Genomic DNA, 47,938 nt, shown 5'->3' with positions numbered 1-47,938 from the left:
CGTGCGACTTCCTATGGAATACAGAATATGGAAATGCAGGGGGCTATGGCAATTTTTACCGTAAACTTAAAAAGAATCCTAAAACTGATCTAATATTCAATAAATCTGAGTTAAATCCAGTCAATTGCAACCAAAATGCTTATTTATCCTTCGAAAAAGACAGGTATATATTGATCAAAAAATCAGTATAACGAAATCTCAACTTTGTTCAATAAAAAAAACGATCAAGTAAAAAACATGTTCTACTTGATCGTTCCTTAAGCTGGCTCATAAATGAGGAACTTTTTCAGTGCCCTCGAATGATCAAACGCCCTTTTTTTATGTGTTACCATCTGCTACCAGAATGCAGAATAAAGTGCTACAAGCATTGCAAAAATGATCAATGCACCGATTGCGAATGAAGTAGATACCCTAAACATTTTAGCATCGATTTCTAATCCGTTAGCCACTATACCTTTCTTATTGTCGTAGATACTGATAAAATACATACCAATCACACAGATTGCAAAAACTATCAGCATCCTATCCATAAACGGAATTTCGAATACCCCTGAAGAGTTTGCCACTGCCCATCCATAATTGTAAAGCGGAGACAAATCAACCATACCTGGAAGGAATTTAAGGATCACGGAAACAATAAACCCACCTACTGTAGCAAAAAGTGCTGCATTTGAAGTGGTCTTTTTCCAGAAGAAACCTAAAATAAACATGGCAAAAATACCCGGAGATACAAAACCTGTATACTCCTGAATGTATTGGAAGCCTTGTTTACCTTCACCCATTAAAGCGTTACCAACAACTAATGAAAGGCCAACTGCCATCAACATAGCCACCACAACGGTAATCTTTCCAACGTTTACCAAAGTACCTTCTCCAGCATCTTTATTGAATGCCTTTTTATAAATATCTAAGGTGAAAATTGTTGCGATACTGTTGGCTTTACCTGCAAGGGAAGCTACAATTGCTGCCGTTAAAGCAGCAAAAGAAAGTCCTTTTAAGCCAACTGGTAACAGCCCCAGTAATGCCGGGTATGCTTTGTTAGGATCTTGAACTCCAGATGAAGTAAGCAAGTTATCAGCACTGATGCCTGGTATTTTCTCTTTAATGATATAATAAACTGCTATACCTGGAATAACCACGATAACAGGCATCAGCATTTTTAAGAATGCAGCAAAGAGTAGACCTGCTCTGGCAACCGGCAAGGATGCCCCCAGCGCTCTTTGGGTAATGTACTGGTTACATCCCCAATAGCTTAAGTTTGCAATCCACATACCACCAATCAGTACGCTTAAACCAGGTAGATCCATGTAATTAGGATCATCCTTCTTAAAGATCAGATGGAAATGTTCGGAAGCTCCATCTGTTAGGATAGAGAAACCTTTCATAATACCACCATTATTAGAAATTAGGTTTAAGGCAATGTAAGTAGCTACAAGGCCACCTAATACCAGGAAGAACACTTGAATAACATCGGTGTAACCAATTACTTTCATACCACCCAAGGTGATTAAAATAGCAAATACCGCCAAGCCAATGATACATCCAACAATATTGAGTCCGGATATACCGCTAATGGCTAATGCACCCAGGTATAAGATAGACATTAGGTTAACAACAATATACAACATCAACCAGAATACAGCCATAATCATAGCCACCTTTTCATTGTAGCGCTGACTTAAAAACTGTGGCATCGTAAAGATTTTGTTCTTCAGGTAAACAGGCATAAAGAACACAGCTACAATAATTAATGTTGCCGCTGCCATCCATTCGTAAGCGGATATGGCTAAGCCTAGTTTAAAGCCCGAACCACTCATACCAATCATCTGTTCTGCAGAGATATTCGATGCAATGAGAGAGGCGCCAATTGCCCACCATGTGAGTGAACCTTCGGCAAGAAAGTAATCTTTAGAGTCTGCAGTAGCCGTTTTCTTTTTATAATAAATCCAAAAACCGTAGCTGGATACAATTAAAAAGTAAACTAGAAATACGATGTAGTCGTACTTGTGGAGTGTATTCATATTTATTTATATTGGTGTATAAGGTTACTAATGTAAAAAAATAATTGAGGTTTAATTTTGTTTTGGAGTGTTAAGCCAATTACGTAAATAAATATGCCAAACCCGCTTAATGTCCTTACTTCAATGAATTGATATAGGCTGCAATTTTTAGTCCATCGGCTTTAGAAACCTGTGGCATTGGCGGCATTTCTGTCGCATAGCCAGGCCAGTTTTCCGGCTTAGGATTGTGAATCAGTTGCAGGATCTTTTCATCAGAATATTTACGTTTGGCTATATCTATAAATGCTGGTCCGATTTGCTTTTTTGTAGGGTTATGACAAGCCAGACAAGTATTATTCGCCAATAAGCCCTTTACTTCTGCATAGGTTGGCGCTTTAGCGGGTGCTTTTGTTTCAGTTACCTTTTTTACAGGAACAGCCTTTTCCTTAACTATTGGTCCACCTTTTTTAACTGCTGCCGGCGTAACATTTGCCACAGGATCATTTGCCGAATTTCTAGTACTCAGCTCATTCGCTGCAAGCTTATCTCCTGCCGGGATATTATTTAAAGTGTAATAAGCTACCGGATGTACAATCGAATAGAAGTTCTGTTTTTCACGGACGCCATTAACCTTTATCGTGTGGATATAGTACTGACGCAAGTTGTCGACTACTATTCTAGCTTTTAAACCGTCTGCAGATACTTTAACACCTTTTACTTTTAAAGATTCAGTGTTTACCGGTGGTGAGCCATATACTGGTTGATATTTGTAAATAAAGCTTTCTACATTGTATGAAGCAATATCCTGAGCAGATTTTAAATCTACAGGACTGGTAAATTCAATTTCAAAACCATCAGGCATTGCCCTTACCGCTTTCATTTCGAAAGGGACTTTATTGTTGTAAACCAAACGTTCAAGGCCCTCGTTAGCATCACCGGCAGAACCCCATCCACGATTTGTTTCACCAACAAACAAAGATCCATCTTGTGCCCAAGCCATTCTCAATACGCCAGAACGGAAACCGCTTCTAAACAAAAAGGCAGCACCTTGCTCCTCACCATTCACCTTTTCCATAAATACCCTTGAAATAATACTCATTCCTTGGTCGCCAACTAAAAGTTGACCTTCAAATGGACCGAAAGTACCTTGAGGGATCTTTACGGGCTCTGAAGTAGATACCCCTAAAATGCCATAAGGCAGCCATACAGCTGGCATACGGAGTTCTGGGAATTCTTTCTTCATATCGAACAGCGTTTTAAAGTTCTCGTTTACTCTGTTCTCTGGTTTGATGTAATTTCCATTGCTGTCCTTTACTCTTCTTTCATCTATTTTGGAGTAGAAAAGTTCGGAACTTAGCTTAACGGGTGAATCACTTCTTTTTGTCCATGTTAAACTGGCCGGGTGTCCCATAAAATCACCTTGATTTACTTTCCACACACCGCCTGAACCTACCCAATCACCTTGATTTTCGGTATAGTACAGCTGACCGTCAATTACGTTTAATCCTGCAGGAGAACGCATTCCTGCCGCCCATGGTTTCATCTTTCCATCTTCAGTGATGTTCATCGACCAGCCACGCATAGGTACCCTGCTTTCTGCACGCCACCATTCCTGGTTACCAAAAGCAACATTGGCAGTCACAAAGAAAGAGCCATCAGGTGCTATTTTAGGACCAAAGCTGTATTCGTGATAATGTCCACTTAATGGCCATGCATAAATGGTCTCATAAACATCGGCCTTGCCATCCATATTTTTATCGATAAGCTTTGTCAGTTCACCTCTTTGAGCTACATAAAAAGCACCATCTTTATAGGCTAAGCCTAATATTTCGTGCAAACCGGTAGCAAACTTGCGAAAATATGGTCTATTGCTTGTTGGGTTTTCCACGACATACACATCACCACGACGGGTTGATATGCCAAGGTCGCCATTAGGTAAAGTAACCAATCCGCCTACTTCAAGTACCGGGCCTTCTGGTATCCTAACCTTCATGATCTTAAAAAAATCTTCTTCTTTTGGTGTTTCCTGAGCCCATACAGTTGTAAAACTAAAGCTCAAAGCTAGCATTGCCAGCATTTTAAAAGTATGTTTCATATTTGGTGTAGGTCGGATTAGAATGAAATAGAATATTTTAACTTGTTACCCAGCAGAATGATCATCTCCTTTTTGCCGTCAACATCCCTGATTATTGGTTTACTTACCGTCTCATCAAGTTCCAGATAAAAAGCTTTTCCATCAACCAAATAAAGTCCCTGAACCAATTCTTCAATAGCGCTAGCATTGGCCAATAAAACATATAAACCTGATACCGGTTTATCTATAGTCAGCGTTCTGCTTAATCCTTTACCACTATCTAATGCCTTAATTGCATCTGTAACCTGAGCACCATATATGTTATATTTAAACTCTGGTCGCTCTTCATTGTCCATCACATAACCCTTTGTACGAAAACCAGTTCCGGTGCTATCAAGAGGCCATGCGGCTTGTGGACTGCTTAATTGTGCCACAGCTGGTGTCAATTTATTTGTGAATGTAGTTACAGCTCCGCGTGCTTTAGAGGTTCCATTACCCCGATCATGCCACATTGGTGTCGCATCAACAAATTCTCCATGCCAGGCATGCAACAATAAGCCGTTATCAAGATCATAGCTATAATGCACTTGTTTTGGACTTCCCACAGAAATAGCATGTACGGAGCGTTGGTTAGGCGCAAAATCAACAAAACTGCGGATCATGGTATTGGTTGGTGCATCAATATAGATTGGATCTGCACTATCCTTACCCTTCTGACCTCCATTGAGCTGATCGGCAGGTAGCTTTGATATTTTAATATTTTTGAATGCTACTGCACCATGGTCGCCTTGCAAACGTAAAGGTCCCATAGCTTTTTCTTTGCCAGCACCTCTGGTTGGTCCCAATAGTTCTACATTGTCGTGAATAAGCACACCATTCAATTCTACGGTAAGCATCCTTGCGTTGGCTATCTTGTTTCCTGTAGCATCAAATTTCGGCGCTTGAAATGCTATTTTTAAATGTTGCCATAAGCCAGGTGCTTTACTTGCATTTTGGCGTGGAGCATAACCATTGAAACCTTTTTGACCTTCTGGTCTTAAGTCGTCCCAACGTTCGTAAATCCCACCATTGTCTGATGAAAGCGGCTTGGTATTCCCCCATGAATCCAACAGTTGAATTTCATAATTTCCTTGCAGGTAGATACCTGAATTAGAACCTTTGGCCATCAGATAATCTAATTCTAGAATCATATTGCCATGTAACGCATTGGTAAACAGATCTGCACCCTGATTTTTCTTGCCCGGGTAGTTTACAAGGATTCCCTCGCCTTTTACTGCGGTTAATTCATTGTCGGTTTTTAAGCTGGCGGTAACACCATTTGCTAGCGACCAGCTTTTGCCTGGCGCTTTAAATGAGGAGAGATCGTTGAGGCTAATGCCCGACTGGTCAGTCAGTTGTTGGGCCGACACCAGTGCTGTTCCAAACAGCCACATAAATGCAGTTGTTCCGAACTTTAAATAATTTAATTTCATATTGTGTGTTTGGTTTATTAAATAAATGTAGTAAAATCATCCAATTCCAAAAGATTTTTGAAATAATGATTTTATTACTCTTTTAAACCATCAGTCTAATAATATGAGTTTAATATATAATTAAGGCGCTTTTTTAGATAAAAAATGTTAATAAATATTATTGTACAATTTACACTAACTTAAGATTTTAACCATTAACCGCCTCCGTTTTTGGTTTGTATATGAACTGAAGGTAAATAAGCGCAAGTACTGTAATTCCAGTACAACAATAAAAGGTGACAGGGATCATACGTAGGTCATCGATAAACAACCAGCCCGCAAGTAATGCGCCCAAGCCTATTCCGGCTTCTAATGCAATATACATGGTTGCCATAGCCTTGCCCCTTTGAGTTGGATTACTCAGATCGGCTGTCCATGCAGAAACAGTTGGTGACAACATTCCTGTTGCTATACCATATAACGCAGATGCCAGCATTAAACTAAGCGAAGAACTGGACAAGGCAATCCACAATAATGATGCTGCCAAAAGTGCAAGTGATATTTTTAATATATGTGTTCTGCCATAGTTATCTGATGCTTTACCGGCAACAAAACGGATGAGTAATGAGGTAAGCGTGAAAACCATAAAAAACAAGCCTTTATTGCTTGTACCAAGGTGTGCACTCCAATCTGATATTACGGTTAGAATCGCTCCATAACTGATATAGCTCATAAATATAATGACCACAGCAGGGATCACTCGCCATTCAATGATGTCCTTCTTGTCGATTTTTAGATGCTTCAACTTAAATTTCGCCTTCCCAGGAAGCGTTTCTTTCATATTAGCCAAAATAACAATGGACAATAAAGCGAATAAGGAAGAGCAATAGAAAAGGATATTGATGCTGTAGTGATCAGTTATGGTGCTGCCTATAGCAGGTCCAATCGCTAATCCGGTGCTAAAACAAATCCCATGAATACCCATTGCTTCCCCCCATTTTCCAGCAGGAACTAAATCAGCAACATAAGCTGCTGTGGCCGTAGGTTTAAAGCCTGTAGAAAAGCCGTGAATTAATCTGAGAAGAAGGAAACCTGATATTGTAGTCAGCATTGGATAAAGGAAGCCACACACAAAACATACCAGCGATCCCACAGCCATAACTGGTATTCTACCAATAGTATCTGTTAGTTTTCCGCTAAATGGTCTCGAAAGTCCAGCGGTAAGTGTGAAAAGAGCGATAATTAAACCTTTATATTCTGCGCCCCCCATAGCTGTTAAATAAGCTGGCAGTTCAGGGATAAGCATGTTAAAACTGGCGGAGAAGAGAAAGGAACTTAAACAAACAAGGCCAAATTGTAAGGAGTATATAGAAGTAGAAGGATGTTGCATTGCGCAACAAAAGTAACAATTAAAATTAGCCATTCTCTTCAAGAGCTGCATTATTCGCTGAAAAAGCGAAAAACGTTGAGGCTCTTTCTGAGAAGGCAAATTTTATGGAAAAACAAGATAGCTAGTTTGCTTGCAGTCGCTTGTTCAATGCAGGGTATTACCTTTTGATTTCGTTCTTGCTGAAAACCGCCGCGATTTCTGAAAGTTGTTTTTCATCAAGTTTAGAGGTCTTCTTTAAAGCTTTGATGAAGTGTTGAACTTCTTCAGGTTTTGCAGGACAGCCAACATTTTCACCTTTTGTTGAGAAAGGCGCTCCTTCAGGTCTGATTTGTGAATCAGCAACAAGGTTTTGCTTTGCATCGAAAAATAACCATGTTGGTAAGCCTTGATCAGCATTGTAATATTTCGCTAGCAGATCATTACCTCCTGGGTTTTCAAGGTTCTCTTTCCCCTTTGATTCTTTAACTACAAAATCTGCGATTACATAGTTTTTATCGAAGTAAGGTTTAATAGCCGGGTCATTTAGACTAGCGATCATTTTATGGCACCAACCACACCATGAGGCATGGAAAATTGCAAGTACTTGTTTCTTTTCTTTTGCTGCTTTTTTAACCGCAGCGGCCAATACCTCTGTGGCTGGTGCAGGTGTGGCTGCGGCTGACGTAGTAGTTTGTGCAATGGCAGACTGAATGGTTAAAACGGTAGTAATGGTGAGTAATATTGATTTTAGTTTCATGATGAAATAAGTTTTGTTGAAGGTAGTAAATATTTTATTCCCTTCTATACTTGATGCATGCAGAGGAGCTAAACAAGAATACATAGTTTACTAAATATAATTGCATTAATATTTTTATTAAAACTAAAAATATTAGTAATATTGTGCTGTCGATTTACAATAGAAAACCACAGACATTTAAGCCTTATATATGATACAGTTGAATGACATACTTTATGGAAATGTAGAATTGCCCGCCATTTTTGGTGATTTACTAAATACAGGAACCTTAAAACGCCTTGGTGGTGTACATCAAAGTGGAGCCATATTTTTAGTGAACCCCGATTTAAGTCATTCACGTTTGGAACATTCTATTGGTGTAATGTTATTGATTAAAATCCTTGGTGGTTCTGAACTGGAACAAATTGCAGGTTTACTCCATGATGTTTCTCATACGGCATTTTCTCATGTAGGCGACTATGTATTTGAAAATGGGGAAGAAAATTATCATGAGCAGATTTATGCTGAGGTATTACTAAATTCAGAATTACCGACCATTTTATTGAAATATGGTTATCATATTGATCAGATCTTGAATGGTGTTTTTCCTATACTTGAACAGCCTCTGCCCCACCTTTGTGCAGATCGATTGGATTATACCTTACGTGATGCTTTACATGGTGGTTTGATTACAAGATATAGTGCAAGGCAATTTTTACAACATATTAAACTACAAAATGGACAAATTGTAGTTACTGATGAAGGGAAGGCAGATTGGATCAATGATACTTTTAAACGATTGAATGATGATCTCTTCAATTTACCATTGTACGTATATGCCAATCAGGAATTAGCATCAATCATACGTAGATTCCTCAAGAGCGGCTTTATAAAAGAAAGTGATCTACTTAAAGATGACACCTTTCTTCTTAATAAAATTAGAAGCACCAATGCTGGTTATGAGGCTATAAAATCCATAAAACTCCATAAAGGCTATACAAACTTTCTAAAGAAAGGCTCTGCCTTAAAGATAAAACCCCGCAGATTGAAAGCGCTATCGGTATAAACTGTTTTTTCACATTGCAACCCAGCAATTATTACACTCTGCATCATGTTTGAAACAAAATATTCCTTCTCAGAAAGAGCCTCAGCGTTCTTCGCTTTTTCAGCGAAGTAATGCAGCTCTTGAAGAGAATGGCTTATTTTAATTATTTAATAATACCTTTAGTGTACCAAATACACGAACAAATTATTAAATGAAAACACTACTTACATTAACACTTTCCGGTATCACCGCTTTGTTGTTGTTCCTTTTCGGACAAAGCGATACTCCAGAAAAAGGCAAGAAGAACCACCTTGCAACAAGCAGCGACAAATTTGAAAAATTAGTGATCGATACACCCGATCAAAGCAGGTTTGTAAAGGTTAACCTAATGCATGGCCAGTTTACCGAACCAACTGAAATGGCTATCCTACCAAATCTTGATATTCTGGTTGCACAACGCAGAGGCGAGATCAAGATTTATAAAAACCAATCTAAAACATTAAAAGAAGCACTTAAACTAGATGTTTATTTCAAGACAAATACACCAAATGTAAATGCTGAAGAGGGATTATTAGGTATAGCCGTTGATCCAAACTTTGCTACAAACCAATATGTATTTGCTTTTTATAGTCCTATAAAAACTTCTGTAAACAGATTGTCGCGCTTTAAATTGGTTAACGATAAGATCAACCCATCTTCTGAAAAGGTGATTCTGGAATTTTATGCTCAGAGAGAAATCTGTTGTCATACTGGAGGATCGATAGCCTTTGGTCCTGATGGTCTGTTATATGTATCTACGGGCGACAACTCTACCCCTTTTGACGTTCCAAAACAGGAATTTGTAAACAAGGGTTATGCACCTTTAGATAACCGTCCTGGGCTTCATCAATACGATGCCAGAAGATCAGCAGGTAATACCAATGATTTAAGAGGTAAAATATTGAGAATAAAAGTAAAATCTGATGGCACCTATAGTATTCCTGACGGTAATTTATTTCCAAAGGGCGACCCTAAAAGTAAACCTGAGATCTATGTAATGGGTAACAGAAACCCTTATCGCATATCAGTAGATCAGCAAACAGGTTTCTTATACTGGGGCGAGGTTGGACCAGATGCTTCTGGCGACAATGAGCAGAGAGGCCCACGAGGTTATGACGAAATCAATCAGGCACGTAAAGCAGGCTTTTTTGGCTGGCCTCTATTTATAGGCGACAACTATCCATACAGAGCTTATGATTATACCAATGGTAAAAGTGCTGAGCCTTTCAATCCTTCAGAACCGATTAACAACTCGCCAAACAATACGGGCCTAAGTCAACTCCCTTCTGCACAGCCTGCATACATCTGGTATCCTTATGGCGAATCAAAAGAGTTCCCTCAAGTTGGTTCTGGTGGTCGTACTGCCATGGCCGGACCTGTTTACCATACTAAACCGGGGATAAACCCCTATCCTGCTTATTATAATGGTAAATTACTGATTTATGAATGGGTTAGAGGATGGGTAAAAGCAGTAAGTATGTCGCCCGAGGGAAATTACCTAAGTATGGAACCCTTTATGAGCAATATAAAACTGGCTGCACCAATTGATATGGAGCTTGGGCCTGATGGTAAATTATATATCCTGGAGTACGGTAAAGGTTGGTTTACTAAAAATCCAGATGCCGGAATTGTAAGGATTGATTACCTAAAGGGTAACAGACCTCCACAGATTAAAAATATGGAGATCAAAAAGATCAGTGGTTTATTGCCTTATAAACTTGAAGCCACTGTAGATGTGAAAGATCCTGACGGAGATGCCTTAACTTACATCTGGAATCTAGGTAAAGGAATTAAAAAAACGACAACCGGCCCCATCTTAACACATACATTTACCAAAATTGGTGAATACCCTATTAGTGTGAAGATTATAGATAAATCAGGAGCTTCATCTACCAGTAATACTATAGCTGTTTTTGCCGGTAATGAACATCCCAATGTCGAAATTAATCTTTTAGGTAATAAAAGCTTTTATTTCCCTTCTAAACCCATTAGTTATAAGGTCCTTGTTTCTGACAAAGGCGCTACAGTCAATAAAAGCAGGGTATACATCTCTAATACTTATACAGTAGGACTTGACCTTGCCGGGGCACAATTAGGTCACCAACAGGCAGCACAAACACTTGTGGGTAAGTCATTAATGCTTAAATCCGATTGTAGTACCTGCCATAAAGTAAATGAGGTTTCAATCGGCCCGTCCTTCACCAAAATATCGACTAAATATCAAAAAAATAACAAGGCAACAGCTTACCTTGCAAGTAAAGTCATCAAAGGAAGCAGCGGTGTATGGGGCGAAATTCCAATGCCAGCACACGCTGCAATGAAGGAAGCTGAAGTGACACAGATTGCAGAATGGATCATGTCACTTGCTGCAAAAGCCAACAATACCCCTTCACTGCCTATGGAAGGAAAAATTATACCACCAGCTACCATAAATGCCAATAAACCTGTATTTGCATTAAAAGCTAGCTACGCTGACATTGGAGCTGCCGGACTAAAATCTTTAAGTACAACAAAGGTTGTTAATCTAAGTAGTAACGTGATTGAAGCCAAAGACATAAAAGATCTTTCTCAGTTTGGTCGCAAAGACCTATCTGGCACCGAAGAATTGATATTTCCTCAAGATGCCGGTTGGATTAGATTGAAAAAAATTGACTTAACCGATATTGCCGCTTTCTCACTCAGCACAAAAGATATGGGCGGTAATGTTGATTATGATATAGAAATCAGATTAAACGACAAAAACGGACAATTACTTGGTAAAACAAACCTAAGCGCGAATACCAACATTCCTATAACAGCTGTCAACGGTAATGATTTTCACGATGTCTTTATACTGTTTAAAGCCAATAAAAAGGATGTAAAGAGTAGACCCCTGTTACAAAATATAAAAGTAACCACACTCCTATAAACACCGGCATCAAACTATAAAAGTCTGCATCATGCTATAAAACAAAATATGCCTTCTCAGAAAGAGCCTCAGCGTTCTTCGCTTTTTCAGCGAAGTAATGCAGCTCTTGAAGAGAATGGCTTATTTTGACTATTATTTTGTCTCTGATGGCTTTTTACCACCTAAATTTACTACCACTCCAATTGTAAATATCGAATTCCCAGCGCTAATAAACTTCCTGCTGTTCAAGCCAAAAGTTCCACTGGTGGTATACTGCAATTGCACAGCCTCACTCAAGCGCATTCTGGTAAAGAAAATAGGTTCCAGAAAGACATTCCCCTCCCTAACCTGTCCAATTGAATTGCGCGTAAAAGTCTTCATTTCTACATTACTGATACGTAATGCCGTTCCATAATTAAGCGGGTAGTTATTTCCAAAAAGGCGGAAATTGCGCTTCTTTTTAGAGCTGTAGTTAACTTGCAAAAAGGTTTTATTGTAAGTAATCTCTTCTAAATCCGTTTTTATCAAGTTATCATTATCATCAAACTCCCTAAATACGCGATTGGTGCTACCGGTTCCAACTCCAGCATAGATTTCTATGATCCTGTTGTTATCCGGACCAAAAGTATCAAACCAGCCACCACCAATTTCCACTAATTTTTGTCTATAATCCTTACTTTCCTTTTCCTTATCGATATAAGAGCCACTAAAAAGTACACCAATATGATCTGAAACTGCATAAGCACCATTGATACTCGTATTGAATTTTGGTGAAATGTGTACACCCCCACTAAATTCTCCCTTCTGACTAAGCATTGGGGTATTGGGAACATTAGGCATATACACGGAAGAACAGGAGCTGACAAAGATGGTAGCAATAAATAACGGCAGTTTAAAATTTTTAATCATATAGGAATAGGATGCTTGTACCTACATAACGTAGGTTCTATTATTTTTCGTGCAAGGTATTATTTTTTTTATGATCTGCTAAAGAAGAACGCTACGTTTTAAAGCAAATTAGATCAGTGTATTACCTTTAAATTCCTCTAAAATCAAACAATTTGAGGGTTTTACGGTTGTTTTATTAATAATGATAGTGAATAATAAAACAATAATCATCTCGAATCGCTTACCGATTAAGCTTACAGAAGAAAACGGGGAATACAAATTAAGTCCAAGCGAAGGTGGTCTGGCAACAGGCCTGGGCTCCGTATACAAACAAGGAAATAACATTTGGATTGGCTGGCCGGGCATAGAAATACCGGAAGAACGGCACAATGAAGTGCGGAAAAAACTTGCTGAGCTGAACTTAATTCCAGTTTTTTTAACGAATGAAGAAATCAGCTTATACTATGAGGGATTCTCAAATGAAGTCCTATGGCCAGTATTTCATTACTTAGTTACCTACGCAAATTTTGACCAGATATATTGGGATTATTACAAAATCGTAAACGAGAAGTTCAAAGAAGCTGTAATAGCGAACCTATCTGCTGGTGACACCATTTGGATACACGATTATCAATTGCTTTTATTGCCCGGCCTAATCAGATCAGAATTGTCACAGGTTACCATAGGCTTCTTTCAGCATATTCCATTTCCATCCTTCGAAATTTTCAGACTTATCCCCTGGCGGGAAGAACTAATTGTGGGTATGTTGGGAGCTGATTTATTGGGCTTTCATACTTTTGATGATGCGCGACATTTTTTAAGTGCAGCATCAAGACTTTCTTCAAGCAATCTTTCCGAAAATGTATTGTTATACAACGATAGACAGGTTGTTGTTGAAGCTTTCCCTATGGGAATCGATTCCAAAAAATTTGAAGAGCTCACCAAACATGAAAAAGTAGCCAAATTTACGGCCTCTATTAAAGCTAGTTTAAAAAACATTAAAACAATACTATCTATAGATAGGCTTGATTATAGCAAGGGGATATTACAGCGTTTGCAGGCTTTTGAGCTTTTGTTACAATTGCATCCCGAATACATTGGCAAACTTGCCCTTTATATGATTGTTGTTCCATCGCGAGATACAGTGCCGAAGTATAAAGAGCTAAAAGATCAGATTGATCAGCTTGTGGGTAATATAAATGCACATTTTAGAACTATAAACTGGGTTCCGGTACATTATTTTTACAGGTCTTTCTCCATTGAATTCCTTTCGGCTATATATAGTTCAGCAGATATCTGCCTGGTTACCCCTATGCGTGATGGGATGAATCTGGTGAGTAAAGAGTATGTAGCCTCCAGAGTTCATCAGGATGGCGTATTGATATTAAGTGAAATGGCAGGAGCCTCTAAAGAGCTAAATGATGCATTGATCGTAAATCCAAATAACATTGGCGACATTATGGAAGCGATTGTACAAGCCTTAAATATGTCGACAGAAGAGCAGCATATCCGTATGAAGAGTATGCAGGCTATAGTCGCTAAATTCGATATACACCTATGGGTTAAAAATTTTATGGACAAGTTGAAAGAAGTAAAGATGATGCAGGAATCCTTACATACCAAATATGCTACTGAAAATGTTCGTGACCAAATAGCTGCTGATTATGCAAAAGCAAAAGACAGATATATTTTTCTAGATTACGACGGCACATTGGTTGGTTTTAATGCTGATATTGATAAGGCTGCTCCAGATGAAGAATTGTATTCCATATTAAAACAGTTGACGCTTGATCCCGCAAATCGTATTATTCTGATTAGTGGCAGAAGATATCAGACTTTGCAGGAATGGTTTGGACATTTGGATCTTGATATGATTGCCGAACATGGAGCTTGGCAAAAGCAAAAGGATACAGAGTGGAAACCTTTACCCCTGCTTACGGACAAATGGAAGCAAGAAGTGAAAACAGTATTGGACACTTACACTGACCGTACACCAGGATCTTTCGTAGAAGAGAAAAGCTACTCACTAGTATGGCATTACCGAAAAGTGGAAGAAGGACTTGGTGAATTGAGGGCTCATGAAATTCTTAATCACCTTAGAATGCTAACTACAGATAAGGGCTTGCAAATGATGCCTGGAAATAAAGTAATTGAGTTTAAAAACATTGAAGTGAATAAAGGTAAAGCGGCTCAAAATTGGCTATACAGTAATAATCCAGATTTTATACTTGCCGTAGGCGATGATCATACTGATGAGGATATATTTAAGGCATTATCGCCCGAAGCCTATTCTATTAAAGTGGGCAGCAACATTTCTGCTGCCCGATATTACCTTAAAGATTATTTTGAAGTACGAGACCTGTTGAAGGAGTTAGTTCAAGAGAAATAACCATTCGTTTCATTTTTTACAGGAACACCGGCCTGTCTAGTTTTATGGCAATCCGGTGTGCCGCATTCATTAAGCCAACATGACTGTAGGCTTGAGGGAAATTACCCCACTGACTGCCGTCAACTTCATCGACATCCTCGCTGAAGAGTAGTAAATGGTTCGCATATTTTATGATGGATTCAAATTCTCTGATTGCGTCCTGTAATCGCCCAACACAGGCTAATGCCTCGACATACCAAAAAGCACAAATTAAAAATGTGGTTTTTGGCTTGCCAAAATCATCTTTGTGAAGATACCTGTAAAAGAGCCCATTTTCAGTCTTCAGTTCATTTTCAAGCGCGATCAAATGATCTTTTGCCCTTTGCGATTCAGGATCAAGGTAATTCATTAGAATCAGCTGCAATGTACTGGCATCTAAGTTTGTACTGCCTACAGCGTGATTATATACTTTACGTACAGGATCATAACAATCCTCAATGTGTTTAGCGGCCTTATCAATCAGAATCTGTGCGCGATCTTCGAATGGTTTATTGCCTATTGTTTTGGCCATTTTTAAAGCCGCATTAGCACCTGCCCATTGAAAAAGATTAGTGTAACAATGGGTATTGGCAATACTTCTAAATTCCCATATGCCAGCGTCCTTTTCATCAATAGTGCGTTCTATCTTTTTTAAAAGGTAATCTAACCATTTTTCAGAATCCTGTCTTTCAGAATAAATGAAACGACGATCTGTATATAAGGGCAGCATAGAAACTAAAACCTGTCCATAAATATCATTCTGAATGTGTTCATAAGCCTGATTTCCAACTCTGACCGGTTTGTTACCCAAATACCCCTTTAAGTTCCTGAGTTTACGTTCCGTCAGCACCCTTTCTCCGGCAATACCGAACAGCGGTTGATAGCGTTCATCATCCCTAAAAGAAATATCGGTGATATAGTTGAAATATCTTTCCATCTCTTCGAAATGGCCAATGTGATTTAATGAAGTAATTACATAATAGGTATCCCTCATCCAGCAATAGCGATAATCCCAATTCCTGCCACTCCCCTGAGATTCAGGCAAACTGGTAGTACTCGCTGCAATGATTGCGCCCGTATCCTCATATTGATGTATTTTTAAAGTGAGGGCTGATCTAATGACGTAAGATTGGTAAAAACCAGCAATGGTAGAGTGTTTGATCCACAAACGCCAATACTTGATGGTTTCTCTTAAAAACCGTTCGGCCGTGCTGATAATAGGCGCGTCCAATTCATGACCATAAGTAAGAATGAGGTATTTAGGCTCATTTAAGGCAAAATACTTCCCATCCTCAATATAGCTTAAAGATATATTGGTGCTCAATTGCATATCCTCATCAGCGCCGGTAAATTCGATGTGATTACTGCCTCTACTACCACGTTGCTTTTTACCACCGTATTCATATACAGGTTTGCAGGTTACCCTAACCCTTGGGTTACCATCCAAAGCTTCTATTTTCCGAATAAGCATTAATGGCTTATAGTATCTTTCAAATTGATAAAAACGTGGCGCAAAGTCGGTAATCCTATACTTCCCTTCTGGATTGCTGATTTCAGTACATATAACATTGGTATTCTCCATGTAATATTGCCTTGAAGTATATTCACCATGTGGAAGAACGGAAAACTCGCCCCCTTTATCTTTATCTAATAAACCCCCAAATACAAAGCTACTATCAAATCTTGGCCAGCATAACCAATCAATATTTGTATTTTTATTTACATGGGCAAGGTAAGCGCAATTTCCAATAATTCCGGTTTGGTAAGCATGTCTCTCTGTCATATTTTACTCCTGTTGATATGATATAACAACAGGATGAACCTGGTTTTGTTCAGTCCAGTTTGAATTTATGCTATTTTATGAAGTTCTTATATAGACTATTTACAGTCGTTTTAATGAAATCATTATAACCTTTTGAGTAGGTTGGACTGCATCCATTTGTGATCACCACAATTCCAAATTTCTCTTCCGGTTGGAAGAACATGGCGCTATAAAGACCATAGGCAGAGCCAGTATGCCCCTTTAAAGTGACACCAGGAATGAGGTTGCTCGTGGTTAGGATAGCTAGTCCATAATTTTCCTGATCAGAGATTTTTGTTTGCATGAGTTTAGCACTCTTTTTAGTTATTATTCGCCCCCTTTTATATTTACCCCGATTCATATGCATGGTCATATATTTCGCGAGATCAGTTGCCGATATTTTCATGCCCCCTGTTGGAGAGAACATCGGCGTACTGTAGCCAGATATATAGTTTTTTAATCCTTCACTACGCGAAATATAAGCCGATGGTTGAGGGCTAAAACTCTTTGTTGTTGTATCGTATTCATAAAGCGTTACAAATCGACTCCTATCTAACGAGTCTAAACAATAACCACCATATAAATTTAAAGGATTAAGGATGTGTTGTTTTACGTAACTATCAAAGCGCTGTCCCGAACATTTTTCAATAACGGCCCCAACCATATTGTAATTGAGATTGCAATATTGATAACCTTTTCCTGGTTCATAGGCATTGTAGCATTTGGCCCAGTTGACATTTTTTTCCGGATTAATAACATCAAAGTTGAAATATCCTTCGCTATCATTAATACTTGAGGTATGCGACATCACCATTTTTAAAGTGATAACAGTTTCTGGAAATTTAGGATTTCTGATTTTAAAGCCCATCAGGCTACTAAAGTCATCATCTAATGATAACTTCCCTGCTTCTACAAGTTGCATGATAGCTGTAGCCGAAAAGGACTTAGAGATAGACGCAATTCTAAAGATGTTATCGTTAGTAAGTGGCATATTACTTTCAACATCCTTTAAACCGAAGGAGTGTGTGTAAATGAGTGCTCCCTTTTTTACAACAGCGACTGAAACTCCTATAGCATCAAACTTCTTCATGATGTCTTGTATTTCGACTTCAGCTGGTACTGGATTAACTTGTGCAAGGACAGGAGTTACAATCGTAATAAAAAAAAGTAGTGAAAAGCAGCGTTTTAATGAATTGATCATAAAATGAAGATAAACAATTTATTCTGCTAATAAAGGCAGCTCAAATGAAAAAACCGTCCCTTTACCGTATTCACTTTCAGCCCATATTTTACCATTATGACTATTTACGATTTCAGCACATAAATAAAGGCCAATTCCGAACCCAGATATATTTCTGGTTTGCTCGCTTTCAATTCTTTTAAACCTGCTAAATAGATTAGGAAGATCATTTTCCCTAATGCCTATACCATTGTCGGAGATACTTACTTTCACAGATCGATCTAAATTCTGACAATCTAGCTTGATTTCTCTGTTTTCAGGGGAGTATTTTGCGGCATTACTGATTAAATTGGTAAGTACTTGCCCAATTTTATCCCGATCAGCTTCTAACCAAAATTCATCATTTTCTATAAATAGAATTTTGTGTGGCCCAATAATAACGGTTACTTCATTGATGACTTCAGAAATGAGCTTATTGAGTTCAAAAGCGTTCTTTTCTAACTTAATACCGCCAGCTTCTAAACGAGCTATGTTTAAAAAGCTATTGATCATACTGATCATTTTATTAACCTGATGGTCAGCTTTTGTTAAACTTTCCGACATGAACATATCCTTTTGCTGTATCACTCTCTTTAGCATCAATTGTACATAAGCTTTTAACGAAGTAAGCGGTGTTTTTAGCTCATGACTAACCATAGCAATAAAATCGTTTTTGAGTTGCTCCTCCCGCTTTTCTCTGGTAATGTCCAGTACGGTTCCAATAAACCTTGCTGGGTTTCCCTGTCTGCTAAAGAATAGCTTTCCTTTCGCTTTTACCCAACGTAACTGCTGGTCTAGCATGCTAAGTGTTCGAAATTCGACATCGTAGTCGTCATTTTTTATGGGCTTTTTAAAAGCATTCTGCATCAACTGAATCACTTCTTGCCTATCGTCAGGATGTAAGGCGTTCATGAAATCGTTGGCTTGATCGGTAGTATTTACGCTTCCTATACCAAATAATTCCCGACAGCGAGCGTCACCCTGAAGGATTCCTCTTTCTACGTCCACGTCAAATATGCCAAGATTAGCAGCTTCAATCGCCAAGCGGCTTCTTTGTTGTTCCTGTAGCAAGGCAGTCCGTCCTTTCACTTGTTCTGTAACTTCTGTGGCTAAAATAATAATACCCGTAATTTGGTCCGAAGCATCCCGCAATGGATGATAAACCATATTAAAATAGGCTTCTTGTAGCAAGCCTTCCCGCACAAGCAATATCTTAGCATCCTCTGTATAATGAGATTTACCACTCTGATAAGTATGGTTGATTAATTTTAAAATCGGTTGCCCGATAAGTTCAGGGAGGGCCACTCCCATAGCTTTCCCTATAATATCGGCGGTTTTACCCCATAACTGAAGCATGTGAGGATTGGCCAACTCCAGCCTCATCTCTTTTCCTTTAACCATCGCGATGGCAACAGGTGCTTGAGAAAAGAATTCTTTAAGGTTTTTTATGATCGAATCAGAAACTTCTGTAATGATCCGTTCATTTTTAGCCAAAATAAAAGTAGAAGTAATGTCTATAGGGGTATGAATGATGTAACTCACCTCACCATTATCGTCCAGCATTGGGAAGTTTGTAACCACCCAATACCTCCTTTCATAATCATCAGTGCCCCTGATGGGGATGTCGTATCGCTGTGCTGGCAATATATGTTGTTGCTTTGTACGCAATACAAAGTTAAAACTGTCATACATCGATTGTGCATTCTCGGTTTCGGAATCGTTTGGGTTTTGAGGGAAAGCTGTAAAAACCCCTTTGCCAATTAAATCTTTATCGGAAGTATTGGTTACGCTTTTGTAGGCATCATTTGCTACAAGAATGGTGTAATAAGGCGGATTTGGCTTTAATATGAGCGTTGGCGGAGCTATTCTATAATAAGCTTCAAAGTCTATTGATTGTTTCAAGGGGATGAAATTTATTTATTATAATACACCCGAAACTTAAGATTGTTTGATCGAAGAGACAAAGGAGGCTGTTCATATACAATTCATGTGAACGGCCTCCTGCGTATCTATTCTTTATGGCGTGCCTGCCCTACGCGGATCACCCACTCACAGGACTTTTTTGTCTAAATATGACATCAACTATTACTGATAACAATTTAGCAAAAATCGTGCTTGTATTTGTGAAATAATTATTAACAAATCAACATTTCGCAATACATAAGGTAGTATTGTATTAATTATCGAATTGTAAAGTTATATTTGTGACGTAAATTATCTTTAATATTAATCATATGGCAACCTTAATCAGCTTAGTTAGTCTTTGTGTAATCATCATGGTTACCGCATTTTACTTAACATTTAGAAAGAAACAAGAAGACACCAGCGGACATTAATATCCGCTGTTAACTGCTTCTTTTTCCTTTAAGTAGCATATTCATTGCATGATCTAGCGTACCCGCTTTAATCACTTCACCAGAATTTACGAAATATATTTCATCCGCATTTTCTATAGTATTTAAGCGGTGCGCAATAATGACTAATGTAGTTTCCTTGGGAAGCTTTTTTAGGATATCGCTAAGTAGTTTCTCTGTGATCGTATCGATATTTGCTGTGGCTTCGTCCAAAATAAGCAATTCAGGATTACGCAAAACAGCCCTCATAAAAGCAATCAACTGCTTTTGTCCCAAACTAATGTTATCTGAGTTGGATGCCACTTCAGTTTCTAATCCCCTATCAAACAAAGCGAGTAAGCCCTCTAAGTGCGCTGCTTTAATGACATCCTCCAATTGCGCATTCGTATAATCTTTATAAGCAATATTGCTGTACAGAATATTATCTTTTACAGTACCTGTAAATAAAAAGGGCTCCTGCAAAATGAATCCAATCTTTTTACTACGTTCTTCAGCTGTATAAGACCTGATATCTTTTCCATTTAACAGTACAGTACCTTTGGTCGTGTCGTACAAACGCGCCATTAAAGAAGCTGTAGTAGTTTTACCGCCCCCAGTTGGGCCAATTAAAGCATAAGTTTTACCTTTTTCTAGATCGAAACTAATGTTGTGTAGGATCTCTTCGCCATCTGCGTAAGAGAAATGAACATTTTTAAAGGTTAAAAGGGAGCTGGAAGCAGTTTCCTGAGCAACATCATCCACCACCCGAAGGTTACTTTCCAGCGACAAGATCTGAGATATTCTGTCCCAACCAGCCATCGCCACCTGAAAACTACTCCATAAAGCAGCGAGCTGACGTAGTGGATTGTAAAAATTTACGGCATAAGAAAGGTAACTGATCAGTAAGCCTATCGTAAACTCCCCGATTGAAATGAGATGAATACCATAGACCAATACGATCAATTGCGCCACACTGGAAAAGAATCCGAACACTGGAATAAAAATAGTATTGGCAATACCAGCACCTATAGCAGTCTTATAGTTCTCTTTATTGGTCTCATCAAAGCGCTTCCTGAAATAATCTCTACGGTTGAATGCGATGATTACTTTAAAATTATTCAAACTTTCCTGTATGCCGGCGCTAAGATTACCTACACTTTTTAGGTTAACGACATTTTTCTTTTTTACCCATGCAGATACAAGGCCAGTAAATATCAATATGAATAAGGCCGGTGTTAATGTTGCTGCACCAAGTTTTAAATTAATAACCAATAGAAAAATCCCTGCTCCTAGCATTGTGAAGATGCTACTTAAAAACTGCATTAGGGATTGAGAAAAAAATTGATTCAATTTATCCGTGTCATTATTTACTCTGGAAATGAGATCTCCAGCTTTGTTTTGACTGAAGAAGGATACTGGCAGTTCCTGTAACTTGCTAAATATTGCGTTCCTAAGTGTATACAAGGTCCTTTGCCCAACCCCACCCATTAATTTTGTTTGCAGATAACCAGTAACCAAAGTAACCAGGTACATAGCTAACAATACGCCAGAGTACAACAAGACTCCATTAAACTGCTTGGTGCTTACATAATTATCTATCGTGTGTCCTATAATTAATGGAGATAACAACAGTAAAGCAGAATTGATTACTATAGCTATAAAAGCAAGTAAAAGGTTCTTACGTTCATGTGAGATCAGCTTTAATAGCTTTTTAAGGACCGCAAATGTAGATTTCTTTTCTTCCTTACCGTTAACCTGGTTAAGATTGTAGTTCATAATTGCTGGTGCTTTGTTGTGAGTTGTAAATTTGAACGTATTCGGGACTGCTTTTCATGAGGTTTTGATGAGTACCCTGTGCAATAATTTCACCCTGCATAATAAGTATTACACTGTCATAGTTTTGAACGGCTGCAATCTTCTGAGTAACCGAAAGCAAAGTTAAACCAGGATAATTACGTTGTACATTTGCTAAAATGCGTTGTTCTGTATTGTTGTCTACACGTGCAGTAAAGTCATCTAACAACAATATCTTAGGATTAAGTGCCAAAGCTCTGGCCAGCATAATCCTTTGTTTTTGTCCCCCCGAAAGGTTAGCACCTCTTTCTGATACAACTGTATTCAATTGATCAGGAAGGGAATTGATAAAATCTTTTAATTCTGCAGTTTCAATTGCTTTTTCCAGAGATTGGTCAGTAACCTGATCATTAAAAGCAATATTCTCACGTATGCTCATGTTAAAAATGATGCTATCCTGGAATACAAAACCGATTTGGTTATGAAAGGACTCCTGAACATAGCTTTCTACAGGGTTACCATCAAATAAGATCTCACCATTGTCGGGTTTAATGAGCCCGGTAAGTAAATACAACAGTTGTGTCTTTCCTGCAGCAGTTGGGCCGATAATCGCGGTTTTTGAGCCTGGTTGAAGTTGGAAAGAAATATCCTTTAAGACCGGCTTTTGCCCATAAAGCACATTGATATTTTTCATCTCCACATGCCCTTTTAAAGGATCTGTGATATGGCCTGCAGCCATTTCATTTGCTTGATTTAACACATGAGATATGCGCCCGTAAGAGGCTGTAGCCTGGGCAATTACATTACTCATAAATCCAATAACTATGATCGGAAAAATCAACAATGCCAGGTAACTGTTAAATGCAGCGAAATCACCGAGGGTCATGCTGTCATTAATTACATAATGGCCACCAAGCAGCAAAATTGTTAATCCTGCAAGATTAGCCACAAATATGATAACGGGTATTAAGCCTGCAAACAGATTTAGAATAGACAAACCAAGATCTTTCGCTTTGGTGTTTGCAGATAAGAATTTAACGTATTCCAGTTGCTGCGAATTGATTACACGGATTAATGCGGCACCTAGTATACTTTCATTGATTACTTTATTCAACCAGTCTATAACTTCTCTGCTTTGTTTAAAAAGCACACTTACCTTCTTAATCACCAGAAAAAAAGTAACTCCAATAATGGGAATAATAGCAATAATGGCCAGTGCTAATTTCCAATTGATGCTCAACAACAAAATACTAGCACCGATTATAATAAATATAGATGAAGTAATGGACACAATGGCTTGTGCAATAAATAGTTTTATAGAATCAACGTCGGCCGTTAGATTAGTTAACAATTTAGAAGGGTTAGCCTGTTCAATATAGGCATTACTTTGCCTTGAAATCTGATCAGCCAACTGAGTTCTTAGGTCTCTCGCTACCTTTTCGGAAGCATAAGTTTGTATGATACTTTGAAAAAAAGTAAACAGAAAAACCAATAAAATAGCTGCTGAGAATTTAATCAGAATGGCATTCACATCAAAAGTACCATTGGTATAGGCATCTATTCCATTGGCTACTAATTTTGGCAGCAACAAATTCACGCCATTACTGATCAATGCAAAAAAGAGCAATAAACTGATCAAACCCTTATAAGGTTTAAGCAAGCTGAAAATACCTGGTTTTTTGGGCCCCTTGGTTTCTTTTCTCATATTCTATATCTGTACCTGCTAATTCTACTTTGTGAAGCTATCCATCACCTGCATCGACATTATTGCCTGTTCCGCAGAACAAGGATTACTGGTTTTACCCAAAAAGTATTTAACTACTTCCTGTATCATGGGTTGTTGTACATGTTGTAGCGGATCAAACATGAACTCTTCCTCATCCTTACCCTTGCTTAAAGTCAGTTTGTGACCAAACATTGGGAAGCTTATTTTGCCTTCGGTACCAATGATTTCGCAAACATCCGTTTGTTCAGCCGCAGAAAAACACCAGGAACCATTAAAGACTACTCCATTGTGGAATAAAATATGTCCGGTAACCATATCATCTACCTCATATGGGCTACCTTGATTTAAAGAGATCCCCATGGATTTGTTCAATTCTCCAAAGAAATAGATCATTAAATCAAGCTGATGAGGTGCAAGATCATGAAATAAACCACCTCCAGATATAGCTGGATTTAACCTCCAATTTGTTTCCGAGCCGGCAATCAGATCTGAATTTTGCGGCTGTAACATTTGAAGTTGAACCAGCTTAACCACTCCTATTGCCTTTTCATCTAAAAGAGATTTAACTTTTAAAAACATAGGTTGGGCCCTTCGGTAGTGTGCTACCGTAAGCTTAACATTGTATTTTTCAGCAGCTTCCTTCATTCTAATCGCAGAGGCCGCATTCAGGGTCATGGGTTTTTCTACATATACTGGTTTCCCTGCAGCCATGGCGCGTATAGCATATTCTTCATGTTGTAACGGTGGAGTTGCAATATAGATCGCATTTACCTCAGGATCATCAATAAGTTGTTCAGCATCGTCGTACCATTTTGGAACGTTGTGACGCAAGGCATAATCTTTAGCTTTTGCACCATCACGACGCATAACGGCAACCAGTGATGAGTTTAATACTTTATTGAATGCGGGGCCGCTTTTCACTTCAGTAACATCTCCACAACCTATAATACCCCATTTGATTTCTTCAGTTCCATTTCTCCCCAGCATATTCCGTACTTTTTCGATAAAATAGTTAGGCTTATTACTTAAAGAGACTTCCATGCTAACTATAATCTTTATTAATGTTGTGTTACACCATTTTAGCCGCTAATCAATTGAAAAACAAGGCTAAATTACTTGGTAAATATCCTAAATAAATCGTTATAAACAAAAAAGGGCTGAAATTTGTTAAGGATAGTTAAGAAGCTAACAATAGTTTCACAACCTGGAAAAACAAATAAACAAAATCTTATGAAAAAGCTAATTTTTACTATTATTTTAGGAAGCACACTGGCATTTGGAGCAAGTGCCCAGATACAAAAGGGAAATGTAATGATGGGGGCTAATTTGTCGGACATCAGTCTTGGCTTAGATAAACCCAATCTCTTTCAACTAAAGATTAACCCTAAAGCAGCTTGGTTTATACAAGACGGTATGGCTGTAGGTGGTGAAGTTCAGTTGGGCGTTGTATCTCAAAAAGGTGTAGGTACATCATTTACTTATGGTATAGGTGCTTTAGGTAGATATTATGGAGCTACCGGTGCAAATGAAGTGGTGAAAAACTCCAGATTTTTTGGAGAGGCCACAGTCGGTTTTCAAGGCATTAATCCAGCTGGCGGCGGAACTACCAATGGATTAGGTTTTAGTTTTGGACCAGGCTTTACTTATTTTGTGACCAATACGATCGGGCTTGAGGCTTTATTGAAATACAATGGTGTTGTTGGCTTTGGATCTAGTACATACTCGAACTACCTGGCCCTTGGAGTTGGATTTCAAATCTATTTGCCTGGAAAAAGTACAGCAAGAAAAGTACAACGTGATATGAAATAATTTATCATAATCATCCAATTGATATTCAAAAAGCCGGTTTAAGCCGGCTTTTTGAATAAAAAGTAAAATTTATTTGGAGAATTAAAAAGAATTTGTACTTTTGTGGTGAGAGCGTTAATTTAACGGGGGTGAGTCTTAGGACCTATCCCCGTTTCTTTTTTACCCAACCCCTATTTATTGTACTTAATTGAAACATGTCCAAGTCTGCTTAAACCAGCCGCGGCCAATGTCCCACCTGTTGGATTTGTTGCTGTACCTACAATTTTATTCTTAACTCTAAGCCTGATATATAAATTGGTTAAGCCTAAAGCTGTGTTTGGAAACTTAAAGTTGAGCACTTTTAGTCCAGGCACCTGAGTCAGCAAAGTATTTGTATAGTCCACTACATCTTCAAAAGTAAACTCCCCTACCTGATTCCATACACCTGCATCAGCGCCAGTGGCAGACCATTCTACAATAAAATTTCTGGCACCACCAATATTACTGTTACCTTCTATTTGCAAAGAAATTGGTGTAGTAATACCCAATGTCGACACTACAATATTCCAGGATGCGCCCTTTCCTTTGGTATCATTCCACCAGTTCTTGCTATTCCATGCGCCATTAGCAATCGCACCCTTTACTGTACTTGCTTCCTGAATAAGGCCATTGTAGTCTGTACCAGTCGAAATACCATTTGCACTAAAATCTAATGACCCTTTTTCACTTTGTTTTAAAGTTCCAACACCAATATCTGGAGTCAAAGGATTTTTCGCCTCTGTGGCACCGGCTGCGTTTTCTAATTTAAACCTGCTCCATTCTACCAAGACAGTAGAAAATCCATCTTCTCTATTTTCCTTCAAGGCAATATCCTCTCTTTTAAGGTGTCTGATCGCGTATTTGCCAATATCATTACCGTACCGTGGAAGTTGCTCATAAACTAAGATACCTGAAATATCGCCCGAACCCTGCGGCACACGTTTACCATCTCTTCTATATGGGACATCAATATTAGTTAGCATATACATGCTGTTTCCATTTACATCTCTAATATTGGTAGGATAAACATCCGTTCTAAAATTATAACCCTCGTTGATATTAAAGAAGCTACCAGATGGAACACTGATTTCGACTTCTTTTAACTTTACATAAGTATAAAGGTCATTGTCAGTCAAATCCTTCATATATACTTCTCGCGGCAATAAAGGAGAAGCTCCGGGAGTTTTTGAAATGATATTTACGGATTGTACCTGTTCTAAAATAGTTCGGCCTGGATTATTTTCTTTTCTAACGCTAATACCTTTTAACCAAAGTTTAACAACATCCCCATTCCCATATATATTATCACCTCCTGTTTTTGTCCGGATCAGGAAGCCGGACTTACCATCCATACTTTGAAGGTAAACAGTAATGGCATTTTCAGTTTTGTCTATCTCGTGTTTATTGCTGGCTTTATTTGCATTTAATCCCATGTTTGGGTTACCCTTATCACTAACAACAACACCCTCAATATAAATATTTTCTGTAACGACCCCAGCAGCCAACGCAGTTTTAGCATAAGCAAAATCTTTAAGTACAGCCAGATCGTAATCGCCTTTAGGATTTTGAGTTACTAAAATAGAATCTTTAACCGTTGTTCCTAAAGCATCCTTATACGACAACCTGATCAGTGCTTCTCGTGATTCGGCCAGCAGATTCTGTGATAACGTAAAATTGAGGTCTTTACCATTAATGGTTAGTCCTGTAATCCAACCTGTCCCGCCGCTGTTGTACACCTCCTCATGTTTCATTAAGTTGAAAGGTACATTTGTCGTGATCGCAGTCTTCATGAATCCGCCATTTGCAATACCATTTGCATTCGCATCAAGAATATTGATGGCAGCAACGATACCACGTTGCTGTAGATTGACCGTATCCGTTTTATTATCGGAGCTAATCACAATCTTAACCGACCGTGGTAAGTTTCCAGCGTTACTTTGTACAGTTGCTAAAAACTCCCCATTTCCAGTTGATCCTTCCTTATCCAACTTTACCCAGGAAGCATCACCTTCAGTCCTTACTTTCCAGCTTTCATCAGCATAAACAAGCACTCTTGTACTACCGGCACTATCAGCCACACGGATAATTCGATTATTGATGGCCAGATCAGTACTAAATGCCACCAATTCATCTTTTTTACAACTTGTTGCAGCTGCAATTAATAGTAAGGCGTAAAACAGAAATCTTTTCATAACCGCTTATTTTTTATCTTTAAATTCCATAATAACAGGTACATGATCTGAGTGTGTTGCTGTAAACTCATCCCTTATAAACTGGGCTTTTGTTACTTGTGGCATCAAATCTTTACTTACATAGATATAATCTATCCTGTTGCTTCTAGGCTCATTTCCTGTTGCTTTTTCTTTTGCCGTATCATGTAGTCCAAACTCTAATATTCGTTTTTGAACCTCAAAATCAAGATATTTTCCATCTACAAGATTCTCATGGAAACTGTATTTTTTTGCCGCTTCTTTTAACCGATCAGCATATTTTCCATCAGCATAATTTTCTTTATCTAGTGGAGATAAGGAGTTGAAATCACCCATAATCACCCACCTTTCCTTTTGCGCCGAAGCCGCGATAGTGCTTAATATGACATCAATCTCTTCCCTACGTTTCCAATACTTATGAGGCGATAAATGAAGTACTATAATATTGAGATCTTTAATCTTAGCTACAATAAACCCATGATGCATATTGTCAATCACCTTTTGTACGTCAACAATTGGATATTTAGAGGTTAACCCTACAGGATAGCCTGGTTCACGTAACAACACGGCATAAGTATGTCCGTAGCTGCGGGCAAGATCTTCCAAAGACTTCTGGGTAAACTTATTACACTCTTGTAGCGCAAGGATATCTGGGTTTTCTGATTTTACCCATTTTACAAAATCCTGTTTACCTTTAGTAGTATCCGTTTTCATCCCTTCAAGGATGTTATAACTGATGATCCTGAACTTATTTTGCGCGAATGCGCTACTGCCTGAAGCCGTTAATAACAGGAGCAAAATCAATGGTATATTTTTATATAATGTTTTCATTTTATGAGTTTTATTTTTATTGACCTGTATAGGCTGGATTAGATAAATTGCCAGATGACCGCATCACTTCACTATCTGAAATTGGATAGTATTCATGGTATCTTCTCAGGTTATTGTTGATGTCGACAAATTCAGTAGCTGTTGTAGCCTTAACTGCATCATAGAAAATCCCCCAACGTACCAGATCCCATTTTCTCGTATACTCGCCCATGAGCTCTCTGGCTCTTTCTTTTTTAATTTCCTCAAAAAACTCAGCCTTACCTGGGTGCGTAGTCAACTTATAATCAACCGAAGCCCTACCTTTTACTTCATTAATGCTGGCTAAAGCAAGTGAAAAGTCTTCGGTTTCATTAGCGCATTCGGCCATAAGAAGCAGTGCGTCTGCATATCTGAATACTTTTTGATTATTCCCATCAGCCACGTTATCCATTCCGGGACACCAAAATTTTGCGCCCATCCAAGGCTTCCCCGTTCCATTCGCACTTTGGGGTCTTTTAAACCATTTATCCTCATAAGTGTAGCCCAAAATAATATTACGGCGTGGATCATCCAGTTCATACAGCGACATAAAATAGGCTGAAGGAGTAATAGAGGCAAAAGGGTTCGCTTTAGTGCCCAGTTCAGGGATGGATATTCCATCGTAAGTATCTGTTGAACCACTCTTTGCAGGCGTGAAATAACAAGCTACACTACTTGTCTTTTTAAGACCTGCTGCTGACCATGTAAATTGAACCTCAAATATGGATTCAGGTGTATTCTTGTTTCTAAAATAAGTATCGATATAAGGGTACTGAATCAGCTGACCATAAACTTTTTGAATCTCCTTTAATGCGGTTAATGCCGTTGGGTAGTCCTTGTTCCACATTGCCATTTTGGCGATAAGCAGGTAAGCTACCGAACCAGACACTCTGTTGTCTATTACATCTGATGTCCTTTTAGCAGGTAAAGCAGCGGCATACCCCTGCAACTCCTCAACTAATGTCTTCCTGATCTGTACAGCACTGGTTCTGCCCAAACGGGTAACTTTTTGTAGTATTTCCAATGTAGATACATTTTCTGTATAGAAAGGAACATCTCCAAATGTACTGGTGAGTACGTAGTAATACATGGCCCGCAGGGTAACACCCTCCGCAACCAATGCTTTCTTCCGCACTTCATCAACCGGGGATTTTTCAATGCCTTCAATAGCAGCATTACAAAACATTATTCCTTTATACGACTGGGTCCATAAGCTTTGCCCCATACCAGGGTTGGCCGGCGAAATTTCAAACTTTGTATCAATATAGGAAGAGTTGAGATAAGCCAAATCCGTTGTAGCTTCATTGGTCAGCATCAATCCTGAATTAAAAATACTGGTTAAAGGAATGTAACAGCCATTTAACGCTGCAATACATTGGTTTTCATTATTGAAAAACTGTCCTGGAGTAACAAAACTATTTGGGTCTTCTAAAAGTGCATTTTTACAAGCACCGACCAATAAGCTAAATGTTGTTAATGCCAGCAATATGGTGCTGAGTTTTTTCTTCATCACTTTATATTTTAATCTTGAGTATTAGAATTTAAGTTCGGCACTGAATGTTACGGTCCTACTGTTGGGATAAGCGCCGTTATCCATTCTTCTAATGGTTGAACCTTCACTTTCAGTAGATACTTCAGGATCATAACCATTATAATATTTCCATAAATAAATGTTATTTCCACTTGCTGTAAGTGTAAGTGACTTTAGTAGATTGTTTGTCGGTTTAACCAGGTTAAATGAATAGCTTATTGATGCATTTTTAAGCCTTAAAAAGCTTGCGCTGTGTACAAACCTATCATTAGGAATATCGTCTTTAGAATCTGCCCTTGGGTAATCAGAGCTGGGGTTACGCACCGGATGCCAGGCATTAACCATATACCTAAACTGATTTGACAGATAAGTTCCTGTACCCATAAAGAGTTCAACAGGGTTATAAATTTTACCCCCTATGGAATAATTTAAGAAAAAGCTCAAATTAAATCCACGATAGCTAAAAGTGTTTTGGATACCACCATATAGTTTTGGATCTGCATCACCAAGATACACTAGGTCACTGTTATCTAGTATTCCGTCATTATTTTGATCAATGTAGCGCTGCCGACCCGCCTGATAAAAATTAGGTGCAGCCGAGGCATATTTTTTATCTGTTAAATTTTGAGCAATCTCTTCCTGAGATTTCCAGACCCCAGCGTACTGCATCCCCCAAAGCGCATTCAATGGCCTACCTTGTACATAACCGTACATCATATATTGTGCACCATAACTATTGTTATAAGCAGAAATTCTATCTAAACCACCAATATCTTCTACCATCTGCTTATTATGGGCAAGTGTCAATGTAGTAGACCAGCTGAAATTTCTACCACTAATGTTTTTAGAATCTATAGCCAATTCAATGCCTTTGTTGGATGTTTTACCAATATTGGTTAACCTGCTGGTATAACCCACATGGCTAGGTAATTGCACAGTAAGTAATAAATCTCTTGTTGTACTGCTATAGGCGTCAAATGTAAAGCCCAATCGATTCTTTAAAATAGCCAGATCAAGACCTAAGTTATAAGAAGTGGTTTTTTCCCAGGTCAAGCCTTCGTTTGATATTCTCGCGGGAAAATAAGCCACAGGTGTAGCTCCACTAAAAATATATCCAGTAGAAGTTGATGACAAACGAGATAAAGACTGATATTTTGAAATCGCATCATTACCCGAAACACCAGCACTTAAGCGAATCGCCAATTCACTAATTCCTTTAACCGGTTTCATGAAATCTTCTTTAAGCACATTCCATTTTAATGCCGCAGAAGGAAAATAACCCCATTTATGATCTGCAGCAAAATTTGAAGCGGCATCTGCCCTAGCCGTAACAGTAAGATAATACTTACCATTGTAATTATAGTTTACCCTGGCCAGATTTGAGATTTTATTTTGACGCTCCAGACTTGATCCTGCATTTAGAGTTTCTTTAGAGGGAATCGCTGTAAGGTCATTTGTCTCAATATCATCTATAAAATAGCCATCTCCACTAGCAAAAAGATCAGTTGTCCAGAAGGTTTGAAAGGTAATTCCATAAACAGCATCCAGATTGTGTCGTTTATTCCATACCTTCTTATAGCTAATGGTATTTTCATTCAAAATATTATTGTCCCTAAACGCTCTTTTATAGGCATAGGCACCTGTATTTTTACTCATTCTGCTCGGTAGCGTAGAAGGGTAAAAAGTATCATCAAACCTATTGTAATCGTAAAATGATACCGAACTTTTAATCTTTAAAGATTTAAGGGGACTCACTTCAACATAAAGCATAGATGAAAGGGTCTTCTTTGTCTGATCCTTTTTCTGCAATAAGGAATTGGCCAATGGAGAGTCAAATAAAGTACCGTTATACCATTGGGTATTAAAGTCGTTTAAACTGCCATCTGGTTTATAAGGTGCAATTGTTGGTGCTAAAAATACAGTTGAGCGATACCAAAGCGTACTTGTACCAACATCAACCTTATTCACATCCTGGTTGATATAAGAATAATTTAATCTTACACCTGATTTCACATACTTATTAAAGGTTTTATCCAGGTTTAATCGGGATTGAATACGCTTCATTCCGCTACTGAGTATAATTCCTTCCGTATTGTTATAATTGGCAGAGAAGTAGTAATTGGTAGATTTATCACCTCCAGACACCGATAATGTATGATTTTGATAGGGTGCGGTACGAGTAATTTCCTTGGTCCAGTTTGTCCCCTCCCCTAAAGCAATAGGGTTTTTATACGGATATTCTTCTAAAGGCTTAGTTTGATTAGCCGTACTGGCAAAATAAAAGCGATCATTTTGAAGTTCCGCAAATTCCTCTGCGTTCATTACATCAAGAAAACGTGGCAAAACAGATTGTCCGATGTCCGAACGGAAAGTGAAATTGGTTTTGCCATTGGTGCCGCCCGTTTTTGTAGTGATCAATATTACACCATTACTTCCCCTTGAACCGTAGATCGCCGTTGATGAGGCATCTTTAAGTACCTGTATAGATTCAATGTCGCTCGGATTCAGGTCATTCAGACTATTTATGGCATCCAATACGCCATCGACTACATAAAGCGGCTCATTGGTTGCCGAAATAGAGCGCGTGCCACGGATACGTATAGATGTACCAGCACCAGGTTCCCCACTCGTACTCATTATTTCCGCTCCGGCAATTCTTCCCTGCAACATTTGATCTACACGCACTACAGGAATATTCTCAATGTCTTTCATCTTTACCACAGTGACAGCGCCAGTAAGGTCACTTTTTTTAACACTTCCGTATCCAATCACCACTACTTCGTCCAGATTACCAGCTTGTTCCAGCATAACTATGTTTAAAGTAGCAGTAGTATTTTCTCTAACCTCTACATTTGTAAAACGCTGGGTTTTATAGGAAACATAGGTGACCTCAAGGGTATACCTCCCGGCAGGGATGCTGATAGAGAAGTTACCCGCAGAATCTGTGGTAAAACTTTTGTTTAACTCTACAACCTTTATACCCACACCAGGTAGATTACCTCCTTTATCATCTGTGATTTTTCCCCTGATTTTACCAGGTTTTAGCTTTTTAAAAAGCCTTATACTTGCACTGCGCTCTTCTTTATAGCCTATACCAGTACCCGTAAAGAGCTTTTCAAGGATATCAGCTAAACGTGTCTGTTTAAATGTCAAATTGTTTGTATTGAGCTTTTCCATATTCAATACAGCATTATCAAATGCAAATTCTATCTTCCCTGTCTTTTCCAGCTTCTTAATGGCTTGATAGAGGTTTCCTTTATCAAAGGAAATAGTAAGTCGCTGTTCAAGCGCCTGTGCTCTGCTGACTGCTGCCCACAAAAACTGCGTAACAGAAAATACAAGAGCGAATATCAATAGGGTAATACGCATAGCTTTCTGCATTTGCAGTAAGTTTTGTTTCATATGTGTTATTTTGGTTTTTAGCTTATTATGATTAATTTTTATGTGCATTGCACTCGCCGAACATTATTGTATCAATATTTCATATCCTCTCTTTTTAAAATTATGACCATGAATTGCGCAGATCAGCTTCATTGTTTCCTCTAATGAGCGATCCGAGCGTATCGTTAAATTGTATTGATAGCTGCGGTTGCCAGCAATTTCACTCTTTAAGGTTACCCCATAAATGTTGTGCATGGCCAATGCCAGCTCTTCAAATCCAGCTTTTTCAAGGTAAACCTTGCCATTAACCCAGGCATCGTTATCGGCGGGAGTTACTTTAGTTAACTGTATGACCTTTTTAGCCTTATGATAAGTAATCTGTTGGCCCGGAATTAATACGCCGTAAACCTTTCCCTGCTCGCTAACACTCACTTTTCCAGTAGTTACGGCGACTTTTATATCAGCCAGTTGCTTGTACGAACGAATATTAAAGGATGTTCCGAGTACTTTTACTACTAGTTGTTGACTGTGAATAATAAATGGCTTGGTTTTATCTTTAGCTATCTGGAAAAATGCTTCCCCTTCCTCCAGGTAAAACTGCCTGTCTTTTCTAGAGAAATGATGTGGGATTCTGATTCTTGAATTCGCATTTAGATGAACAATCGAATTATCCGGCAAGATTACTTTCTTTAATTGCCCTGAAGTAGTAGCAATGATCTGAAAGCCAGTTTCAGCTTTTTCAATGTTTTTTGATTTAAACACAAAAAACCAACTGGCAAACCCTACAGCCGTAACCAATACAATTGATGCAGCAATGTTTCTGAGCCATGTTAATTTGTAAATAGGCTGATCAGATTGGTTCAATTGAACCTGTATCCGGTTCAATATATCCTGCTTTAAAAGATTTTCCTCAATTGGATTGTTTATACCCGGCACTCCTTTTTCCGACTCACCAAATGAATTGTACCAATTCTGGAGCAGATTACGATCTGTTTTATTGAGTCTGTTTTTTAAAAAGGCAGTAAGTAATTTTTTGAGTTGACCTGCGTTCATTTTCTATATGTTTATCCGCTGTTTTATCCGCGTTTAAATATATAGTAGAACTAAGTCCTGATTCTTCCCGAAGAAATGTGAATTTATTTTGCAATTGTATATATCCCGAATTTATTTAGTGCCTAACAAGATATAAAGAGCCAGACAAATGGCTGAGAAATCCTCAGGGAAGTCTCTTGATATTGCCTTGCGAATACGTACTAAACCCATTGAAATGTTATTCCTTACGGTCTTTTCCGCAAGACCCAATTGCTCTGAAATCTCTTTTATGGATTGATCTTTAAAACGGAGCTTAAAAATCTCTTGCATCGTATCCGGCATTTCTTTAACCTCTGAATTTACTGTATTTGCAAAATCTTGCTCTGTTAGTATGTCGCGAATGTTTACTTCTACTTCATTCATCTTTTCTAAAAGGAAACTTAGTGCTTTAGAATGTATGGTATGCTTCCTAAAATGTGCGATGATCTGATATTGGACCGACCTCCTCAAATAAGCTTCAAGTGATTCGTTGATAATAATATTTTGCCTTTCCTTCCAAAAATAAACAAATACATCCTGAACGATATCCTTAGCAAGCTCTTCGTCCCCTAGCCTTCTATAAGCTATGACATACAACTTTTTCCAATAGGTATTGAAAATCGCAGTAAAAGACTCAGGTTGTCCGTTAATCACCTCAGGAGTAGTAATGTTCATTCAAATGAAAATTAATAGTAGAATCTGGAATTTGTTCGTTTGTTTTCGGCAAAACTAGATAATCAAGTGTTTGCCCGGTATTAAGTTTTTGTTAAGGAATATTGGTGGTGTTTTGGTTTATTTGGTTGACCTAATTTATAATATTTTGCAATAAAATTTAAATAAATTAAACAAAATAAAAGCTTCTCTCTCAGATTTTATTAAAATAGAAATTTTATTAGGATATGAATAAAGTTGCAAGTACTTGCAACTTTTCTATTAAAATCGCTTTATTTGTATATTTTTACCAAACTAAATACTAACCAATTTAATGCAGTCTAAACAGTTTACGTGGCAAATAGCCTGGGATTACCAGGCATTTAGAATTAAATTCATTCTTGGAATGATACTTCTTGTAGCCATTTTAATTTTTATACCTCATTTTTTCTCTCACATGGAAGCCAGAGAAGGAATTGTATTAAATGACCGGTTGCTTGCTTACATCCCTGCAAAAGACGTTTCGATACTGATATTTTTGGTTTTGTATGTAATGATTGGATTAATATTGTATCGAATGTCTAGAAATACAATCATGTGTCTCACCGCATTATGGACATTTATTTTTGTATGTCTAGCCAGAATAATAACCATCACCTTGGTACCACTTGATCCGCCTGTTGGCATCATTAATTTGGCTGACCCCTGCTCCATTTTCTTTTACCACTCCAATGTAATTACAAAAGATTTGTTTTTCTCCGGACATACGGCTACTGCATTTTTGGGAGTGCTTTGTCTGGAACGTAAAAATGATAAGCTACTCGCAATGATAGCGACCCTGGCTATTGCAGTATTGCTGTTGATTCAGCATATTCATTATACTGTTGATATTTTAGCCGCCCCTATTTTTACCTGGGTATGTTGGTACTTAGGGAAATCAATGGCTAAAATATAAAATACCTTTCTTTAAAAGCATTACGAAGATTATCTGGAAACATTAGGTGATAACGATATCGTTAAGGGGTATTTCATTGCGCGGATTTTATAATACAGGCGCTTTTTAACTACTTAGTTATTTAGTAACTAAAGGGAGGATGAACTCCCTTTAGAACTAAATATATACGAGAACGTACTAAATTCTTTTATACTCTATTAAATTCCTGATGCACATTAATGCACCAGGAACCTTGTTTTTAATAGGTACATTAACTAAAAGTATAAAAGAATGAGATCACCTCCAATTATATTACGCGAACACGCACTCCTACGTGGTGAATAATACTGCTCACGTGGTGAATGAAAAATGAATAGCTATTGTTTTACGCGAATAGAATACCGTTATTTATAAAATAATTGAAATAAAGAACTTATTACGTGAATGATGCTTTTTCCGTGGTGAATATAAAATAAGTTTAGAAAAAGTAATAGCAATTAAAAGTAAATTCGATGGATGGCAAACTAAATTGCGTTATTATTGATGATGAGAAGCATGCTGTTGATTTATTAGGTGACTACATTGAGGCAATGCCTAATTTACATCTGGTTAAATATTTTACGGATCCACTCAAGGCACTTATCGATATTACCGTTGAAGATAATATAGATATACTTTTTATGGATGTGGATATGCCTGGTATGACTGGACTGGACTTATCGCAGGCCATCAGGTATAAAACTAAATATCTGGTTTTCACGACCGCACATTCTAAATATGCTATTGATGCCTTTGGTGTACAAGCTAACGAGTACCTGCTAAAGCCCATTTCGATGAGCAAATTCGCCTTAATGATCAATCGCTTGCTTAAATCAGAATCGAACCTTAAAAGGCCTACAAATGATGAAGAATTCTTTTTTATAAAAACTGACCAGGTTCAGAAGTATGTAAAAATCAACCTGAAAGACCTTGTCGCAATTGAAGGGTTGAATAACTACGTAAAAATACATACGGTTGCCGGGATGTACATCGCTTATTTAACCATGAAAGAACTAGAGGCCAAACTAGACGGTAATAATTCTTTTATCAGGGTCCAAAGATCATTTATTATCTCTATGGATTTCATCAATAAAGTAGAAGGTGCCTCGATTACTTTAAACAATAAACTTGAAGTACCATTAGGTACAACTTATAAAAAACATTTTCTGACTTTCTTAGAGAAGAAAACATTAAGATCAAATAGAGGAGTACCAGATTAGCCTAATACATGAATGAAAAAGCATTTGCAAGATATTTTATTTATAATTAAGAAGAACCAGATTCATTTTGTAGCCTGGTCCCTATTTATTTTTTACGAGGTTGTGGTAACCGGAATTTTAAGGGGGTACTTTGCTACTTTTAGTAATTATGCTGTATTTTATATTCTGAACATTTGCTTGTTTTACTTTCATGCGCATGTGGTTATGCCCGCAACAAAAACCGAGAGTTCAAAAACTAGTTGGTTGCTTCCAGTGCTAGTTTTAATAGAGATTGTTATATACGTTCCTCTGACTATATATATCGTAGCCTTTTTGCACAAATTTGCCGGCCTGACTGTTTATACACCTGTCGAACTCAATAGTACATCCATAGCGAATGGGGTTTGGAGAACATCGTATTTCTTACTTTTCTCTTCAGGATACTATTATCTGACGAACTATTTAAAAGAAAGGAAGACTGCACAGCAGGTAGAAAAAGAACGTTTGCTGATGATCATCGAGCATCAAAACGTTCAAGCAGAGCTGGTAAAATCTCAACATGCTCATTTAAAAGCGCAGATCAACCCACACTTTCTATTTAATACATTGAGCTTCATTTATTCAAATACGCGTAAAGTAGTTCCTGAAGCTGCTGATGCAATCATGTCACTTTCTGAAATGATGAGGTATGCTATACAGGAAGATGCCGATCGTAATTTCACGCCATTGACGAATGAGATTGAACAAGTAGAAAACCTGATCAGGCTTCATAAAATCAAGTCAGAAAATGGACTCAACATCTTTCTGGATTATGATGATAATCTGAAAGATGTTGAAATCATTCCTTTAATATTGATCACCCTTGTTGAAAATATGTTTAAGCATGGAGATCTTTTACAATATGAGCACCCAGCACGCGTTTCTATTAGCTGTGATGGTCGAACGATAGTTGTTCAAACCTCAAACTTAATCAACACAAAAACAACAAGCACAAGCCATCATATTGGCTTAGAAAACATCAGGAAAAGGCTTCGCATGGTCTACGAAAGTATGGCATCATTGGAAACTGAAAAAGATATCAATAATTACTTTAATGTTATGCTGAGAATTGAACTAAATTAAAGCGTTCGTCACGCTGAATTTATTTCAGCACCTCTCAAGAGAAAGACCACCCTTCTATTGCGAGATCCTGAAATAAATTCAGGATGACTAGGAGCATATAATACGATCGTCATTACCAATTTTTGTATTTTCTCTAATTGACGATACGTACAAAAAAAGAGGCCTGGTCATATTTTATGACCAGGCCTCTTAGTAAATAAGAAAATCGGAATTAACTTACGATTTAGGATTTAAGGCCGAATTGATACGCACCAATAAATCTTGTAAGTGATATTTACTCATACCTGTTGAAGCAGGTATTGCAGCACGAATATCTTTCGCTAAAGTTGTTAAATGTGCACGACCGATGCTTGAAACATCCGACCCCATAGGATTAGCCGTACCAAAACCAGGGAAATTTGCCATAGGATTTGATGATGGAGCAGGTGCTACAATTAACTTAGTCATATTATCTACATAAGCTTTTTGCAAGTTCCTTCTGTATACATCAATATTTTTATGTGAATACAATTCAGACCAAACACCGGCTTTAAGATCACTAAACAGATTAACTGCACTATAAGCATTAACACCATTCAATGCCTCTGCATTGATCAGTTTAGCAATGGTATTTGCGTTTTGAAGTTTACCTAAAGTGTTTTTTTGAACACCTTGGAAAAGGTCTGTTGGATTTACACCAGTACGTTCAATTAATTCTTTGTTGATTAACCATGTTGGCGTAGCAAACAATTGTGCGTTAAGGAAAGTCATTGCTTCCTTTTGTTTTGCAAAAGGCACGGCCTGATACATACCACCTTTTTCTTCAATAGTTTTAGGTGTTGTGTAAATACCAGCCACATTTTTAACAACGTGTCCCATATAGCGGCCATACTGACCAACAACTTCAGAGTAAAGTGTTTTTGCGTTCTGATAGCTTTCGTTAGGCTCTTTGCTCCAAGTTAAAATATTAGGTAAAATACGCTTAAGATTTTTGATACCATAAGCAGAAGCTACCATCGCGTTATCGCCAATATCTTCACTTTGGTTACGTGGATCATTTGAGTCACTTTCAGTTCCGAAAGCTAAACGTTTGTCTGCACCAACTCTTTTAATAATGGTTTGATTAGAATAACTTGCTTCATCTTCAGCAGTATTAAATTCAGGTAACCATCTGTATCCCCATTCAATTGCCCACATATCGTAGTCACCAATTCTTGGAAAAATACCTTTAGCACTAATGTTATCTTCTGGTTGAGCAACGTAATTGAAACGTGCATAATCCATAATTGATGGCGTATGTCCGTTTTTCTCAACCCATTGTTTATCTCTTAACTTCTCAACAGGAACTGTTGCCGAAGAGCCAAAGTTATGACGTAAACCTAAAGTATGTCCAACTTCATGTGAAGACACAAAACGAATCAATTCGCCCATTAATTTATCATCAAACTTCATCTTGCGCGCTTGAGGATCAATTGCAGAAGCCTGGATAAAATACCAGTTTCTTAACAACTGCATGATGTTGTGATACCAGTTGATGTGTGTTTCGATAATTTCACCTGTACGTGGATCATGTACGTGTGGACCACTTGCATTAGCAATATCAGAAGGTTTGTAAACGATAACACTATGTCTTGCATCTTCCATGCTCCACGATGGATCACTTGGTGCTTCTTTAGCTACAATAGCATTTTTAAAACCTGCTTTTTCAAAAGCAACCTGCCAGTCATTTACACCTTGAATAAGGTAAGGAACCCATTTCTTTGGAGTTGCAGGATCGATATAATAAACGATTTGTTTTTTAGGCTCAACCAATTCACCTCTTTTATATTTTTCAATATCTTCAGCTTTTGGCTCTAACTTCCAACGTGTAATTAATGATTGATTTTTTACACCTTGTGTATTGGCGTCAAAATCAACGTAACCAGTAGCAAAATAACCTACCCTTGGATCAAAGAATCTTGGTTTCATTTCTCTAGACGGTAACAATACCATTGAACTGTTAAGTTCGTAGGTTGCCGGTGTTGAAGATGGGGCACCCATACCCATTGGTCCTTGCGGAGCAGATTTTGTATAGGTTTTAAGCGTTCTGATCTCTATATTCATAGGGAAAGCTTTAATTTCCTTGATATAGCTCCTATCAGGAATTTGCCCAGCTAATGACAATGATTTTTTTGTTCCTGCGTCAAAAAAGAAAATATCATTATCGCTGTTCATATAGTCAGTAACATCAATAACAACCCCTTTAACACCAGAAATAGAATCTTTAGCAAAAGCTTTGATATCAAAAGAAGCTACCAAAGGCTGAATGTTCGAATTCATTACAGATTTGTACATCCCCTGCTCTGTAGTATCTTTTGCACGCTCGCCAAAAGAAATACTCTTTAAATATATCTTGTTTGAAGGTCCTTTTTCAAAGCTGATCACATTGTCGCCAATTTGATCACCACCATAACCGATCATAGAAGCACGGTTACCAGCAGCAGCCTTACTTATTCTATTTACAGTTAATATCTCTCTGCCCAATAATGAATCTGCGATTTCAAAGAAATAGCGATCTTCTAAAAAATGAACTTTAAACAAACCTTTGTCTGTTTTTGCTTTAGCCGTTATAACCTGGTTATAGGGTTTTGGAGCAGTTGCTGGCCCGCCCGGGCGGTTCATTGCATTCGGATTACCACTTGGTGGCACCATAGCTGGTGCTGGAGTTGGCGTTTTTGGATTTTTTTTCTGCGAAAAACCCTGATAGCTGGCGCAGAAAAGCACCAGTGCGATCAAACTTAATTTCTTCATTTAGATTATAGTTTTTATATGATTGTTTGGTATGGTATAACGTTATGATAAGAATAATTAGCTCCTAAAAAGCTATTGTTCTTATCATAACGTTGGTTGAGTCTTTATTTGCTCTTAAAATTAGCAAGGCCACTTTTAAGATAAGTTGCGTATTCTTTAGCATCAAAGATGGCGCCTTGAGCAGGTACCAGGGGATTCAAATCATGACCGGCCAATACATATAATGGCTGAGCATTTGATCCATATCTTGTCGCCTGGAAATCCAGGTTCCAATAACCTAAATCATCCGTCTTGCGTTTCAAAATGTCCGAGTAATGAACTTTCTCTGCTGGCATTTTAATGTTACGATCATCAGCATATAGCTGGATCAATACATATTCTTCATTGATCAGGCGGGCAACTTCTTTGTCAACCCAAACCAGATCTTCCATTCTTCTGCAGTTTACACAAGTATGTCCGGTAAAGTCAAGCAAAACAGGTTTACCTACCTTCTTCGCATATTCCAAACCTTCATCTAAATCAAAGAATGGGTGGAAGCCTACAGGTGGTTTCAACGATTCGCTATATTTTACTTTAGCAGGGAAGTCAGCTGATGCAGCACTTGAACCACCTGACGATCCATTTCCACTTAAGATAAAATCCTGTGTATTCATCGGCGGAGCCAATCCACTCAATACGCTTACTGGCGCTCCCCATAAACCGGGAACCATGTACATCGCGAATGAAAACGATAGAATGGCGAAGAATAACCTAGGTACAGACACAAAAGGAACATCGCTATCGTGTGAAAACTTGATCTTTCCAAGGAGATAAATTCCCATTAGGGTGAAGATCACGATCCACAGGACTAAGAAGATCTCTCTGTCAAACCATTCCCAATGCCAGGCCAAATCAGCTGAGGAAAGGAATTTTAAAGCTAAAGCCAGTTCCAGGAAACCCAGGCATACCTTTACGCTGTTTAACCAACCACCTGATTTAGGCATACTACTTAAAAATCCAGGGAATATCGCTGATAAAGTAAACGGTAAAGCTAAAGCAAGCGCAAATCCGAACATCCCGATTGCTGGTGCCAGTAATTCACCTTTAGAACTTGCCTGTACCAATAAGGTACCGATAATTGGTCCTGTACAAGAAAAAGACACCAAAGCTAAAGAAGCGGCCATAAAGAAAATACCGCCAAGACCTTTACTGTTGTCTGCTTTGTTGTCTATTTTGTTTACAATAGAGCTAGGTAGGGTGATTTCAAACGCTCCAAAGAAGGAGATGGCAAACACTACGAGTAGGATGAAGAATAAGAAATTAAATAAGCCACTGGCACTTAAAGCATTTAATCCTGCAGAGCCAAATATTACGGTAATCAACAAGCCAAAAGCTACGTAGATGACAATAATAGATAGTCCATAAATTAAAGCCTGACCAATGCCCTTGCTTTTACTTCCGGCTCTTTTTGTAAAGTAACTAATGGTTAATGGAACCATTGGAAAGATACAAGGCATTAAAAATGCTAAAAACCCACCTACTAATCCTGCAATAAAGGTTTCCCATAAGGTTTTTTCCTTTTCTGCTTTATTAGCTTTTGCATCGCTGCTTGTGGTTGTTATCTTTTTTGTAGTATCTGTAATGGTTGTTGCCGGAGCAACTATGGCTGTATCAGCTTTAGGAGCCTCTTCTGGTGCAATCTCGGTAAATTCAAGATCAGCAGTCGAAGTATCTGCTTCCTGTGCTAATGCGCAGGTAACAGAGCCAAAAAGTAGGAAAAGCCCAATGACAAGCACTTTCATGCTTGTCAAATAGTTGTTTAAAATCATTATTTCTTATTTTACTGGAATAGAGAACTCAACTGTTTCTGGAGGTAGACATTGAGAATCATCACATACCATAAACTCAAGTGTTCCTTTAACAATTGCAGTTGCACCAGTTAATTTAACTTTTTGTTGGAAAGTAACTGTTTTCTCGAAGTAAGTAACATTCATGTCAAACGACTTCTCGAACTTAGTGATTCCTTTTGGTTCAATTGTTTTACCTACAGCTTTGTAAGCTTTTGAAGGTGCAAATGTAAAGCTTGTTTTCACAGGACCGCCATCAGCCATATTTTGTGAGTAAAGGTGCCATCCCTCATCAACAGTAGCTTTAAGATACACAGTAGCTTCAGTTTTTGAAGTTTTCTTTGCAGCATAACTCCATTTTACGGGTTTCAAAATTTGACTACTTGCAGATAAGCTAAATAGTATTCCAACGGTTAACAAGATTAGGTTTTTCATTTTATAATTGTTTTTTTATGTGTAAGCAAACTTATGTATTTCCTCTAATATCAAGGTTATTCAATTCTGTAATTTAAGTGATACCCTTTAAATATTACATTTCGTATACAGCTTTGACTCCTATTTTACCTTTAAGTTTAACGGCATATAAGTCTCAACCCTATCGGGTGTGATTTTTATCCGGCTGCAAACATATCATTTTATTCAATAAATGTAAATTGCTGATCTAGCAAGATGAGATAAAACAATGCCCCTTTTATCAGTAAAACCAGGCTTACAATCTCAATTATCATAAAAATCGCTTTTATTTGATAATTTATTGATTATAATTCCTGGTTTTAGCTAAATACCCAAAGGTTGATTAATCGGGTAACAATTGTGTGATATCGAAAAAATCCCCCTTATAATCCCCCTCCTAATGCGCGGTAAAGTTCCACTCTAGCGTTAAGTTGTGCCGTTTTAATGGTGGTTAGCTCAAGCTCACTTTGCAGTGAATTACTTTGAGCAGTAATCACCTCAAGGTAATTGGCCATTCCACTTTTGAATAATAGGTTGGCGTTTCTAACTGCTTGCTGCAGGGTGTTTACTTTATCTTTCGAAATGTCGTATTGCTGTTTTAATTTCTCAATCTTCACCAATTCGTCAGAAACTTCTGCAACCGCATTCAGTACGGATTGACGGAATTGAATTACCGTTTTTTCTCTTTCAATTTTGGCTACTTCATATTGCGTTTTTAATTGTCTGCCCTGAAGAAGCGGTTGTGTAATCCCTCCTGCTACCACACCAAATAATGATGCTGGTATATTAAACCAATTACTGGCTTTAAATGAATTAAGGCCTGCACTTGCAGTAATACTTAAGGATGGATAGAGACTTGCTTTAGCAATACCGACTTTAGCATTGGCAATGTTTAGAGACAATTCGGCACTTTTAACGTCTGGACGTCTGCTCACCATGGCTGTAGGATATCCCGCAGAAACCTGACTAATGACATCGCTTTTTTCCAAGCTTGCCAAACGATCAACACTTCCTGGTAATCGTCCAGTTAATACTCGCAGGGCATTCTCCTGGATCGTTATATCTTGCTCAAATTTAGGAATCAACTGTGCAGCCACCAACTGTTGAGCTTTAGCTTGCTGAATAGCAAGCGATGTTACCTGTCCGGCATCAAACTGTAAATGGATAATTCTTAAAGTACTATCACTTAAAGCCAAGTTCTTTTTAGCAATAGCAATCTGTGCATCCATCATTAGCAATCTGTAATATCCCTGAGCAACACTGGCTATCAACTGAGTCTGGATGGCTTTTTTTGCCTCCTCCGTTTGTAAATAGGTTGCCAAAGCAGCTTGTTTCTCACCCTTTATTTTACCCCAGATGTCTGCTTCCCACCTTAACCCCACATTCGCATTGAAGTCTTCGACGTGAGTTGTTTTTAAAAACTGGCTGGTACTTAAGCCATTTAAACTGTTATCTGAAGGACGATTCGAACTACCTGTTATTTGCAAATCTACCTGTGGTATATTGCCTAACTTTGATTGCTTCAGTAATTGCTGTGCGGATTCCATGTTTTTGAGGGCAATCTGCAAATCATAGTTTCTTACTAAAGCTGTATCTACAAGGTTTCTTAGTTCTTCTTCTTTAAAAAAATCTTTTATAGTCTGATCAGCAATGCTTAATGAATCCTGCCCTTGGGCATCCCTAAATTTTTCAGGGATTGCTTTGATGGGCAATGCTGTATCTTTTGATACTTTACATCCAGCAAGCACCAGCAAAACGAATAAAGCAGCTAATGTATTTCTATATGTGTTCATTTTATCTTATTATTATTTAAATGATTAAGAATATATTATCTCTGAATCTACCTTGATCACTTCGGGTTGATGATTGTTTTCATCCTGTAAAGGCTTTCCTGATACTTTTTCTTGTAAATTCTGGAAGATGACAAACAATACAGGGATCAGCATCAGTCCAAGAATTACACCAGAGACCATTCCCCCTGCAGCGCCAATACTGATGGAGTGATTACCTTGAGCTGATGGTCCTGTAGCGATACTCATTGGAAACAATCCTACAACAAACGCTAATGAAGTCATCAGAATTGGGCGTAATCTCAGTCTTGCAGCATCTAAAGCAGCGTTAACCAATGACAAACCTGCCTTGCGACGCTGTATGGCAAATTCGACAATCAAAATAGCATTCTTAGCGAGTAGTCCGATGAGCATGATTAATGCAACCTGTACATAAATGTTGTTTTCTATACCAGTTAAACCAATGGTCACGAACACACCTAATACTCCGGTTGGAACAGATAATATAACTGCTAAGGGTAAAATATAGCTTTCATATTGCGCTGCCAATAAGAAGTATACAAATATTAAACACAGCATAAATACAACGGTAGATTGCCCGTTTGAAGACATTTCTTCCCTGGTTTGCCCAGAAAATTCAAATCCATAACCTGCTGGCAATTGCTCTTTAGCAACTTCCTGTATTGCATTAATGGCATCACCAGAACTATAGCCTGGTTTTGGAATGGCATTTACCTGAATGGAGTTAAAAAGGTTGTAGCGAGATGCTGTTTCCGATCCATAAACACGGGATAATTTTACCAATGTTTTTATAGGTACCATCTCCCCTGTCTTGTTTTTAACAAACACGCGGTCTATTGCAGATGGATCTGCCCTATCTGCGATATCTGCCTGAACCAATACACGGTAATACTTACCAAAACGATTAAAATCTGAAGCTTGAGCACTACCAAAATAAGCTTGCATGGTTTGTAAAATATCACGCACATTAACGCCCAATTGATTTGCTTTCTCATCATCTACTTCTAATTGCAATTGCGGATAATCAGCTTTAAAAGTGGTAAAGGCTACAGCAATTTCTTTGCGTTTCATCAACTCCCCAATAAAATTATTGGCTATTCCACTAAATTTATCCAGTTTACCACCTGTTTTATCTTGTAAGACAAGATCCAAGGCTTCTACGTTACTAAAACCGGGAACCGTTGGAAAGCTAAAAACGAAGAAACTACCGCCACTTATGGCACCTAACTTACCTCTGATCACCTCCATGATTGCATTGATGTCTTGAACCTTTCCTCTTTCTTTAGTAGGCTTTAACAGTACAAAAACTACTGCTGATGAAGGGCTAGTTGATGAGGTTAGTAAGTTAAATCCTGTTATTGCAGTCACAAATCTTGATGCATCCAAAGAACGTAGTTCTGTTTCCGCCTGTTGCATAACCTTAGCTGTACCATCTAATGAAGTTCCTGAAGGCGTATTTACGGCTATAGCCACGAAACCTTGATCTTCTGTTGGAATAAAGCCTGTAGGTGTAGTACGAACCAACCAGATTGTAGCCAATATAATAATGGCCAATGCACCAATACTTACTACTTTGTTTTTGATTAGGAAACGCAAACCATTAACATATCTATTGGTCATTGCATTGAAGCTGCTATTAAATCCAGCGAAGAATTTCTCTTTAAAGCCTTTTTTAGTGCCTTCTGCTTGACCTGTGTGGTTACTCTTTAAAAACAAAGCTGCCAAGGCTGGACTTAAGGTTAAGGCATTAATGGCGGATATAATAATTGCGGTCGCCATAGTAAAAGCGAACTGCCTGTAGAAAACACCTGTTGAACCTTCGAGGAATCCTACAGGTAAAAATACAGCGGACATCACTAAGGTAATGGAAATGATAGCTCCACTGATCTCATGCATGGCCTCATGAGTGGCTTGTTTTGCACCTATGTGTTTATGTTCCATTTTAGCGTGTACGGCCTCGACGACTACAATCGCATCATCTACCACAATACCTATGGCAAGTACCAACGCAAATAAAGTGAGCAGGTTAATAGAGAAACCAAAGAGCTGCATAAAGAAGAAAGTACCCAAAATAGCCACGGGAACAGCAATGGCAGGGATTAATGTCGATCTAAAATCCTGAAGGAATATAAATACAACGATGAATACCAGGATAAATGCCTCGATAAGTGTGTGTACAACTTGTTCAATAGATTGATCGAGCGCTACTTTTGTACTGTAAAATATATTGTGCTTCACACCTGCAGGAAAATCTTTAGCTGATTTCTCCATCAGTTTGTTGATGGCGATCTGGATTTCATTAGCATTAGAACCTGCTAATTGAATAATTCCTAGCACAACCCCTTTTTTACCATTCAAACGGGTAAGACTGTTATAGGAATAAGCGCCAAATTCAACTCTGCCTACATCCTTTAAATGCAATACGGAACCATCTGAATTAGATCGGATCGCTATATTTTCGTATTCTTCTGGTTTTGTAAGTTTGCCTTTATATTT

The 47,938-nt window shown here is 38.1% G+C and carries 31 protein-coding genes (1 of these 31 running past the window's edge); 8 read left to right on the top strand and 23 right to left on the bottom strand.

Translation table 11 applies throughout. The annotated features are described in order from the left end of the window. On the top strand, nt 1-191 hold a 191-nt coding region (locus EZ444_RS27450; protein ID WP_205945306.1), incomplete at its 5' end, for a hypothetical protein. Between the two features lie 144 nt (nt 192-335). Here EZ444_RS27450 and EZ444_RS18835 read toward each other — a convergent pair. The 5 genes from EZ444_RS18835 to EZ444_RS18815 all read right to left on the bottom strand — a co-directional run bounded on the left by EZ444_RS18835 (nt 336) and on the right by EZ444_RS18815 (nt 7,651). Then, on the bottom strand, nt 336-2,021 hold the full coding sequence (locus EZ444_RS18835) for a sodium:solute symporter family transporter (RefSeq protein WP_131610695.1): 1,686 nt from the start codon (nt 2,019-2,021) through the stop codon (nt 336-338). 115 nt (nt 2,022-2,136) lie between these two features. Then, a complete protein-coding gene (locus EZ444_RS18830; protein WP_131610694.1) occupies nt 2,137-4,095 on the bottom strand; it encodes a c-type cytochrome in 1,959 nt (652 codons plus the stop codon). Between the two features lie 17 nt (nt 4,096-4,112). Next, complete coding sequence (locus tag EZ444_RS18825) at nt 4,113-5,546, bottom strand: 3-keto-disaccharide hydrolase (protein WP_131610693.1); 1,434 nt, start codon at nt 5,544-5,546, stop codon at nt 4,113-4,115. Nucleotides 5,547-5,733: 187 nt separating this feature from the next. Beyond that, nucleotides 5,734-6,915 carry an MFS transporter gene (locus tag EZ444_RS18820; RefSeq protein WP_131610692.1) on the bottom strand — a complete coding sequence of 394 codons (1,182 nt, stop codon included), beginning with the start codon at nt 6,913-6,915 and terminating at the stop codon, nt 5,734-5,736. A 157-nt stretch (nt 6,916-7,072) separates the two neighbouring features. Continuing rightward, nucleotides 7,073-7,651, bottom strand: coding sequence for a thioredoxin family protein (locus EZ444_RS18815; protein WP_165503661.1), 579 nt, complete (start codon nt 7,649-7,651; stop codon nt 7,073-7,075). 190 nt (nt 7,652-7,841) lie between these two features. On the opposite strand from EZ444_RS18815, the gene EZ444_RS18810 reads away from it, so the two are divergent. Then, nucleotides 7,842-8,696: an HD domain-containing protein gene (locus EZ444_RS18810; protein WP_131610690.1), complete on the top strand. Its 855-nt coding sequence runs from the start codon at nt 7,842-7,844 to the stop codon at nt 8,694-8,696. 190 nt (nt 8,697-8,886) lie between these two features. Further along, nucleotides 8,887-11,622 carry a PQQ-dependent sugar dehydrogenase gene (locus EZ444_RS18805; RefSeq protein ID WP_131610689.1) on the top strand — a complete coding sequence of 912 codons (2,736 nt, stop codon included), beginning with the start codon at nt 8,887-8,889 and terminating at the stop codon, nt 11,620-11,622. A 132-nt stretch (nt 11,623-11,754) separates the two neighbouring features. On the opposite strand, the gene EZ444_RS18800 is transcribed toward EZ444_RS18805, so the two are convergent. Next, on the bottom strand, nt 11,755-12,510 hold the full coding sequence (locus EZ444_RS18800; protein WP_131610688.1) for a hypothetical protein: 756 nt from the start codon (nt 12,508-12,510) through the stop codon (nt 11,755-11,757). A gap of 181 nt (nt 12,511-12,691) precedes the next feature. On the opposite strand from EZ444_RS18800, the gene EZ444_RS18795 reads away from it, so the two are divergent. Beyond that, nucleotides 12,692-14,878, top strand: coding sequence for a bifunctional alpha,alpha-trehalose-phosphate synthase (UDP-forming)/trehalose-phosphatase (locus tag EZ444_RS18795; protein ID WP_131610687.1), 2,187 nt, complete (start codon nt 12,692-12,694; stop codon nt 14,876-14,878). A gap of 16 nt (nt 14,879-14,894) precedes the next feature. Here the strand turns inward: EZ444_RS18795 and EZ444_RS18790 are convergent, their stop codons facing one another. The 6 genes from EZ444_RS18790 to EZ444_RS18765 all read right to left on the bottom strand — a co-directional run bounded on the left by EZ444_RS18790 (nt 14,895) and on the right by EZ444_RS18765 (nt 24,810). After that, nucleotides 14,895-16,679, bottom strand: coding sequence for a glycoside hydrolase family 15 protein (locus EZ444_RS18790; protein WP_131610686.1), 1,785 nt, complete (start codon nt 16,677-16,679; stop codon nt 14,895-14,897). Nucleotides 16,680-16,749: 70 nt separating this feature from the next. After that, nucleotides 16,750-17,898, bottom strand: coding sequence for a serine hydrolase domain-containing protein (locus tag EZ444_RS18785; protein ID WP_131610685.1), 1,149 nt, complete (start codon nt 17,896-17,898; stop codon nt 16,750-16,752). 18 nt (nt 17,899-17,916) lie between these two features. Further along, on the bottom strand, nt 17,917-19,818 hold the full coding sequence (locus EZ444_RS18780) for an ATP-binding protein (protein ID WP_131610684.1): 1,902 nt from the start codon (nt 19,816-19,818) through the stop codon (nt 17,917-17,919). 443 nt (nt 19,819-20,261) lie between these two features. Continuing rightward, entirely contained in the window at nt 20,262-22,025 is a 1,764-nt protein-coding gene (locus tag EZ444_RS18775) for an ABC transporter ATP-binding protein (protein ID WP_131610683.1), read from the bottom strand. After that, on the bottom strand, nt 22,009-23,748 hold the full coding sequence (locus tag EZ444_RS18770) for an ABC transporter ATP-binding protein (protein WP_131610682.1): 1,740 nt from the start codon (nt 23,746-23,748) through the stop codon (nt 22,009-22,011). Before EZ444_RS18770 ends, EZ444_RS18775 begins: the two co-directional genes overlap by 17 nt. A 24-nt stretch (nt 23,749-23,772) precedes the next feature. Next, nucleotides 23,773-24,810, bottom strand: coding sequence for a Gfo/Idh/MocA family protein (locus tag EZ444_RS18765; RefSeq protein ID WP_131610681.1), 1,038 nt, complete (start codon nt 24,808-24,810; stop codon nt 23,773-23,775). 189 nt (nt 24,811-24,999) lie between these two features. Here EZ444_RS18765 and EZ444_RS18760 point away from each other — a divergent pair, with 189 nt between their 5' ends. Then, nucleotides 25,000-25,578 (top strand): hypothetical protein, encoded by a 579-nt coding sequence (locus EZ444_RS18760; RefSeq protein ID WP_131610680.1) that lies wholly within the window; start codon nt 25,000-25,002, stop codon nt 25,576-25,578. A gap of 170 nt (nt 25,579-25,748) precedes the next feature. On the opposite strand, the gene EZ444_RS18755 is transcribed toward EZ444_RS18760, so the two are convergent. The 6 genes from EZ444_RS18755 to EZ444_RS18730 all read right to left on the bottom strand — a co-directional run bounded on the left by EZ444_RS18755 (nt 25,749) and on the right by EZ444_RS18730 (nt 35,313). Next, a complete protein-coding gene (locus EZ444_RS18755) occupies nt 25,749-27,788 on the bottom strand; it encodes a BACON domain-containing protein (protein WP_131610679.1) in 2,040 nt (679 codons plus the stop codon). Between the two features lie 6 nt (nt 27,789-27,794). After that, nucleotides 27,795-28,637 (bottom strand): endonuclease/exonuclease/phosphatase family protein, encoded by an 843-nt coding sequence (locus tag EZ444_RS18750; RefSeq protein WP_131610678.1) that lies wholly within the window; start codon nt 28,635-28,637, stop codon nt 27,795-27,797. A 16-nt stretch (nt 28,638-28,653) separates the two neighbouring features. Beyond that, complete coding sequence (locus tag EZ444_RS18745) at nt 28,654-30,165, bottom strand: RagB/SusD family nutrient uptake outer membrane protein (RefSeq protein WP_225874771.1); 1,512 nt, start codon at nt 30,163-30,165, stop codon at nt 28,654-28,656. Between the two features lie 24 nt (nt 30,166-30,189). Then, nucleotides 30,190-33,588, bottom strand: coding sequence for a SusC/RagA family TonB-linked outer membrane protein (locus tag EZ444_RS18740; RefSeq protein WP_225874770.1), 3,399 nt, complete (start codon nt 33,586-33,588; stop codon nt 30,190-30,192). A 63-nt stretch (nt 33,589-33,651) separates the two neighbouring features. Next, the gene (locus EZ444_RS18735; protein WP_131610675.1) at nt 33,652-34,620 is read right to left on the bottom strand and encodes a FecR family protein; all 969 of its coding nucleotides are present in this window, start codon (nt 34,618-34,620) and stop codon (nt 33,652-33,654) included. Nucleotides 34,621-34,731: 111 nt separating this feature from the next. Further along, on the bottom strand, nt 34,732-35,313 hold the full coding sequence (locus EZ444_RS18730) for an RNA polymerase sigma factor (RefSeq protein WP_131610674.1): 582 nt from the start codon (nt 35,311-35,313) through the stop codon (nt 34,732-34,734). Between the two features lie 310 nt (nt 35,314-35,623). Between EZ444_RS18730 and EZ444_RS18725 the strand changes: the two genes are divergently transcribed. The 3 genes from EZ444_RS18725 to EZ444_RS18715 all read left to right on the top strand — a co-directional run bounded on the left by EZ444_RS18725 (nt 35,624) and on the right by EZ444_RS18715 (nt 38,583). Further along, nucleotides 35,624-36,244 carry a phosphatase PAP2-related protein gene (locus tag EZ444_RS18725; protein ID WP_131610673.1) on the top strand — a complete coding sequence of 207 codons (621 nt, stop codon included), beginning with the start codon at nt 35,624-35,626 and terminating at the stop codon, nt 36,242-36,244. Between the two features lie 491 nt (nt 36,245-36,735). Beyond that, complete coding sequence (locus EZ444_RS18720) at nt 36,736-37,482, top strand: LytR/AlgR family response regulator transcription factor (protein ID WP_131610672.1); 747 nt, start codon at nt 36,736-36,738, stop codon at nt 37,480-37,482. Nucleotides 37,483-37,494: 12 nt separating this feature from the next. After that, the gene (locus EZ444_RS18715) at nt 37,495-38,583 is read left to right on the top strand and encodes a sensor histidine kinase (protein ID WP_131610671.1); all 1,089 of its coding nucleotides are present in this window, start codon (nt 37,495-37,497) and stop codon (nt 38,581-38,583) included. Between the two features lie 216 nt (nt 38,584-38,799). Here the strand turns inward: EZ444_RS18715 and EZ444_RS18710 are convergent, their stop codons facing one another. The 5 genes from EZ444_RS18710 to EZ444_RS18690 form a co-directional block, all read right to left on the bottom strand. Further along, nucleotides 38,800-41,352: a zinc-dependent metalloprotease gene (locus tag EZ444_RS18710; RefSeq protein ID WP_131610670.1), complete on the bottom strand. Its 2,553-nt coding sequence runs from the start codon at nt 41,350-41,352 to the stop codon at nt 38,800-38,802. 104 nt (nt 41,353-41,456) lie between these two features. Further along, nucleotides 41,457-43,160, bottom strand: coding sequence for a protein-disulfide reductase DsbD family protein (locus EZ444_RS18705; RefSeq protein WP_131610669.1), 1,704 nt, complete (start codon nt 43,158-43,160; stop codon nt 41,457-41,459). Nucleotides 43,161-43,166: 6 nt separating this feature from the next. Then, entirely contained in the window at nt 43,167-43,613 is a 447-nt protein-coding gene (locus tag EZ444_RS18700; RefSeq protein ID WP_131610668.1) for a protein-disulfide reductase DsbD N-terminal domain-containing protein, read from the bottom strand. A 401-nt stretch (nt 43,614-44,014) separates the two neighbouring features. Then, the gene (locus EZ444_RS18695) at nt 44,015-45,424 is read right to left on the bottom strand and encodes a TolC family protein (protein WP_131610667.1); all 1,410 of its coding nucleotides are present in this window, start codon (nt 45,422-45,424) and stop codon (nt 44,015-44,017) included. 24 nt (nt 45,425-45,448) lie between these two features. Beyond that, nucleotides 45,449-47,938, bottom strand: partial view of an efflux RND transporter permease subunit gene (locus EZ444_RS18690; protein ID WP_131610666.1) — the 3' portion only. Its footprint extends 702 nt past the window's final position; only the last 2,490 of its 3,192 coding nucleotides appear in the window; the start codon falls outside the window, past its right edge — the gene reads right to left on this strand; it ends in the stop codon at nt 45,449-45,451.

The organism is Pedobacter hiemivivus, assembly GCF_004331685.1.
Lineage (GTDB): Bacteria > Bacteroidota > Bacteroidia > Sphingobacteriales > Sphingobacteriaceae > Pedobacter > Pedobacter hiemivivus.
This window is presented reverse-complemented; position numbering and strand designations above follow the sequence as displayed.

Coding starts and splice junctions, on each gene's coding strand:
- EZ444_RS18830 (WP_131610694.1), bottom strand. CDS start 4,095: ATGAAACATACTTTTAAAATGCTGGCAATGCTAGCTTTGAGCTTTAGT.
- EZ444_RS18700 (WP_131610668.1), bottom strand. CDS start 43,613: ATGAAAAACCTAATCTTGTTAACCGTTGGAATACTATTTAGCTTATCT.
- EZ444_RS18755 (WP_131610679.1), bottom strand. CDS start 27,788: ATGAAAAGATTTCTGTTTTACGCCTTACTATTAATTGCAGCTGCAACA.
- EZ444_RS18750 (WP_131610678.1), bottom strand. CDS start 28,637: ATGAAAACATTATATAAAAATATACCATTGATTTTGCTCCTGTTATTA.
- EZ444_RS18800 (WP_131610688.1), bottom strand. CDS start 12,510: ATGATTAAAAATTTTAAACTGCCGTTATTTATTGCTACCATCTTTGTC.
- EZ444_RS18810 (WP_131610690.1), top strand. CDS start 7,842: ATGATACAGTTGAATGACATACTTTATGGAAATGTAGAATTGCCCGCC.
- EZ444_RS18715 (WP_131610671.1), top strand. CDS start 37,495: ATGAAAAAGCATTTGCAAGATATTTTATTTATAATTAAGAAGAACCAG.
- EZ444_RS18745 (WP_225874771.1), bottom strand. CDS start 30,165: ATGAAGAAAAAACTCAGCACCATATTGCTGGCATTAACAACATTTAGC.
- EZ444_RS18710 (WP_131610670.1), bottom strand. CDS start 41,352: ATGAAGAAATTAAGTTTGATCGCACTGGTGCTTTTCTGCGCCAGCTAT.
- EZ444_RS18765 (WP_131610681.1), bottom strand. CDS start 24,810: ATGGAAGTCTCTTTAAGTAATAAGCCTAACTATTTTATCGAAAAAGTA.
- EZ444_RS18790 (WP_131610686.1), bottom strand. CDS start 16,679: ATGACAGAGAGACATGCTTACCAAACCGGAATTATTGGAAATTGCGCT.
- EZ444_RS18785 (WP_131610685.1), bottom strand. CDS start 17,898: ATGATCAATTCATTAAAACGCTGCTTTTCACTACTTTTTTTTATTACG.
- EZ444_RS18720 (WP_131610672.1), top strand. CDS start 36,736: ATGGATGGCAAACTAAATTGCGTTATTATTGATGATGAGAAGCATGCT.
- EZ444_RS18705 (WP_131610669.1), bottom strand. CDS start 43,160: ATGATTTTAAACAACTATTTGACAAGCATGAAAGTGCTTGTCATTGGG.
- EZ444_RS18740 (WP_225874770.1), bottom strand. CDS start 33,588: ATGAAACAAAACTTACTGCAAATGCAGAAAGCTATGCGTATTACCCTA.
- EZ444_RS18795 (WP_131610687.1), top strand. CDS start 12,692: ATGATAGTGAATAATAAAACAATAATCATCTCGAATCGCTTACCGATT.
- EZ444_RS18825 (WP_131610693.1), bottom strand. CDS start 5,546: ATGAAATTAAATTATTTAAAGTTCGGAACAACTGCATTTATGTGGCTG.
- EZ444_RS18735 (WP_131610675.1), bottom strand. CDS start 34,620: ATGAACGCAGGTCAACTCAAAAAATTACTTACTGCCTTTTTAAAAAAC.
- EZ444_RS18770 (WP_131610682.1), bottom strand. CDS start 23,748: ATGAGAAAAGAAACCAAGGGGCCCAAAAAACCAGGTATTTTCAGCTTG.
- EZ444_RS18725 (WP_131610673.1), top strand. CDS start 35,624: ATGCAGTCTAAACAGTTTACGTGGCAAATAGCCTGGGATTACCAGGCA.
- EZ444_RS18730 (WP_131610674.1), bottom strand. CDS start 35,313: ATGAACATTACTACTCCTGAGGTGATTAACGGACAACCTGAGTCTTTT.
- EZ444_RS18820 (WP_131610692.1), bottom strand. CDS start 6,915: ATGCAACATCCTTCTACTTCTATATACTCCTTACAATTTGGCCTTGTT.
- EZ444_RS18815 (WP_165503661.1), bottom strand. CDS start 7,651: ATGAAACTAAAATCAATATTACTCACCATTACTACCGTTTTAACCATT.
- EZ444_RS18760 (WP_131610680.1), top strand. CDS start 25,000: ATGAAAAAGCTAATTTTTACTATTATTTTAGGAAGCACACTGGCATTT.
- EZ444_RS18775 (WP_131610683.1), bottom strand. CDS start 22,025: ATGAACTACAATCTTAACCAGGTTAACGGTAAGGAAGAAAAGAAATCT.
- EZ444_RS18695 (WP_131610667.1), bottom strand. CDS start 45,424: ATGAACACATATAGAAATACATTAGCTGCTTTATTCGTTTTGCTGGTG.
- EZ444_RS18805 (WP_131610689.1), top strand. CDS start 8,887: ATGAAAACACTACTTACATTAACACTTTCCGGTATCACCGCTTTGTTG.
- EZ444_RS18835 (WP_131610695.1), bottom strand. CDS start 2,021: ATGAATACACTCCACAAGTACGACTACATCGTATTTCTAGTTTACTTT.